The organism is Gammaproteobacteria bacterium (assembly GCA_028819075.1).
Taxonomy (GTDB): Bacteria; Gemmatimonadota; Gemmatimonadetes; order Longimicrobiales; family Gaopeijiaceae; genus BD2-11.
In genome coordinates this window covers 230,685-284,731 of record JAPPMM010000028.1, presented here as the reverse complement: position 1 = coordinate 284,731, position 54,047 = coordinate 230,685, and the positions used below count along the sequence as shown (strand labels likewise).

51 protein-coding genes and 3 pseudogenes (1 of these 54 only partly in view) are annotated in these 54,047 nt (G+C 67.8%); 34 read left to right on the top strand and 20 right to left on the bottom strand.

Annotated elements, in window-relative coordinates:
• Positions 1 to 409 precede the first annotated feature (409 nt).
• Both OXU32_07375 and OXU32_07370 read left to right on the top strand, forming a co-directional pair.
• Positions 410 to 661 carry a DUF4338 domain-containing protein gene (locus OXU32_07375; protein MDE0073786.1) on the top strand — a complete coding sequence of 84 codons (252 nt, stop codon included), beginning with the start codon at positions 410 to 412 and terminating at the stop codon, positions 659 to 661.
• Between the two features lie 253 nt (positions 662 to 914).
• Positions 915 to 1,901, top strand: coding sequence for an Rpn family recombination-promoting nuclease/putative transposase (locus OXU32_07370; protein MDE0073785.1), 987 nt, complete (start codon positions 915 to 917; stop codon positions 1,899 to 1,901).
• 150 nt (positions 1,902 to 2,051) lie between these two features.
• Here OXU32_07370 and OXU32_07365 read toward each other — a convergent pair whose 3' ends face one another.
• The 3 genes and pseudogenes from OXU32_07365 to OXU32_07355 all read right to left on the bottom strand — a co-directional run bounded on the left by OXU32_07365 (position 2,052) and on the right by OXU32_07355 (position 3,972).
• Positions 2,052 to 2,951: a restriction endonuclease gene (locus OXU32_07365; protein ID MDE0073784.1), complete on the bottom strand. Its 900-nt coding sequence runs from the start codon at positions 2,949 to 2,951 to the stop codon at positions 2,052 to 2,054.
• Positions 2,948 to 3,124 (bottom strand): annotated as a pseudogene (locus OXU32_07360) (hypothetical protein). Before OXU32_07360 ends, OXU32_07365 begins: the two are co-directional and overlap by 4 nt.
• A 47-nt stretch (positions 3,125 to 3,171) precedes the next feature.
• On the bottom strand, positions 3,172 to 3,972 hold the full coding sequence (locus tag OXU32_07355) for a type IV toxin-antitoxin system AbiEi family antitoxin (protein ID MDE0073783.1): 801 nt from the start codon (positions 3,970 to 3,972) through the stop codon (positions 3,172 to 3,174).
• Between the two features lie 15 nt (positions 3,973 to 3,987).
• On the opposite strand from OXU32_07355, the gene OXU32_07350 reads away from it, so the two are divergent.
• From OXU32_07350 to OXU32_07330, 5 genes are all read left to right on the top strand, one after another.
• On the top strand, positions 3,988 to 4,266 hold the full coding sequence (locus OXU32_07350; GenBank protein ID MDE0073782.1) for a hypothetical protein: 279 nt from the start codon (positions 3,988 to 3,990) through the stop codon (positions 4,264 to 4,266).
• Between the two features lie 180 nt (positions 4,267 to 4,446).
• Positions 4,447 to 5,496: a tripartite tricarboxylate transporter substrate binding protein gene (locus OXU32_07345; GenBank protein ID MDE0073781.1), complete on the top strand. Its 1,050-nt coding sequence runs from the start codon at positions 4,447 to 4,449 to the stop codon at positions 5,494 to 5,496.
• A complete protein-coding gene (locus tag OXU32_07340) occupies positions 5,489 to 6,076 on the top strand; it encodes a tripartite tricarboxylate transporter TctB family protein (GenBank protein ID MDE0073780.1) in 588 nt (195 codons plus the stop codon). The genes OXU32_07345 and OXU32_07340 overlap by 8 nt, the downstream gene beginning before the upstream one ends.
• Before the next feature lie 16 nt (positions 6,077 to 6,092).
• Positions 6,093 to 7,589 carry a tripartite tricarboxylate transporter permease gene (locus tag OXU32_07335; protein ID MDE0073779.1) on the top strand — a complete coding sequence of 499 codons (1,497 nt, stop codon included), beginning with the start codon at positions 6,093 to 6,095 and terminating at the stop codon, positions 7,587 to 7,589.
• Positions 7,586 to 8,986, top strand: a complete 1,401-nt coding sequence (locus OXU32_07330) for an MmgE/PrpD family protein (GenBank protein ID MDE0073778.1) — start codon at positions 7,586 to 7,588, stop codon at positions 8,984 to 8,986. The genes OXU32_07335 and OXU32_07330 overlap by 4 nt, the downstream gene beginning before the upstream one ends.
• Here OXU32_07330 and OXU32_07325 read toward each other — a convergent pair.
• The 6 genes from OXU32_07325 to OXU32_07300 all read right to left on the bottom strand — a co-directional run bounded on the left by OXU32_07325 (position 8,955) and on the right by OXU32_07300 (position 13,760).
• The gene (locus OXU32_07325; GenBank protein MDE0073777.1) at positions 8,955 to 10,586 is read right to left on the bottom strand and encodes a serine hydrolase; all 1,632 of its coding nucleotides are present in this window, start codon (positions 10,584 to 10,586) and stop codon (positions 8,955 to 8,957) included. The genes OXU32_07330 and OXU32_07325 overlap by 32 nt on opposite strands.
• A 140-nt stretch (positions 10,587 to 10,726) precedes the next feature.
• Positions 10,727 to 11,518: a 23S ribosomal RNA methyltransferase Erm gene (gene erm, locus OXU32_07320; GenBank protein MDE0073776.1), complete on the bottom strand. Its 792-nt coding sequence runs from the start codon at positions 11,516 to 11,518 to the stop codon at positions 10,727 to 10,729.
• Between the two features lie 204 nt (positions 11,519 to 11,722).
• Positions 11,723 to 12,049, bottom strand: coding sequence for a hypothetical protein (locus OXU32_07315; protein ID MDE0073775.1), 327 nt, complete (start codon positions 12,047 to 12,049; stop codon positions 11,723 to 11,725).
• A gap of 2 nt (positions 12,050 to 12,051) precedes the next feature.
• Positions 12,052 to 12,642, bottom strand: a complete 591-nt coding sequence (locus OXU32_07310; protein MDE0073774.1) for a hypothetical protein — start codon at positions 12,640 to 12,642, stop codon at positions 12,052 to 12,054.
• A 16-nt stretch (positions 12,643 to 12,658) separates the two neighbouring features.
• Positions 12,659 to 13,027 (bottom strand): hypothetical protein, encoded by a 369-nt coding sequence (locus tag OXU32_07305; protein MDE0073773.1) that lies wholly within the window; start codon positions 13,025 to 13,027, stop codon positions 12,659 to 12,661.
• Positions 13,020 to 13,760, bottom strand: coding sequence for a 6-bladed beta-propeller (locus tag OXU32_07300; GenBank protein ID MDE0073772.1), 741 nt, complete (start codon positions 13,758 to 13,760; stop codon positions 13,020 to 13,022). Before OXU32_07300 ends, OXU32_07305 begins: the two co-directional genes overlap by 8 nt.
• 201 nt (positions 13,761 to 13,961) lie before the next feature.
• On the opposite strand from OXU32_07300, the gene OXU32_07295 reads away from it, so the two are divergent.
• From OXU32_07295 to OXU32_07225, 15 genes and pseudogenes are all read left to right on the top strand, one after another.
• A complete protein-coding gene (locus OXU32_07295) occupies positions 13,962 to 14,930 on the top strand; it encodes an ABC transporter permease (GenBank protein ID MDE0073771.1) in 969 nt (322 codons plus the stop codon).
• A 28-nt stretch (positions 14,931 to 14,958) separates the two neighbouring features.
• Entirely contained in the window at positions 14,959 to 15,783 is an 825-nt protein-coding gene (locus OXU32_07290) for an ABC transporter permease (GenBank protein MDE0073770.1), read from the top strand.
• Between the two features lie 151 nt (positions 15,784 to 15,934).
• The gene (locus tag OXU32_07285; GenBank protein MDE0073769.1) at positions 15,935 to 17,341 is read left to right on the top strand and encodes a hypothetical protein; all 1,407 of its coding nucleotides are present in this window, start codon (positions 15,935 to 15,937) and stop codon (positions 17,339 to 17,341) included.
• Between the two features lie 88 nt (positions 17,342 to 17,429).
• Positions 17,430 to 18,686, top strand: a complete 1,257-nt coding sequence (locus tag OXU32_07280; GenBank protein MDE0073768.1) for an amidohydrolase family protein — start codon at positions 17,430 to 17,432, stop codon at positions 18,684 to 18,686.
• 40 nt (positions 18,687 to 18,726) lie between these two features.
• A complete protein-coding gene (locus tag OXU32_07275) occupies positions 18,727 to 19,908 on the top strand; it encodes an aminotransferase class I/II-fold pyridoxal phosphate-dependent enzyme (GenBank protein ID MDE0073767.1) in 1,182 nt (393 codons plus the stop codon).
• A 49-nt stretch (positions 19,909 to 19,957) separates the two neighbouring features.
• Positions 19,958 to 21,175 (top strand): Gfo/Idh/MocA family oxidoreductase, encoded by a 1,218-nt coding sequence (locus OXU32_07270; GenBank protein MDE0073766.1) that lies wholly within the window; start codon positions 19,958 to 19,960, stop codon positions 21,173 to 21,175.
• A complete protein-coding gene (locus OXU32_07265; GenBank protein ID MDE0073765.1) occupies positions 21,172 to 22,230 on the top strand; it encodes an ABC transporter ATP-binding protein in 1,059 nt (352 codons plus the stop codon). Before OXU32_07270 ends, OXU32_07265 begins: the two co-directional genes overlap by 4 nt.
• Positions 22,227 to 23,003 (top strand): annotated as a pseudogene (locus OXU32_07260) (ATP-binding cassette domain-containing protein). Before OXU32_07265 ends, OXU32_07260 begins: the two are co-directional and overlap by 4 nt.
• Positions 23,004 to 23,026: 23 nt before the next feature.
• On the top strand, positions 23,027 to 24,466 hold the full coding sequence (locus tag OXU32_07255; protein ID MDE0073764.1) for an FAD-binding protein: 1,440 nt from the start codon (positions 23,027 to 23,029) through the stop codon (positions 24,464 to 24,466).
• 57 nt (positions 24,467 to 24,523) lie between these two features.
• Positions 24,524 to 25,054: a DUF1295 domain-containing protein gene (locus OXU32_07250; protein MDE0073763.1), complete on the top strand. Its 531-nt coding sequence runs from the start codon at positions 24,524 to 24,526 to the stop codon at positions 25,052 to 25,054.
• A gap of 135 nt (positions 25,055 to 25,189) precedes the next feature.
• Positions 25,190 to 25,792 (top strand): helix-turn-helix domain-containing protein, encoded by a 603-nt coding sequence (locus OXU32_07245; protein ID MDE0073762.1) that lies wholly within the window; start codon positions 25,190 to 25,192, stop codon positions 25,790 to 25,792.
• Entirely contained in the window at positions 25,789 to 26,592 is an 804-nt protein-coding gene (locus OXU32_07240) for an SRPBCC domain-containing protein (protein ID MDE0073761.1), read from the top strand. Before OXU32_07245 ends, OXU32_07240 begins: the two co-directional genes overlap by 4 nt.
• Before the next feature lie 49 nt (positions 26,593 to 26,641).
• Positions 26,642 to 27,583 (top strand): EamA family transporter, encoded by a 942-nt coding sequence (locus tag OXU32_07235; protein ID MDE0073760.1) that lies wholly within the window; start codon positions 26,642 to 26,644, stop codon positions 27,581 to 27,583.
• A 150-nt stretch (positions 27,584 to 27,733) separates the two neighbouring features.
• Entirely contained in the window at positions 27,734 to 28,744 is a 1,011-nt protein-coding gene (locus OXU32_07230) for a threonine/serine dehydratase (protein MDE0073759.1), read from the top strand.
• A 73-nt stretch (positions 28,745 to 28,817) separates the two neighbouring features.
• The gene (locus OXU32_07225) at positions 28,818 to 30,062 is read left to right on the top strand and encodes a hypothetical protein (protein ID MDE0073758.1); all 1,245 of its coding nucleotides are present in this window, start codon (positions 28,818 to 28,820) and stop codon (positions 30,060 to 30,062) included.
• Between the two features lie 7 nt (positions 30,063 to 30,069).
• Here OXU32_07225 and OXU32_07220 read toward each other — a convergent pair whose 3' ends face one another.
• Both OXU32_07220 and OXU32_07215 read right to left on the bottom strand, forming a co-directional pair.
• The gene (locus OXU32_07220) at positions 30,070 to 31,539 is read right to left on the bottom strand and encodes an amidase (protein MDE0073757.1); all 1,470 of its coding nucleotides are present in this window, start codon (positions 31,537 to 31,539) and stop codon (positions 30,070 to 30,072) included.
• Between the two features lie 3 nt (positions 31,540 to 31,542).
• On the bottom strand, positions 31,543 to 31,824 hold the full coding sequence (locus tag OXU32_07215) for a hypothetical protein (protein MDE0073756.1): 282 nt from the start codon (positions 31,822 to 31,824) through the stop codon (positions 31,543 to 31,545).
• 335 nt (positions 31,825 to 32,159) lie between these two features.
• Between OXU32_07215 and OXU32_07210 the strand changes: the two genes are divergently transcribed.
• From OXU32_07210 to OXU32_07200, 3 genes and pseudogenes are all read left to right on the top strand, one after another.
• Positions 32,160 to 33,374 carry a phenylacetate--CoA ligase family protein gene (locus OXU32_07210; protein MDE0073755.1) on the top strand — a complete coding sequence of 405 codons (1,215 nt, stop codon included), beginning with the start codon at positions 32,160 to 32,162 and terminating at the stop codon, positions 33,372 to 33,374.
• A 124-nt stretch (positions 33,375 to 33,498) separates the two neighbouring features.
• Positions 33,499 to 33,636 (top strand): annotated as a pseudogene (locus tag OXU32_07205) (antitoxin).
• A 272-nt stretch (positions 33,637 to 33,908) separates the two neighbouring features.
• Positions 33,909 to 34,322, top strand: coding sequence for a PIN domain nuclease (locus OXU32_07200; protein ID MDE0073754.1), 414 nt, complete (start codon positions 33,909 to 33,911; stop codon positions 34,320 to 34,322).
• A gap of 53 nt (positions 34,323 to 34,375) precedes the next feature.
• Here OXU32_07200 and OXU32_07195 read toward each other — a convergent pair whose 3' ends face one another.
• From OXU32_07195 to OXU32_07180, 4 genes are read right to left on the bottom strand one after another with little or no spacing between them, the layout of a single operon-like run.
• On the bottom strand, positions 34,376 to 35,680 hold the full coding sequence (locus OXU32_07195) for a TRAP transporter large permease (GenBank protein ID MDE0073753.1): 1,305 nt from the start codon (positions 35,678 to 35,680) through the stop codon (positions 34,376 to 34,378).
• A complete protein-coding gene (locus tag OXU32_07190) occupies positions 35,680 to 36,201 on the bottom strand; it encodes a TRAP transporter small permease subunit (GenBank protein MDE0073752.1) in 522 nt (173 codons plus the stop codon). Before OXU32_07190 ends, OXU32_07195 begins: the two co-directional genes overlap by 1 nt.
• A 20-nt stretch (positions 36,202 to 36,221) precedes the next feature.
• Positions 36,222 to 37,256 (bottom strand): TRAP transporter substrate-binding protein, encoded by a 1,035-nt coding sequence (locus OXU32_07185; protein MDE0073751.1) that lies wholly within the window; start codon positions 37,254 to 37,256, stop codon positions 36,222 to 36,224.
• The gene (locus OXU32_07180) at positions 37,256 to 39,019 is read right to left on the bottom strand and encodes a hypothetical protein (protein ID MDE0073750.1); all 1,764 of its coding nucleotides are present in this window, start codon (positions 39,017 to 39,019) and stop codon (positions 37,256 to 37,258) included. Before OXU32_07180 ends, OXU32_07185 begins: the two co-directional genes overlap by 1 nt.
• 134 nt (positions 39,020 to 39,153) lie before the next feature.
• Here OXU32_07180 and OXU32_07175 point away from each other — a divergent pair, with 134 nt between their 5' ends.
• The 8 genes from OXU32_07175 to OXU32_07140 all read left to right on the top strand — a co-directional run bounded on the left by OXU32_07175 (position 39,154) and on the right by OXU32_07140 (position 47,830).
• The gene (locus OXU32_07175; GenBank protein MDE0073749.1) at positions 39,154 to 40,176 is read left to right on the top strand and encodes a D-isomer specific 2-hydroxyacid dehydrogenase family protein; all 1,023 of its coding nucleotides are present in this window, start codon (positions 39,154 to 39,156) and stop codon (positions 40,174 to 40,176) included.
• A 13-nt stretch (positions 40,177 to 40,189) separates the two neighbouring features.
• Positions 40,190 to 41,419, top strand: coding sequence for a DUF819 family protein (locus OXU32_07170; GenBank protein MDE0073748.1), 1,230 nt, complete (start codon positions 40,190 to 40,192; stop codon positions 41,417 to 41,419).
• A gap of 79 nt (positions 41,420 to 41,498) precedes the next feature.
• Positions 41,499 to 42,326 (top strand): SDR family NAD(P)-dependent oxidoreductase, encoded by an 828-nt coding sequence (locus OXU32_07165; protein MDE0073747.1) that lies wholly within the window; start codon positions 41,499 to 41,501, stop codon positions 42,324 to 42,326.
• Positions 42,323 to 43,108: a hypothetical protein gene (locus OXU32_07160; GenBank protein ID MDE0073746.1), complete on the top strand. Its 786-nt coding sequence runs from the start codon at positions 42,323 to 42,325 to the stop codon at positions 43,106 to 43,108. The genes OXU32_07165 and OXU32_07160 overlap by 4 nt, the downstream gene beginning before the upstream one ends.
• An 8-nt stretch (positions 43,109 to 43,116) precedes the next feature.
• On the top strand, positions 43,117 to 44,307 hold the full coding sequence (locus OXU32_07155) for a pyridoxal phosphate-dependent aminotransferase (GenBank protein ID MDE0073745.1): 1,191 nt from the start codon (positions 43,117 to 43,119) through the stop codon (positions 44,305 to 44,307).
• Between the two features lie 180 nt (positions 44,308 to 44,487).
• Entirely contained in the window at positions 44,488 to 45,147 is a 660-nt protein-coding gene (locus OXU32_07150) for a peroxiredoxin (protein ID MDE0073744.1), read from the top strand.
• Between the two features lie 97 nt (positions 45,148 to 45,244).
• Complete coding sequence (gene hydA, locus OXU32_07145) at positions 45,245 to 46,642, top strand: dihydropyrimidinase (protein MDE0073743.1); 1,398 nt, start codon at positions 45,245 to 45,247, stop codon at positions 46,640 to 46,642.
• A 63-nt stretch (positions 46,643 to 46,705) separates the two neighbouring features.
• The gene (locus tag OXU32_07140; GenBank protein MDE0073742.1) at positions 46,706 to 47,830 is read left to right on the top strand and encodes an aminotransferase class V-fold PLP-dependent enzyme; all 1,125 of its coding nucleotides are present in this window, start codon (positions 46,706 to 46,708) and stop codon (positions 47,828 to 47,830) included.
• Here OXU32_07140 and OXU32_07135 read toward each other — a convergent pair.
• The 5 genes from OXU32_07135 to OXU32_07115 all read right to left on the bottom strand — a co-directional run bounded on the left by OXU32_07135 (position 47,814) and on the right by OXU32_07115 (position 52,801).
• Positions 47,814 to 48,347, bottom strand: a complete 534-nt coding sequence (locus tag OXU32_07135) for a histidine phosphatase family protein (GenBank protein ID MDE0073741.1) — start codon at positions 48,345 to 48,347, stop codon at positions 47,814 to 47,816. The genes OXU32_07140 and OXU32_07135 overlap by 17 nt on opposite strands.
• Before the next feature lie 139 nt (positions 48,348 to 48,486).
• Positions 48,487 to 49,488 carry a M14 family metallopeptidase gene (locus tag OXU32_07130; protein ID MDE0073740.1) on the bottom strand — a complete coding sequence of 334 codons (1,002 nt, stop codon included), beginning with the start codon at positions 49,486 to 49,488 and terminating at the stop codon, positions 48,487 to 48,489.
• Complete coding sequence (locus tag OXU32_07125) at positions 49,485 to 50,510, bottom strand: Ldh family oxidoreductase (protein MDE0073739.1); 1,026 nt, start codon at positions 50,508 to 50,510, stop codon at positions 49,485 to 49,487. The genes OXU32_07130 and OXU32_07125 overlap by 4 nt, the downstream gene beginning before the upstream one ends.
• An 81-nt stretch (positions 50,511 to 50,591) precedes the next feature.
• On the bottom strand, positions 50,592 to 51,479 hold the full coding sequence (locus tag OXU32_07120; protein ID MDE0073738.1) for a VOC family protein: 888 nt from the start codon (positions 51,477 to 51,479) through the stop codon (positions 50,592 to 50,594).
• Positions 51,476 to 52,801: an amidohydrolase family protein gene (locus tag OXU32_07115; protein MDE0073737.1), complete on the bottom strand. Its 1,326-nt coding sequence runs from the start codon at positions 52,799 to 52,801 to the stop codon at positions 51,476 to 51,478. The genes OXU32_07120 and OXU32_07115 overlap by 4 nt, the downstream gene beginning before the upstream one ends.
• Positions 52,802 to 53,024: 223 nt before the next feature.
• Between OXU32_07115 and OXU32_07110 the strand changes: the two genes are divergently transcribed.
• Positions 53,025 to 54,047, top strand: partial view of an ABC transporter ATP-binding protein gene (locus OXU32_07110; GenBank protein MDE0073736.1) — the 5' portion only. The gene runs 735 nt beyond the window's last position; 1,023 of the gene's 1,758 nt are visible here — the first part of the coding sequence; its start codon is at positions 53,025 to 53,027; the stop codon falls past the right edge of the window.

Below are 54,047 nucleotides of genomic sequence, written 5' to 3'. Positions count from 1 at the left end.
ATTAGACTTACGTGATTTCCTGCCGGGATTCAGACCCTTACCATTCCGCACACGCAGTGTTGAACACTGCGGCTGGCGAGGGGTGCTCCGCCCCCCTTCGATCCCCCCCGAAAAACCCCGCTCCGGCAGCGTTCGCGGTTGAGGGTTCCACCTGCTTCCGCAGGGTCCGCGCATCCCCCGGCCGGCCACCCGTCGGATGTTCTCCACGGGCCACCGATCACCGCCGGTCGAGGCCGTCGGCTTTCGGGTGAGTCCCCGTGGTGACCGGCGGGCGGCCTGGTCGGCGTTGCCACCCGCTTCGGCGCCGGTCCCCCCGGCCTCCGGGACGGACTCTGTCCGTCCCTCCCGCCGGGGTCGAGTCCCCTCCCCACCACACGTCCACATCGCTCGCGAGCACGCCGCCGCGACGGTGGCCCGGACCCCCGTCCTCGTCGAACCCTTCGTCGAGGTCCCCCGCTTCAACGGAGGCGTCTACAGGTCCTCCGGCTCGATCCGCGTCGGCACCACCACGGGACGCGGACGCCACGACACCGCCAAGCAGTTACGCGAAGCCCACCACGGATGTCTGGCTCAGCCCGCTCCCCAAGCACTGGAGGCGAATCCTCAACCGATGAGCCCCACCTTGCCCACCCCGCCCGCCGCCGTGATCACCACGGCCTGACCGAGCAGTTACCTCCAAAGACGTTCGCCAACGTCGATCTACATCCCGGCCAGCAAACATGAACTGATAGGGGAACGACCATAACCGTAAGTGATGTAACCCGAACAAGTCCAACAGATTACGAAAATCAATCCCATCGAGCCATGTATTCGCCCAGCCGACGATCCGATACTTACCGGCGGCGCGGGGCTCACAGCCTCTCTGGGACGCCCTTCCGGCCGCCAGGAGAACCCCCGCATCGCCGGAGTCCGGATTGGCTCGAAAGCACGACGAGACCTACAAACTCATCTTCTCCCAAAGAGCGGCGGTCGAGGAACTCATCCGCAACTTCGCGGGCAAGCGGCTGGCCGACGAACTCGACTTCGATTCACTGGAACCGCTCCCGACCGATCGCATCAGCGGCGGCCTGGTCCAACGCCGATCGGATTTGCTCTGGAAGGTGCGCTTTCGGGGCGACTGCCTGTACCTGCTGATCCTCCTGGAGTTTCAGTCGGAGAACGACCGCTTCATGGCGCTCCGCATCCTCACGTACACCTGCCTCACCTACGAGGAGTTGATCCGTCGGGGAGAGGTCAAGCCGGGCAACAAGCTGCCGCCCCTGCTGCCGGTCGCCGTCTACAACGGCCGGTCGCGCTGGCGGGCCCCCGCGGACATCGCCGAACTCATCGCCCCGGTGAAGAAGCCGCTGGCGCAGTATCTGCCGAGCTTCAGGTATCTCGTGCTGGACTTGCAGCGGATCGGCGAGAAGGACCCCGAGTCGCGGGACCTGGTGACCTCGCTCGGGATAATGGAGCGCGAACCCACGCCGGAGAACCTCGGGCGGGTCATGCAGGGCTTGAAGCGCCGGTTTCGAGGGCCGGAGTTCGCCGAGTTACACCAAGCGCTGGACTCGTGGGTAGCGGGGGCTGCGGAGGCGTGGCAGATTTCCAAAGCGGACCTGGCGGGGATGATGTCGTTGACGGAGGACGAAAAGATGTACGAGAGAGCGAAAGAGTTGAGGGACCGGGTCCACCGCGACGGGGTGCGGCAGGGCTTGGAGCAGGGCCTTGAGCAGGGCCGCATCAGGGAGCGGGCGCACCTGGTGCGGCGTCTCGCGGCCAGGAAGTTCGGGGCGGAGACGGCCGAGCGGCTGGCGCGAATCTTGGAAGACATGGCCGAAGCAGATCGGATCGACGAAGTCGTCGCTGCGATCATCGATTGCGACAGCGGAGCGGAGTTGTTTGCCCGCGTGCGTGCGTAGCACAAGTACACCCGTTCGTTGCGTTCGTTGATGGTGCTGGTGAAGATCCAGCTCTCGGTGGGGGACGAGTGATGGCGCGGGTACGTGACCGTGACGCCGGCTCGGAGAACTGCCTGGGAAAGGGCGTGTTCGACCGTGCACGGGTTTGGTTCAGGGACTGGAGAAAGGTCTGAGATCGTCCACCCGTACGAAGGGCTGACCTGTTTCGGCGGCCCGCCGTGCTTTCTCGGCGAGAACGACCGCGAGGTCGAGCCGACCTGACAGGACATCATGGAGATCGAGCCCATCCATACAGATGACGCTGTTGCCACGCCCGAAGGCAGTTAGCCCATCAGCGGAGAACCCGCTATAGCTCAACAACAGGCCGCGGGACCAGCTCGCCTTGTCCTCTACCTTGGCGTTGAAGGCACGGAGCGTCGCGGCGTCGACCAGTTCATTTCTCCATCTTGCCTCTAGCAAATAGGTGTCGCCTCCGGAGACGAAGCTGCCGTCGATTTGCTCGCCCACCAAGCGAAAAGAAGCCCGCGCAGATAACCCATACGCGTCGAACATACCCTTTAGAAACCTCTCGAATGCAAACCCGCGCTGCTGTGGCTCCAACTTGGACACGTTCAGCAAGCGCTCGGCGAGCAACGAGGCGGTCGCCGCATCAATCTGCGATTGAGCGGGAGCCGCGGAAGCCGTTTTCGATGCTGGGGGTGTGCCACCGAGCCGTTCAATGATGCGGTAGAACGCGGTCCGTACCCTCTCGTCTAGTTCCGGGTAATCGCGAGTCACGCTGCTGGTTTCACGGTATTCCCAGAGCGCACTCAGAGTATCGACGACCGTTCGGGGGGGCGCCTGTCGCAAGTAATGGCGTAGGCGTTTTGCCTTGCTTCCGCCCTGAACTGCCCAACGGGGATGGTCGATATCAACTCGCAGTTCTTCCCGAAAGAACTCGGCGAAGGTTCGATTCGAGAAGTCAAGCACGTAGCCGTCTTCCATGCCGAAAACTTTGTCGAGTATCGGCATGTCCATGGCGCGGATCTTCGCCTTCGCCCTTCGGGTCATATCTGCCTCACGCCAAGTCCTCTCGGCCACGCGTCAACCTGTCCGAAGGCATCCTGCTGCCACTGATTCACGGTGCGATTGCCAAGCAAATGGGTACCCTCCACGAACTCTCTGACGCTTGTCGGTCCGAAGTCCTCGATGCTTCTGAACTTCCCCGCGATCAAGTGGTAGCCTTCCCGGGCCGTGCGGTCACCGTAATCGCGGGCGGACTGGGGCTCCGTTACAGCCACGGAAAACACCTCGAAGCCAGGTGCTCAGCCGCCTTACGATCTCGGTCGCTGCCTGGCCAGAGGTCGAGGTACGTGATGATCGGACTGGTGCAAAAAATGCCCGGCGCCGGCTGAGCCGCGTCCTCGAACAGACTCTCATCGCGCGGGATGGTCACGGTGACATTGGCTCCTCGCTCGACATGAGTGAGCTTCAGCGCCTCCTTCAGTTTCCGGGCGCCGGGTTCGTCGGCGTAGAAGCTGTGGGTGCCGCTCCTGGCGAAGGGCGCGAACCATTGCGCAGCCGAGTGTGACGACAGAATCGCGCGCGGACGACCTGGTTTCGCGTTCAGTTTTCCCGACAGCTGGCTGGAGAGTTGTTCGCCGTGGACGAGCGTGTATCTGCTAATGGTGCGGCCGGCTGGCTTGCGGTATTCCTCGCGCCAAGTCCGTAGTAACGCGTCCGGCCGGACGAGTTTGACTCCGTTCGTCGCCTTCTCGATCCATTCCCGTGCGAGTAGGGCTTTGCGAACGTTGCTCACATGGCCGAGGCTAACGTTGGCCGCTTCAGCCAGCTCGACGACGCGCCAGGCGCGGGCGGGCTCGCGAAGGAGCACCCGGAGGATGGCGGCCGCCTTCGGGGCGAAGACCGACCTCAGCGCGCGCGTTTCTGCTCTGGGCCGGTCTGCGACAGCCCGATCGATGTAGACATGATCGAATGCGAGGTGAGCGTTGCCGACCAGATCCAGATAGGCAACATCGTGATCCAGGCAGATCGACCGGGACTCGGGAGACAGGTAGGGACTTACGAGCATGGGAATCCACCGTCGGTGGGAATCGTCGTAAGCGTACTGACCAACATGAGCCAGGTATCCCTTGAGTTGGTAGACCGCGGACCGGACGAATCGGGGAGCACCGTTCCGCTTGACGTCGATGACGAGTACATAGGTGTGATCACCGTGTTCGAACTCGATACGCCCGTCGACGGGATGGCCGCTCCCGGGCAGTTGGTCGCGAACCGCACTGGTGGCCTTCAGGTGGGGGACATGCCCGAGCAGGTCACCGACGGCGCTCAGGGCGGCGGCCGCCAAGTCGTTTACTGGAGTTGATGTTTTCATCGTGCGCTGAAATTACGGGTTATGGTGAAAATGTCAACCCTCCTGCTCGAGTTCGGCGACGTCCTGCGAGAGCGTCCACCGTCATCGGCGTCCGGTGTTCGTTGCAAGCCGCCCGCCCTCCCCAACGCCTCCCGGTGGCCGACTCCCGACGGCAACCTCATATTTCCCCGCATGAAACCTCGACCAACCGCCAAATCGTCCCTCCAGGCGCAAGCCGCAGCCCCTCCGCGCAACCGCAAGCCCCGGTCCGCACCCACGCTCCCCCGCCTGCTCGCCGCTGCGTTCGTCCTGCTGGCCTCCGCCGCGTGTTCATCCGGCGGGGACGACGCCGCCTTCCCAAGCCGCCCCATCGAAATCGTCTCCTGGGCGACCCCCGGAGGCCCCTCGGACCTCCTCTCGCGGGCGCTGGCCGATGCGGCGCCGCCGCACTTCGACGGGCAGCGCGTGACCGTGATGACCCGGCAGGGCGGGGCGGGGGCCGCAGGCATGCAGTACATGCAGGGCCGCGCGGGGGACCCCCACGTGCTCGGCGTGTTCACGGCGAGCGGGACGGTGAACATGGCGACGGGGCGGATCCCGTTCGCCCCGGAGGACTTCACGCCCATCCTCCGCATCCAGATCGATCCCTTCCTCGTCGCGGTGCGGGACGACAGCCCTTTCGGCACGCTGGGAGACCTGTTCGAGGCCGCCCACGCCCGGCCCGGCGAGGTGTCGGTGTCCGGGTTCGGCGCGGCGTCGGCCCATTTCCTCGGCTTCGCCCGGTTGCGGGCGGTGGCGGGAGATCCGGATATCCGCTGGATCGCCTACGAGGGCTCGGCCGACGCGGTGGTCGCGGCGCTCGGCGGCCACACCGACGCGGCGCACACGAACTACAACATCGTGCGCGAGCACCTGCGCGCGGGGACGATGCGCGTGCTGGGGACCGCGATGCCCGTCGAGGCGCTCCCGGACACCCCGAGCTACGCGGACCAGGGGTACGATCTCCAGCCCGTCCACTGGCGGGGAGTGGTGGGCCCGCCGGGGCTGGACCCCGAGACGCGGGCCGACATCCGCGCCCGCCTAATGGCCGCGATCGACGATCCGGGGTTCAGGGAATACATGGAGCGCGCCGCCCTCGAGTTCGCGACGATGGAGGATGCGGACGCGTTCGGGGCCTGGATGGCGGAGGAAGTCACGACGAGCCGGGACCTGCTGCGACGGCTGGGATTCCTGGATGGGTAGCCGTTCCGCGCGCGCAAGCCTGCCGCGACGCCTCCTGACGGAGACGGTGCTGCTCGCCGCCATCGGAGCCGCGGTCCTGCTCGACTCGCGCGGTTATCCCCCTTCGCTGACCGAGGGCGCCCCGGGCCCGGCCTTCTTCCCCCGGCTGCTCGCGGTGCTCCTCATCGCCTGCGCGGCCTGGCTCGCGGTCCGAGCGTGGCGCGGCGCGGGGGAGGGAGGCTCGGGCGGCGGATCCGCCGGCGCATCGGGCGGCGAATCCCGCGCAGCACGTTCCCGCGGAAACTCCGGCGCGGCGCGTTCCCGCGGAAACGTTGCCTCGGACTCTGCCGCGGGCTCGGGCGTCAGAAGCCGAATCCCGCGCTTGGGAGTCTGGATCGCCGTCGGGTGGATCGCCGCCTTCCTCCTCGTGTGGCCGCGGCTCGGAACCGTCCTCTCGGTGCCGCTCCTCGTCGTCGGTCTCATGTGGCTGACGGGCGAGCGTTCGTGGCGGACGATGGTCTCGGTGCCGCTCGCCTTTGCCGGGTTCATCTACCTCGTGTTCATGGTGCTGCTCGGCGTGCCGCTGCCGGCCGGGTTCTGACCGGGCGACGCGGGGCGTGACGGCCTTCCTCGACGGTCTCCTGACGGCGCTCCAGCCGGGGAACCTCGCCGCGCTGCTGGCGGGCAGCCTGCTCGGGGTGTTCGCGGGGGCGATGCCAGGGCTGAGCTCGACGGTGGGACTCGCGCTCGTCCTCCCGGTCACCTTCGCGCTCGACCCGACGCCGGCGCTCCTGATGATGGTCTCGATCTACATGGCGGCGGAGTACGGGGGATCGATCACGGCGATCGCGATCGGGGTTCCAGGCAGTTCGCCCGCGCTCGCGACGACCTTCGACGGCTACGCCATGACGCGCCGGGGCGAGGCGGGGCGCGCGCTGGGGATCTCCCTCTTCTCGTCCATGAGCGGGGGGCTCCTGGGGACGATTCTCCTCGTGCTGGCGCTCGGGCCGCTCTCGCGGGCGGCGATCGCCTTCGGGCCGGCGGAGTACTTCGGGCTCGGCGTGTTCGGCCTGTCGATCGTCGCGAACCTCGTGGGAAGGGATCCTCTGAAGGGGATCATCAGCGCGCTGCTGGGACTCGTGTTCTTCATCGTCGGGCTGGACGTGCTCACGGGGGCGCCAAGGCTCACGCTGGGCACGAACATGCTCATGGACGGGCTCGGGCTGGTGCCGATGCTGATCGGCTTCTTCGCCATCGCCGAGGCACTGAAGGCGGTGGCCGGCGGACGCGAGGCGACGGCGCCCGGGGCCGGCATCACGGGGGCGCTGCCCAAGGCCCGCGAGCTGTTCGGGCTCTGGCGCACGATTCTGCGCGGGTCGGCGATCGGCGGAGTGATCGGAGCCATTCCCGGCGCCGGGGCGACGATCGCCTCGATCGTGGCGTGGAACGAGGAGCGGCGCGTCTCGAAGGACCGGGAGCGGTTCGGGACGGGAGTGCCGGCCGGCATCGCGGCGCCCGAGGCGGCGAACAACTCCTGCGTGGGCGCCGCCATGATCCCCCTTCTCGCGCTGGGGATTCCGGGGTCGGCCAGCGCCGCCGTGCTGCTCGGGGGCCTCACTGTGCAGGGCGTCGCCCCGGGCCCGCTGCTGATGGCCGAGCGCGCCGAACTTGTCTACGCGCTCTACGCCGGGTTCCTGGTGGCGGTGCTGCTCATGCTGGCCGTTGGCCGCCTCGGGATCCCGCTGTGGACGCGCGTCGTGCGGCTGCGGCCGTCGATCCTGATGCCGCTGGTCGTCGCCATCTCGCTCGTGGGCGTCTTCGCCCTGCGCGGGAACGCAGCCGACGCCTGGGTGGCCCTCTTCTTCGGGGTCGTCGGCTTCGCCATGCTGCGCGCCGGGTATCCGCTGGCGCCAGCCGTGCTCGGCCTCATCCTCGGTCCCATGATCGAGACCAACTATCGGCGGGCTCTCACGCTGTCTTCGGGCTCGCACACGATCTTCCTCGAGAGTCCGATCGGCCTGGTGCTGCTCGCGCTGGCGGTGGTCAGCTTCGCGGCCCCGGCGATCAGGAACCGTCTCGTTTCCGGAAAACGACAAGCAAAGGAGCAAGAGTGAGCGCGACACGCGCGGTCATCGACTTCATCCTCGAAACGAACATCGCGGACTTCCCGGAGCGGCTGCTGAGCGAGGGTCGGCGCTGCGTGCTGGACGGCACGGGCGTGATCCTCGCCGGGTCCACGGATGCCTGCTCCCGCATCGTGCAGGACCAGATCGCGGCGCAGGGGGGGCATGCCGAGGCGACCATCTTCGGGCTGCCGGACACCCGTGCCCCGGCCCCGCTCGCGGCGCGCGCCAACGGCACGGCGGGCCACGCGATGGACTTCGACGACACGCAGCTCTCGAACGCCCCCGACCGCATCTTCGGGCTCCTCACGCACCCCACGGTGGCGCCGCTGTCGGCGGGCTACGCGATGGCGGAACGGGTCGGAGCCACGGGCGCCGAGTTCCTGGAGGCGTTCCTCATCGGCTTCGAGGTGGAGTGCAAGATCGCCGAGGCGATCGATCCGCGGCACTACCGGGAAGGGTTCCACTCGACCGCGACCATCGGCACGCTCGGGGCCTGCGCGACGGCCGCCAGGCTGGCCGGGCTGGAGGCGGACGAGCTCGCCATGGCGCTCGGCATCGCGGCGAGCCTCTCGTCGGGGATCCGGCTCGGCTTCGGCACCATGACCAAGCCGCTCCACGCCGGGCGCGCTGCCGAGAACGGCATCGTGGCGGTCGAACTCGCGGCGCGCGGCTTCACGGCCGGGAACGATGCGCTGGAGGCGCCGTGGGGCTTCTTCCGCGTGTTCGGCGGCGGCTTCGAGCCCGAACGGCTGGTCGGCGCCCTCGGCGCGCCCTACACCCTGCTCGACCCCGGCGTGTCCGTGAAGCCCTTCCCCTCGGGAAGCCTCGGCCACCCCAGCATGGCCGCCATGCTCGAACTCGTAACTGGGCACGACCTCGCACCGGACGACATCGCCGGCATCACCTTCCGCGCCGGCCACAACATCCTGAAACCGCTCAGGTATCCTGTCCCCACCAACGAGCTGGAGGCGAAGTTCTGCATCCCCTTCGTCCTCTCGAGCATCGTCCTCCGGCGCCGGGCCGGAATCCGCGAGTTCCACGACGACTTCGTCCTCTCCGAGGAGGCGGCGGACATGATGCGCCGGGTGACGGTCCGGTTCGACGAGGCCATCGACGCGCGCGGCTACGACCGCATGCGCAGCGCCATCGACGTCCACCTCCGTGACGGCACCGAACTCCACACCGAGGCGGACACGTATCCCGGCGGCCCGGAGCGGCCCCTGAGCCGGGAGGAACTGCACGCGAAGTTCCGCGACTGCGCGAGCCTCGTGATGGACGATGTGGGCATTGATGGGGCGCTAGAAACGCTCGAGCGCGTGGACGAGCTGGGGGACATCGGGGAGTTGGTGCGTACTACCGTTCACGCCTCCGGTACCGGCCCATGAAACCCAGATCCATGACGGCTACGCCAAGCTCTGAATCGATGGTGAAGGTCGCGAACGAACTCCGATCCATCTGGCCGTCTCCGCCGTCGAAATAGAGACGGAACACGTCGTCGTTCCAGTGCTCCATGTCGCCGGAGAAGGTGCCCGGCTCTCCGAAGTGCAGCCTTAGCCACCCGTCCTGCGCGAGCACGACCTCGGCGTGGCCGGCTCCGAGCGGGTCTGCATAACTGCCCACGTATTCGGCGAGGGGCAAAGTGGGCAGGGTTTCCGGAACGCGGGCCGAATCCTGCGCCGCGAGGGTGCTGTCGATCTGTTCGACGATCGCGGTCTTGTGGGCCATGGACTCCCGGTGCCAGTCTCGCGGCTCGCGGTCGAGTAGGCGGGCGAATACCCACGCGCTGATTTCGTGGTGCGGGTGGAACCATGCGTCTCCGTTCGCCAGGACCACGACGCCCGCGGAGATGTCCGGAAGCAGCGCCACATACGCCGGAAAACCGAGGATGCCGCCGCCGTGGGACAGGTACGGGTGGCCCTCGAAGGTGGTGCGACTCCACCCCAGAGCGTAGGTGCCGCTGCTGGTGTCGTCCGCGAAGAGGAAGGTGGCGCCGCTCGCTACCTGGGGGGCGTGCATCTCCTCCACCGTCGCCTCCCGGAGCACGGGGCGGTCGCCGAACTTCCCCCGCGCGAGGTGCATGCGGACCCAGTTCGCCATCTCTGCGGCGCTGGACACCACGCTTCCCGCCGCCTGCATGCTGTCGAACGACTGCCAGGCCAGGACCCTGCGCATCCCCTCGCGATCGGCGCCGTGCGGCATCGCGACATTCCTGCCCGGCGCGTCGGCAATCCCCACCGTGCCCGCAGGTGCCGTGCCCCAGAAGGTGGGCGCCACGAATGGCTCCTCCCACACTTCGTAGGGGCTGGCCGCGCTGTTGTGCATCTCCATGGGCCGAAAGAGACGCTCCCGGACCCATTCGCCCCACGTCCTACCGGTCACGGCCTCCACCACCAGCCCCGCCACCCCGTAGCCCTGGTTGCTGTAACGAAAGCTCTCCCTGAGCGGGGCCTGGCTGTCGAGGTGTCGAACTCGCTCCGCCGCTGCCCGGGCGTCCATGATCGCGAGCGTGGGAAAGGCGTCGCCCGGCATGCCCGACTGGTGGGACAGCAGGTCGCGAATCGTCATCTCGCGCGTGATCTCCGGGTCCTTCACCCGAAACCACGGCAGGTGCTCGACCACCGGATCGTCCCAGTGGACCAGCCCGTCGTCCACGAGGGCTCCGATCGCTGCGGCCGCGAATGACTTGGAAACGGAACCGACCTGGAAGAGAGTGTGGGCGTCGACCGGGTCTTCCCGTCCCAACTCTTTGACCCCGAACCCTTCAGCGAAGACGACTTCGTCTTCGTGCACCACGGCAACCGCCAGCCCAGGCAAGTCCCAGTCCGCCATGGACGCGTCGATGAAGTCGGAAAGGCCTGCAAGTCTGTGCCCGGAAGGGTCCTCTGCAACATCGCGGCACGCGGCCCCGCCAAGCGTGATCGCCAGGCCGACTCCCAACAACACGCGACCGGGTAGACGTCCTCGAAGTCGGGTTCGATCAACCATGTCGGGTGGCCTCACGTGCGGGTCTGTCTGGCGGGCCGGGATCTGCAGAATCACGCCCGTTGGTGGCGGTGCAATCGCCGATCATCCTGTAGTCAGACGCCCTGACCGCTGCGCTCGGTTGTCCGCCGGGGCATCGGCGCCTACGACCGAGTCAGCCTCCAGAACCTGAACAATGCGAGCCACTGGTCGAAGGTGAGGCCGCGGGGTGGTCCGGAAGGATCGAACCTGAGATCCCGGCTCAGGCGGTAGACCTGCGTTCGCGTGAATTCGGGTCGCAGGCACCGCCTGATCGAGCGGCCGTCGCGACCGAAGCAGCTCTGGATGAAGCGCCGGTAGTCCACCGCCTGGAATCGGTCCACAAGCGGTCTTGTTCGGCGGGCGAGCCAGAGCGCGACGGCGTCGACCCCAGGAGGGGGATCGAAGTCGGTACGGCGAAAGCGCCGCGCGATCTCGATCTGCCACCACGGCTTGAGTAGCAGCGAGGACAGGGTCTCTCGGGAATGGGGCGTACCCGCAAACCGCTCCGCCGCTTCACGTTGGACCACGAGATAGGCGTCCTGCGGTCGAGAATCGGCCTGGACAAGCCGCCGGACGATTGCAGCAGTCCGATTGAACGGAGTGTTCCCCAGGACCTTGTAGGGGACATCGGGTAGCCGAAACCGGAGGAAGTCGGACCGGACAATCGTGACACGGGTGTGACTCCGGAAACGCGTACGAAGCGCCTCGGATAGTGCTCCGTCGAACTCTACGGCAACGACCTCACGGCATCGACGCGCCAGTTCTCGAGTGAGAATACCACGGCCCGGCCCGATCTCGACAACCAGGTCCTCGTGTGAGAGGGGAGCCTGGGCGATCAGGCTAGCGGCAAGCGCCCTGCTCCGAAGGAAGTGCTGTGAGAGGTCCGCACGCCTGGGTGTCCGATGCCTGGACACGACGAACCAACACGAACGTAGACATGTACTCTCCGGCGGTGCACGAGCAAGATCGAGAGCCTTCGCACACTACGGTGGTGCATCAGACGTTCCTCCGCAACCGATTCCGGCGCGGGTGATTTGCGCAATCCGTCGGCCGGGAGCGACGGGAGTCCGGCACCCGGATACTCGACCTTCAGTCTCGCATGGTGTCGCCGAGGGATCTCAGAACCGCGGGCTTGAGAATCCTCCACCGGTCTCGATGTCGACGACGATCGAGCCGATCAGGTTCCCGATTGCCTTCTCCCCGCGATGCAACGCGTAACGATACAACCCGCGCCAGCCCAACGTCGTCAGCCCGCCGACCGCCGCTCCACCAGCAAGGAAGCCCAATACCGCCGCACCGGCCGCGATACTCCCGAGCCCGAGGGCGACGGCTACGCCCGCACCCGCAAAGCCGCCACCGACACCGCTCAACGACGCGGCCAACCCCGACAAGCCGCCCCCAACCCACATATTGACCTTGTGGCTGTGGATCAGGCTCGCGCGCACGGTCAACTCGGTCGCGGGGGATCCGTGTCCAGGCGCCGGAGGCTGAAAAGCAACTGCTTGAGGTCGACCCAGGCCATCTCGTAGGCGAAGGACCGATCTCCCGGGGTTGCCGAGTAGGAGTACGCGGGCACCTTGAAGACCAGCACGCCTCCGTCGAGCGGATCGGCTCCGTGTTGATCGACAAGGCTCAGGCGGACCGGGCCCTCCGGGAGGATTCGTTGCATGGCGCGGTAGACTTCCTCCGCGGGTGCGTGGATCACCCGGGAGACCTCCAGCGCAAGCGGCGGTTGGCCCAGGAAACGGGCTGCCATCTTTGATGGCCGGGCCTGGGCTCCTTCGGCGAGGGCCCGATTGCGAGCCTCGACGAGCGCATGATCCACGAACGCCGGCGAGATTCCGGCTTCTTCGGCAGCGGCCCGGACATCCGCAAGGCGGTACCCTTCGACCTCCGCTGTGTCGGAGGAACGCCCCCGTGGAGCCAACTGCCGCGAACGCTCTTCGAGGCGGCGAGCGGCCTCGGCCTGCAGCTCGGCCGCACGGTGCCAGAGTGCGCGTGCCTCCTCTTCGGAAATGCGGGTTTCGTCCTGGCTCATGGAACCGTGGCAAAGGTTACCATTCGATCGAAAGGACCGCGATGACGGTCGGGGCAGCCGCGTCGGATATCTCCTCTACATAGATCGTATCGCGGTGCGGTGCATCCACGATCCTGCCAAGTCCTTCAATCGTTCCGCACTCCTGCACCCGGCCGTTGTCCAGAAGGCATGTGAAGACGTGATGGACGACCGTGGCCAACTCCTCGTCATGGCTTGTGTAGACCGACAGGAAGCGGTCGCGCCACACGTATGCCTCGGCGTGAGTCGTCCAGGTCGACAGAAAGGCGAACATGCCGGACTGCGACATACCCGCGAACGGCCGATCCTCCGGCGCCCGGTAGAACGGCGGTGCGTAGCTGAGGCCGGGCACCTCACCGTCAATCACCTGAAAGGTCGGCGAGATCAGCCTGCGTGCAGCTGATGGCGTCCGTAGTTGCAGTCAGATAGGAGTACTGCATCCGAGCGAGCACCCCGCCCTCCGCCTCGCTGATTGCAAAGCGGCCGTCTCTGGAGCACGAACTCGACACCCACTCACCCCCGTGGGTGAGCCGATGAGCGATGTGCCACTGGCCGGACTTCTCCTCCGGCCGGAAAGGCGTGATGACTACCAGCCCGGCCGCATCTGCGGTGATGTCTGTCGGACTGCCCGTCACCTGCAGGTCTCGAAGCTCGATGAAGGTCCCGTCGTGCCTGAACACTGAAACTCTCGGCCCAAGCGTTGGGTCGACTACGTAGACGGTATCATCGAAGACAGCCAGAGCCATCGGATCGCCGAACTCCCCCGGTCCACGACCCTGTCCCCCGAAGCTGTGCACGAAGGCTCCGTTCGACTCCCGGTATGCTGTTATGGTCCGGGCCATTCCATCGAGCACGAACAGCAGCGAGTCCGATCGCGCAACTTCCGTGATTGCGTTGACGAATCCGTCGCTATCGCGGCCCAGGTCGATGGTCCGTGCGCGCCGAACCTGAAGCTCCCGTACGACAACGCCGGGGGGGAGGTCACTCTGGGGCAATGCGGCCATGGAGGGGGCCGAGTTCTCGGAACCGCAACCACCCAGGGCAATCACGAGACCGATGGTCGGCCACACCGCTTCCGCCGTGCGACAGCGTGTTGACATGCTGGACCAACTCCCCCGGGAGGCTCTCAACCAGTTGCGTTGGGGTCCAGGTCGGACCCGTGGCGGTCCTCCCTTGTTCTCCGTTTCGAGATTCCGAGTTCCAGCCTGAAGCCGCCTGCGACGCCAGCGTCGTTGGGACGCGGCGATGCTCGCACGTGGCCATGCCGCGCGGTAGTTTCCCGCCGGAAAACCACCACCGCCATGCGAAAGGCCGCCGCTCACCCCATGTTCGCCAACTACCTCGCCGGACGTATAGCCCAACTGGGGATCGTGCTGCTCCTGGTGTCGGTCGCGGTCTTCTCGATCATGCACGCCCTCCCCGGCGATCCCGTGCAGCTGATGCTCTCCGGCGCAGAGAGCGGATCGGTGACGCCGGAGCGGCAGGAGCAACTGCGCGAGGAGATGGGGCTCAACGACCCGCTCTACGTGCAGTACGGCCGGTTCCTGCGGGGCGCGGTCACGGCCGATCTGGGAACCTCGGTCCGGCTGCGCGCGCCCGTCCTCGACCTGATCCTCGACCGCCTGGGCTCGACGCTCGCTCTCAGCCTGGGCGGCATCCTCTTCGCGGTGATCATCGGGGTGACCACGGGCGTGATGGCGGCGCTCAAGCAGGGCTCGTGGATCGACGGCTTCAGCCGGGTGCTCGCCTACGCCGGGGTGTCGCTGCCCCTCTTCTGGCTCGGTCTCCTGCTGATCCTCGTGTTTGCGTTCTGGCTGCCGTGGTTCCCGCCGGCGGGATCGGAAGGACTCCGCTCGCTCGTGCTTCCCAGCCTGTCGCTGGGGCTCTTGTCTGCTGGGGTAATCGCGCGGCTGACGCGGGCGTCACTGCTCGAGGTACTCGTCGAAGACTACGTGCGCGCGGCGTGGGCGAAGGGCCTGCCCAAGCGCATCGTCTATCTGCGGCACGCGCTCCGGAACGCCTTCCTCCCGGTTCTGACCATCCTCGGGCTCCAGTTTGGGGCGATGCTCGCGGGCGCGGTCGTGACAGAAACGGTCTTCAGCCGCCCCGGGCTGGGCCGCCTGGTGGTGAGCGCGATCCTCTGGAAGGACTATCCGCTGGTGCAGGGAATCGTGCTGTTCATGGCCACGGCGTACGTCCTCGTGAACCTGCTCGTGGATCTGCTGGCGGCCTGGCTCGATCCGCGCATTCGGGACGCGACCCCGGCATGAGCATCGCGGGCCGAACCTCGACCCCGCCATGACGGTCGCTGGCCGCACCCTGACCCCGGGTTTCATCGCGGGGAGCTGCATTCTCGCGGGATGGGTGCTGCTGGCGATCTTCGCCGCCCTCGGCTCGCCCCATGATCCGCTGGTCACGGTCTCGGGGGCACGCGAGGCGCCGTCGGCGGAGTTCTGGTTCGGGACGGACCGGCTCGGCAGGGACGTGTTCAGCCGCGTGATCTACGGCGCGCGAGTGTCGCTCATCCTCGGGTTCATCAGCGTCGCCATCGGCTCGGTGCTGGGCTCGGCGCTCGGGCTCGTGTCCGGCTACTACCGCGGCCCGGTGGACACGGTGCTGATGCGCATGGTGGATGCGATGCTGGCCTTTCCCGGCATCCTCCTGGCCCTTGTCGTCATCGCGGCCCTCGGCCCGAGCATCACGAACGTCATGGTCGCGGTCGGCGTGTCCACGATCCCGCGCTACGCGCGCCTGGTGCGGGGGACGGTGCTGACCGTGCGGGAGCAGGAATACATCGACGCGGCCCGGCTCCTGGGCGTGCCGGACCTCAAAATCATCCTGCGGCACGTGCTTCCGAACACGGCGATCCCGCTGCTCGTGCTCTCGACGCTCGAGTTCGGACACGCGATATCGGTGGGCGCGGGATTGAGTTTTCTGGGACTGGGCGCGCAACCCCCGACGCCGGAGTGGGGACTGATGGTCGCCGTGGGAAGGGACGTGCTGGGGCGGGCGTGGTGGATTTCCACCTTCCCCGGGCTCGCCATATTCACAGTGGTCATGGCCACCAATCTCCTTGGCGACAGCCTGCAGGAGATGCTGGACCCGAGGCTGAAGGGCCGGTGACGGTGAACGCCAGCGCCTGCCGGGTGGAGCGACATGCTGGCCTGGAGCGAGCCGGGCAGGTGATCGCTTCATATGTTTCCAGTAGACACCAGTAAATCATCGGTAAGTCATCAGTAGACACCAGTACGAGAGAAGAGGAGAATCATCGACCGTGAGCGACAGGTGCGTAGGGGTCCAGATCGGGCCTGCGAGCTTCGTGGACGAGGGCGTGGACACTGTGCTGGACACGTTGCAACAGCGCGTGGGCGTGAATGTGGTCTTGCTGGGAACGGTGAGCTGGCTCGGGCTCAAGATCGGGCGCAGCATCTCGTGGAAGATCGACGGATGGCCCGACCACGGCGTCCGGGAGCCGCTCGAGGTCCAGGGCGGATCCTATCTCGCGCATCATCCCGAGTTCTACCGCAACACCAGCGTCACCAACTTCCGCGCACCGGACGAGGCGATGCGCGGACGGGACATTCTGGAGATGGTCGTCCCCGGTGCCCGGGAACGGGGGATGAAGGTGATCCCGGAGCTGATGGAGCCCCTCTTCAAGTATGCGGGACACGGCTCGGCGAACACCGTCCAGATCCCCAACCTGGTGCAGCTCATGGAGGTGGACTACCTGGGGCGGATCAGCGGCGCGCCGTGTCTCGAGAATCCCGACTACCGGGGGTGGTGGCACGCCCTGATCGAAGATCACTGCCGGAGCTACGACATCGACGGCATCATGTGGTGCAACGAGCGGCGGAGCCCGCTGGACCAGCTCGTCACCGGGATGGCGCCGGGATGCTTCTGTGGGCACTGCCTTGCGCGCCTGGACCGGGCCGGGATCGATGCCGAGGGTGCGCGACGGGCGTGCGCGGCGCTTCACGACTACTTCAGTACCGCGCGCGCGGGAGAGCATTTCACGGATGGCGCGCTCATCACCGGCCTCCGCGTCCTGCTCGACAATCCCGAATTCCTGCTGCTGGAGCGGCACTGGGTGGAGCGCAACAAGGACCTGGACCGCGAGCTCTACGGCCTCGTCAAGTGGTGCGATCCGGCGCTTGAGTTCGGGCTCAACGTGTGGAACCGCAACCACTTCAACCCGTTCCGCAAGGCGCAGTGGCCGTGGGCCGAGACGAAGGACTACGCCGACTGGGTGAAGCCGATCACCTATCAGCATCAGTCGGGCGGCATCTACATCAACGAGATGAAGCAGTTGCACGCGTCCCTTTTGCGCGATCTGGCGCCCCAAGAGCTGACGCCGATCATGTACCGGATTCTGGGGCTCGACGAGGCGCCGTGGGATGAGCTGCTCGGTGTGGGCATGTCGCCCGCGAGCTATGTTGGCGGGCAGTGCCGGGACACGATCGAGGCGCTGGACGGGGAGCTGCCGGTGCTGATGGGCGTCGGCGTGGACGCGCCCCGCTCCGGCCCGGATCAGGCGGCCTGTACCCCCGAGATCGTCTACGAGAGCGTGCACGCAGCGTACGAAGCGGGCGCCGCCGGCGTCATCTATTCGCCCAACTACGCGAGCATGAAGCTCACCAACCTCGATGGGGGCGCCCGGGCACTCGCGGAGCGCGGGATCTGAGGAAGCTCAGGACGAACCAGGGACAGCAGGGTCCGGGGCGGCGCGATGCTCCCGCGGGCTCGAACCGAGACTGACGGAGGCCAAGCGCATGCCCGAAGCACCAGCCTGGAAGTTCCAGCCGGTCCTGCAGGACCTGGCCCCGAGGGAGCCCGCGTCGGTGACGCTGCGGGGCCGGGTGATCACAGGGGTAGGGCGCGAGGTGATCGAAAACGGTCACGTGACCCTGCACGACGGCATGATCACGTCCGTTGGAGAGGGCGGTGGGGCCGCAGGGGATGGGCGCGAGGTGGTCGAAACGGGCGGGACCATCCTGGCCGGCCTGATCAACAGCCACGCCCACCTGGCCTGGGACGGCATCCACGACCTGGCCGCCCAGTCGCTCGGAGACGCGCCCGAGATCAGCGCCTACAAGGCGGCCGCCAACATGCTCGCCTGCCTGCGGGCGGGGATCACCCTGGTGCGCGACCTGGGGATGAACCGGAGCGGTGCCTTCGCCAAGCAGGCGGTGGAGCAGGGGGTGTTCGCGGGCCCGCGCCTGCTGATTGTCGCCGAGGCGATCGTCCAGACCGGCGGCCACACCTACTGGTGCTGCCGGGAGGCCACCGGCGCCGACGAGATGCGGCGCGCCGTGCGCGACCAGGTCAAGGACGGGGCCGACCTCATCAAGATCATGATGTGCCACGACCTCCTGGAGTTCACCGACGAGGAGCTCGAGGCCATCGTCGACGAGACCCATCGCAGCAACCTTCCCATCACCGCCCACGCCACCTTCGACGCCTGCATCGAGCGCGCGGTCGACTTCGGCATCGACACGGTCGAGCACGGCGGCAGCATGTCCGACCGGACCATCGGCAAGCTGGTCGAGCGCGGGGTTCCCATCATCACCACCTTCTCGCCCGTCCTGCTCCAGTCGAAGCCCGAGATCGCGCGCAAGTACAACATCCCGGAGTGGAAGATCAGGGAGCGCCAGCGGCTGGTCGCCGACAAGAGCCGCTACGACGGGCTGCTGAGGGCCGCGCGCGCCGGGGTGCGCATCGTGTTCGGGACGGATGCGGGGAGCCCGGCGGTGCGCCACGGCGTGGTGGTGCCGGAGATGGAGTTCATGATCAAGGTGGGCGTTGTGGCCGACAACCACGCGGCCATCATGAGCGCGACCCGCGAGGCCGCCATCATGAACCGCCTCGGCGATCGCATCGGCACCGTGGAGGAGGGCAAGGAGGCGGACGTTATCGTGGTGGACGGCAACCCGCTCGACGATCTCCGCGATCTCGAGCGCGTGCAGATGACCTTCGTGCACGGGAGCTGCCTGTACGCGCGCCCGCCGGTTGCCGCTGGGGCGGCCTGATGCGCGTTTGCTCCACCCACCGACCCACGGCGTGACTCCGATGACCCAGGCTGTCCGCGAATCCCATCTGGCCGCCCGCGCGATATGCGTGAAGTCCAGCTTCCGCACGCGCATGCTCGAGTTGTCGGCCGGACTGGACGGCATCATCGCCCTCGGCCGGGGCGATCCCGACTTCGACACGCCGCCTGCCATCGTAGCCGCGGGGGCGGAAGCCCTGGCGGGCGGCTATACCCATTACACGGCCCCTCCCGGACTCTCCGAATTGCGCGAGGCGATCTCCGGGAAGCTGAAACGCGACAACGGTCTCGACTATCCGGCCAACCAGATCATCGTCACCAACGGCGTTCAGGAAGCGCTCCTCATCTCGATCCTGGCGTTGGTCGATCCCGGCGACGAAGTGGTGCTCCAGGCGCCGCGCTTCAACGCCTTCGACTACATGGTCAACCTGGCGGGTGGCCGGGTGGTGGAGGTGCCGACCCTGGAGGAGCACGACTTCGCGCTCAGGGCCGACGCCATCCGCCACGCCCTGACGGAGCGCTCCAAGCTCCTCGTGATCGCGAATCCCAACAATCCCACCGGCGGCCTCACGCCGCACGAGGAGTTGGCGCGCATCGCAGCGCTCGCCGAAGAGCACGACTTCCTCGTCATCTCCGACGAGATCTACGAGAAGCTGATCTTCGGCGGGCAGGAACATGTCAGTCTGGGTACTTTCGGCAACCTGCTTGACCGGACGGTCACCGTAAACGGCTTCTCCAAGGCGTACGCCATGACCGGGTGGCGCATCGGTTACCTCGCCGCGCCGGCGTGGTTGATGGAGCCAGCCGTCGAGATCAAGCACACCCTGAGCATCTGCACGCCCCCGGCCCTCCAGCGCGGCGCGCTCGCGGCGCTCGAGGGTGGAGACGAGGCGGTCGCCTCGATGCTGGCCGAGTACGAGCGCCGCTTGGATCTAGTGCTGCGGACCCTCGACGACATGGAGATCTCGTATGGCCGGCCGGGCGGTGGCATGTACGTATACGCCAACATCTCGAGCACGGGGCTCGACGCCGAGACCTTCTGCCTTGAGCTGCTGCGCCAGGAGAAGGTGATGGTCTTCCCCGGGACCATGTTCGCGGATCCCGCCAACCGGCACATCCGCATCACGCTGCTGTCTCCCTATGCCTCCATGGAAGAAGCCCTGGAGCGGATGAAACACTTCGTCGAAAGGACGCGACAGCAGTGAAGTCGGGCTTGCTCCAGCGGCCGAGCCGCTCCCCGCGGGATGAGGCGCCATGAACGGTCGAACGGGGGGTGACAACGCGCGCATCCTCCTCGCAGGCGCGGGCGTCCGCGGCGCCAAATGGGCGCGTGTCATCGCCGAAGCCCCGGACGCGATCCTCGCCGGCATCGTGGATCTTGACGAATCACGCGCCCGGCGAGCCCGCGACGAACACGCACCGGACGCCCCGGTTGAACGCGAGTTCGCTTCGGCTCTCGCCCATGTGCCCGCCGACGCCGTGGTAATCGCCACCCCGCCGGACAGCCACCATGCTCTGGTGAGCCAGGCGTTCGCACGGGGCCTCGACGTCCTCTGCGAGAAGCCGCTCTCCGACGAGATGGACGAAGTCCTCGACCTCATCGCTAGGTCGGAGGAGGCCGGACGCCATCTCCTGGTCGGGATGAACTTCCGCTACCTGCCGACCTCCCAGAGGATCCGCCACTACGCGCAGAGCGGTGAACTCGGCGACCTCAGCTACGGCCATTTCACCTACCACCGCCAGCGGGACGGCAACCGCCACGACCTGAACGACTACGTGATGACGATGGCGCATCCGATGCTGCTGGAGCAGAGCATCCATCACTTCGACCTGCTGCGCTACTGCTACGACGCCGAGGTCGAGTCGCTGGTGTGCGATACCTGGCGGCCGTCGTGGAGCACCTATGAAGACGACTGCTGCGTCTCCGTGCTCTTCCGCTTCGAGAACGGAGTTCGCGCGAACTACCTGGGGACCTGGACCGCGGCCTGGAATCGCATGGACTTCCGCTGGCGCACCGAGTTCGAGGGCGCGGCCCTGATTCAGCGCGAGCAGTTCGAGGACCTGGTCCGCGTCGACTTCGATCGTCGCCTCGGACTCCGCGGCAGCAACTTCAAGGGAGACGCCGAAGCGGAGACCCCGGTCCCGGAGCCGCTCGCGCCGTGCACGGCGTTCATCGACGACACGCGTGAGCTGCTGGCCGAGTTCCTGCGCGCCGTCCGCGGCGAAGCCGAGCCCGTGACCACCGCCCGCGATCATCTGAAGACGCTTCTCGTCGTTCAGGCCTGCATCGAGTCAGAGCAGAGAAGGGGATGGGTCGCGTTGCGTGAGATGGAGGAGCGCTTCCGCGTGTCCGCGCCGCCTGTCAACACCAACACGGGCGAGGGGCGCTCCGATGCCGATGCGGGCTCTGCTCGGCGACAGATCGCCGAGAATGTCGGGCGCTCCGATGAAGAAACGGGCTTCCCCTCATGACACCCGAGCCTCCCGAAGACATTTCCCTCGACCTGCTCCGGGTTCGTGGCCTCCATACGCGGTTCCTCTCTGATCGGGGCCTCGTGCATGCGGTCAACGACGTGAGCTTCTCCGTCCGCCGGGGCGAGGCGCTTGCCCTGGTGGGGGAAAGCGGGTGCGGCAAGACCGCCTCCATGCTCTCCGTGCTCCGGCTGTTGCCGCCGCACCGCACCCGCGTCCGCGCCGACGAGGTTAGCTTCAAGGGCCGGGACCTGCTGGGGCTCGACGATGAAGAAATGAGACGTGTGCGCGGACCCGAGATCGGGATGATCTTTCAGGACCCGCGCGCATCCCTCAATCCAGTGCTCACCATCGGCCGGCAACTGACCGAGAGCCTGGAGGTGCACCTCCGCCTGGGGCGCCGCGCCGCCCGCGACCGCGCGATAGAGCTGCTCGGGTCGGTCGGCATCCCGCGGCCGGGCTCCCGGTTCGACGACTACCCGCACCAGTTCTCGGGCGGCATGTGCCAGCGGGTCATGATCGCCATCGCGCTGGCCTGCGAGCCCAGCCTCCTCATCGCCGACGAGCCCACAACCGCACTGGATGCCACCATCCAGGCGCAGATCCTCGACCTGGTCTCCGAACTGCGGGCAACGCGCGAGATGGCGATGATCTGGATCACCCACGATCTGAGCGTTGTGGCGAACCTGGCCGACCGGGTCGCGGTGATGTACGGAGGGTCGATCGTGGAGACGGCCGGTGCCCGGCGCCTGTTCGCCGCGCCGGCCCATCCCTACACCCGGGGCCTTCTGGCCTCGCTGCCCGCGCTCGGCGGGGAAGGCGGAGGGCGCCTGACTGCGATTCCGGGTCAGCCGCCCGACATGACGCGACTCCCGGTGGGGTGCGCTTTCGCGGCGCGGTGCCCGCACGCCTTCGACCGCTGCATTCGGGAGAGACCTCCGCTGCTTCCAGCGGGGAAGGGGGCGCCGTTGGGTGAGCAGCGGGCGCGTTCGAGCGAGAAACTGGCGTTCTCGGCGGACGCCGGTGCGCGCGCCGCCTGCTGGTGGGACGGATGACTCCCCTCCTCGAAGTCATCGGCCTCAAAAAGCACTTCCCCGTGCGTCGCGGAATGATGCAGCGCAGGGCCGGGTCGGTGCGCGCAGTCGATGGCGTCAGCTTCCGGCTGCATCGCGGCGAGACGCTCGGCCTGGTGGGAGAGAGCGGCTGCGGCAAAACCACCGTCGCCCGCACCATCCTCCGGCTCACCGAGCCCACGTCGGGGCGCATCGTTTTCGACGGCGTCGATCTCACAGCCATATCCCCGGCAGAGCTCCGCGCACTCCGTCCGCGCATGCAGATGATCTTCCAGGACACCCATTCGTCGCTGAATCCACGCCTGAGCGTCGGCCGCTCCATCGCGGAGCCCCTGCGCGAGCACGGGAGCATGACCCGCGGGCAGCGACAGGACCGAGTCGCGGAACTCATGAGCATCGTCGGGTTGGACCCGAAGCTCGCCGGACGCCTGCCGCACGAGTTCTCGGGCGGTCAGCGCCAGCGGGTCGGCATCGCGCGCGCTCTCGCCCTGAAGCCGGACCTGATCGTCTGCGACGAGCCCATTTCGTCGCTGGACATCTCCATCCAGGCCCAGATCGTCAACCTTCTCGCGGATCTTCAGGAAGAGTTCGGGCTGACCTATCTCTTCATCTCCCATGATCTTAGGATGGTCAAGCACCTGTGCGATCGGGTCGCGGTCATGAATGAAGGCAGGATCGTCGAGATGGCGTCGGCCGAGGCGCTCTTCCGCGCGCCGGGACACCCGTACACGCGCACGCTCCTGTCTTCGCTGCCTCGAAGGCCCGGGCGGTCGTAGCCGTGCAGCCGAGGCGCGCCTCGCGCGTACGGAACTTCGGTCGGAACATTTTTTTTCAGCCGCGCAGTCGATACCTGCCCAAGGATGAAGAGGACGTGTTGCGCATCCTCGACGAGCACCGGACCGGGACGGTCCGCGTCATCGGCGCGGGCCATTCCTGGAACGGGGGCATCGAGACATCCGATGCGCTCCTGGACTTGCGCCACCTTCGGTGGATACGCGTTCACACCGACCGCCGCCGGGCCTCCGTGGGTGGAGGATGCCGCATCGCCGATGTCCTGGCGCATCTTGCGCCCCGCGGACTCACCCTCCCGTCCATCGGCCTGATCGCCCGCCAGACCGTGGCAGGCGCGATCGCCACGGGGACGCACGGGTCGGGAAGGCACTCGATGTCCCATTACGTCGAATCCATGCGCATCGCCTGTTACGACGCAGAGGGGAAGGCGGAGGTGCGCACGGTCGATTCCGGCCAGGCCCTGCGGGCGGCTCGATGCTCCGTTGGGGCGCTCGGCGTGGTCGTCGAAGTCACCGTGACGTGCGTGCCGCAGTACCACGTTCGTGAACGATGCGTCTGGCGCCCGAATCTGGACGCCGTCCTGGAGAACGAGTCGACCGCGCCTCTGCAGCAGTTCTATCTCATGCCGCACACCTGGTCGTATCTGGAGCACGAGCGGAGCGTGGCCCCGGGTAACCGCCGCTCGGGCGCCGCCATGCTCTACCGGGTGTATTGGCTGGTCGTCATCGACGTACTGCTTCATCTGGGCATCAAGCTTACCGCCTCGCTGCTGCGAAGCCAGCGCCTGGTGGATGTCCTGCATCGACATCTGCTCCCCGCCTGCATCGTCCCGAAGTGGCAGGTCACCGACCGCAGCGACCGGCAGCTCCTCATGCGCCACGACCTCTTCCGTCATCTGGAGATGGAGGTCTTTGTGCTGCGCGACCAGCTCGGGCCGGCGCTCGACTTCGTATCGGAGGTTCTGCGTGTGGCCGACGACGCCGACTACGAGGTATCGGCCGGCGTGCACGACCGGATCCGGGCCCTGGACATGCGGGATTCCTTCGAGAGGATTCGGGGTTCATACAGCCATCACTATCCGATTTGCGTCCGGCGCGTCCCTCCTGACGACACGCTGATCTCGATGGCATCCTGCCACGGAATGGAAGAGCAGGACTGGTACGCCATCAGCCTGATCACCTTTACCGAGCCCCGGCGGCCCTTCCAGAACGTCGCCCGCTTCTTAGCCACGACCATGGCTCGAACACTGGGCGCCCGGCTGCATTGGGGGAAATGGTATCCGCTTGAGGCGGGACAGATCGAGGACAGCTATCCGGGCCTCGCCCCCTTCCGGGCGATCAGCGCGCAGTTCGACCCGCGGGGCGTGTTCCGGAATCGGTTTCTCGACGAAACCATGTTCGGCACGCGTGACCATCATAGTCAATAATATTGAGGAATGACAATAAATATGATTATAGATTATACATTGACAACAATAATATTCTTGACAAATATCATAGTCATATTTATTCTGCTGGCCACCGTCGTCTGGTCCGTGGTCTGGCCGGATCGCCGAGTCTGGCCCCCGCCCGGACGAGGCTCCTGGCAATATGTCCTGACCTGGATCGGGTGGTCTGCGGCCATCGCACTCAACGCGTGCCTGCTGTTTCTGGACTGGAACTCCTGGATCCTTGGCGGCGGCCTGCGGTTTCTCCTCGGAATCCCGCTGGCTCTGCTGGGCGGCCTGCTGGCGTTCTGGGGAATCGCCACGATCGGGTGGACGAACTCGACGGGCGTCAAGGACGGCTTCCTTCCCTCCGGCCCCTATCGGTTCACGCGCAACCCGCAATACGTCGGCGACACCGTCCTCCTCCTGGGGCTGAGCATCATCGCCAACTCGCAACTCCTCTGGATTACCCATGCGCTCCTCGCCCTGTGGTTCATCATCGCGCCCCTCAGCGAAGAGGTGTGGCTGAAGGAGCAATACGGGGAGGAGTACGAACGGTATCGACGTGAGGTGCCGCGATTCCTGTGAGCTTCAAAGAGAGTGGCGTCGGGCCCAACGCGTGATCCGAAATCGTGAACGCCTGAAGATTGCCCCTCGGGGGGGCTCGTAGGGCTGGATCACGAGGTCTTGACAAATAAACTTGTCAATGCGTTAATTCCGGCCATGCTCGACGTTGCCGTCATCGAGGAGCCCGCCGCCGCGGTCGTCACCCTGGACCCGAAACGGGCCCGGCTCCTTTCCGAGCTGGCGGAGCCGGCCTCGGCGGCCACGCTCGCGGCCCGCCTCGGACTCCCTCGGCAGAAGGTCAACTACCACCTCCGGGCGCTGGAGAAGCACGGGCTCGTGCGGGTCGCGGAGGAACGCCGGTGGGGCGGCCTGACCGAGCGCCTGCTGGTGGCGACCGCCCGCTCCTACGTGGTGAGTCCGGCGGCGCTCGGGCCGGTGGCGAGTGACCCGGAGCGGACGCGCGACCGGCTGTCCGCGAGCTACCTCATTGCGCTCGCCGCGCGCATCGTGCGCGAGGGGAGCGCGCTGCTGCGCCGTTCGGCCGAAACGGGAAAACGGCTCGCCACCCTTTCCATCGACACCGAGATCCGGTTCCGGTCTCCGCAGGCCCGCGCGCGGTTCAGCGAGGAGCTGATCGCTGCGGTTTCCGAACTGGTTCGGCGCCATCACGACGATTCCGCCCCCGGCGGACGGCTTCACCGCCTGGTGATCGTCGCCCATCCGGCGCCGGGGGATCCATCCGCCCAGGAGGCATCATGAGCATCAAGCACGATCCATCCGGCCACCGTTCGATCCAGGCCGAGGCGGAGGTTCCCGGCTCCCCGGAGGAAGTCTGGGAGGCCATCGCGACCGGCCCGGGCATCTCGTCGTGGTTCTATCCGACGGATGTCGAGGAGCGGATCGGCGGTACGCTCCGGTACCACACCGACTCGCAGATGGACCACGTCCCCGCGAAGGTGACCGGGTGGGACGCGCCGCACCGTTTCCGCCACGAGGGCAGGGACTGCGGCGCGGACGGGCCGCCGACGGCCACCGAGTGGACCATCGAGGCGCGCGCCGGCGGCCGGTGCCTCGTCCGCGTGGTGCACAGCCTCTTCGCCAGCACCGACGACTGGGACGACCAGCTCAGGAACTTCGAAGCCGGCTGGCCGCAGGCCCTCGCCATCCTGGGGCTGTACCTCACCCACTTCAGGGGCCAGCGTGCCACGATCGTCCGAGCGTACGGCGAAATGGACGGGTCCGTGGAGGAGACCTGGAACGCGCTTTCCGGCGCGCTCGCCTCCGGCGGGCTCACGCCCGGAGATTCATGGGCGCTCCCCGGATCGGGCAGCGGAGACCTCGCGGGCGTTCTCGCGGAGATTCGGGCCGGTGGGCGTCAGCCCTGCGTGCTGTTCCGGCTCGACCGGCCGGCTCCGGGAATCGCGGCGGCGTGTGCCTACAAGATCGCGGAGCGGGCGACCGTGGTGATCAGCATCTACCTCTACGGTGACGACGGGCCGGCGGCGGCCGCCCGTGGCGAGGTCGCCTGGAAGGAGTGGATGAGCGCGCGCTTCGCATAGCCGTGCCCCGCGAAAACGAACCCGCCGCACTGAAGGAGCGATCCACGCCGTGCCCGTAGCCGCCCTCGCCCTCGTCCTGGCCGCAGGACTCCTGCACGCCTCGTGGAATCTGATCCTCAAACGCTCCACCGAGCGGGTTCTGGTCGCGGCGTGGGCGATGCTGCTCGGTGCCGTCATCTTCATCCCGACCCTGGTGCTGGCATGGCCGCCTCCTGCGGGGGTGTGGCCCTTCGTCGGTGCGAGCGCGGTCGTGTACGTGGCGTACTACGGGTGCCTGGCGCGGGCGTACGGAGACGGCGACTTCTCGCTTGTCTATCCGGTCGCGCGCGGGACGGCCCCCGCGATGCTCGCGCTGTGGGCGGTGCTATTCCTGGGCGAGCGACCCTCCCCGGGCGGGGTGCTCGGGATCGCAACGATCCTGTGCGGGCTGATCGTGCTTGGCGGCGCGCCGCTCTGGTCGCGTTTAGCCGGGGCGCGGACGGGAGTGAGAGGGGAAGAAGATGTCCAGTCCGGGACCGATTCCTTCATCCGAACGCCCGCCGGACATCGCTGGCGCCAGCTGCGCACCCACGCGCGGGGCTCGGGATCAGCATTCATGGTCGCATTCTTCATCTCCGTATACTCGACGCTGGATGGAGCGGCGGTCCGGCAATGGCTCCCGCTGCCGTACCTGGTGCTCGTGTTCGGGCTCTCCGGATTGGCGTTCGTGGGCATGCTGGCGACGCGTGACGGCAAGCGGACTTTTCGGGTCCTGCGCACGCACTTCCGTCCCATCGCGATGATCGCGGTCATGACCCTCGTGGCCTATGCGCTCGTTCTTCGGGCCTTCCAGATCGCCCCCATCAGCTACGCGGGAGCCGCGCGCGAGGTGGGCATCGTATTCGGAGCCCTGGCGGGATGGCTCCTTCTGGGAGAGCGGTTCGGGCGCATTCGCACCGTTGGAGCCCTGCTCGTTTTCGCCGGCATAGGGCTGCTGGCGCTGGCCGGGTGACCTGTCTATTGTGGACGGCCCAACGCCAACGTCGCGTTACCCGCGGCCCTTTCCATCTCGCTCACTGAGCACTGGCTCAACACGCCGGAGTCGTTCCATGCATCACGCCCTTTTCAGCGGTACCGGCATCATCCCCGGCCGGGCGGGAACATGAAGGAGGGGGACACCGCGGCACCCGGGCCTTGGGCCAACGGCAACGGCCTGACCCTCAACCGGGCCGACTTCGAAGCCGCGTACCGGAACGTGGCGCCCTACGCCTACCGCACGCCCATGCTGACCAGCCGATCGCTCAGCGAGGAGTGCGGGCTGGACGTGCGCCTTAAGGCCGAACTCTTCCAGCGCGGCGGCTCCTACAAGCTGCGCGGGCCGCTGAACAAGATCGCCAGGCTGAGCGAGGAGGAGCGTGCCCGCGGCGTCATCTGTTCCTCGGCGGGAAACCACTCCCAGGGCGTGGCCCTCGCGGCGCGCCAGTACGGCGTGCGCGCGGTGGTGGTCATGGCCAAAAACGCCACCCGCTCCAAGATCGCCGCCACCGAAGGCTACGGGGCCCGCGTCGTCCTCCACGGCAGCATCTGGGACGAGGCCAACGAGAAGGCGCTGGAACTCGTGGAAGCCGAGGGTCTGACCTACATCCACCCGTTCGACGACCCGGAGCTGATCGCGGGACAGGGGACCCTCGGGCTCGAGATCATGGACCAGTTGCCGGAGACCGAACTGCTGATCGTGCCGATCGGGGGCGGCGGGCTCATCTCGGGCGTTTCAATGGCGGCAAAGTCCGTCAACCCGTCGGTTCGGATCATCGGCGTGGAGTCGTCCGGAGCCCCGGGGATGAAGCGCAGCGTGGAGGCGGGCGCAAGCGTGGTCCTCGACGAGGTCGACTGCATCATCGACGGGCTCCGCGTCAAGAAGGTTGGCAACCACACCTGCTCGGTGGTCTCGCGCTTCGTCGACGAGATCGTAACCCTGCCGGACGCGCAGATCTTCGACGCCATGCTCTGGCTGATGACCCGAGCCAAGGTCGTGGTCGAGGGCGCCGCCGCCGCTCCGGTCGGAGCCCTGCTTCAGGGGCTCGTCGATGCGCCGGCGGGAACCAGCACCGTATGTGTGCTGAGCGGTGGCAACCTGGACGTGGAGGGGATGCGGGGAAGGTCCTGGAACTAGGGGCCCGTGGATGAATCCACGCGAGGGCGGAGATCGCCCACGGGTTGCAAGCGCATGAATGGGTTGAACGATCATGAAGCGTGAGGCCGAACCCATCGGGCGGCACGGTCATCGAGTCCTCACCGCACTGTTTCTGATCTCTGCTGCGGCTTGCGGCGGAGACGGCCAGCAGAGCGATACCTCCTCCACCGTCGTTCGAGACAGCGCGGGCATCGAGATCGTCGAATCCGCACGACCGCTCTGGTCGAACTCAGACGGGTGGCGAGTCGAGTCGGCGCCAGTCCTCGACCTGCCGGCGTCCGGTTCGGGGCCGAATCACGAGTTCTTCCAGGTTCGGGGCATGAGGCGGCTGAGCGACGGATCGCTGGCCGTGGCCAACGGGGGCTCGAACGAGGTCCGGATCTACTCGGCGGACGGCAACCACACTGCTTCGCTGGGCGGGGAGGGGGATGGTCCCAGCGAGTTCCGCGCGATCGTGGGATTCGACAACGCCGGCGATTCGCTGATCGTCCTGGATGCCAATGGACGCGTGACCTTCTTCGCGCCGGACCGGGCCTTGCTCGGAACCTATAGCGTGCCCCTGCCGTCCGGCGTGATCGCCGAATCAAACGCTGTGGTCCATCTCGCGAATGGCGAGATCGTCATCGAGACGCGTATCCGCTTCATGTTCGGGTATGAGGGCGAGAGCGCCATGCTCAGACAGCCGGGTGGACTGTTCCGCGTTGACGCGGCCGGAGGGACGGTCGACAGCATCGGCGTGACGGCCGGCAACGAGGTCTTCATGCACCGCAACAGCGGTGGCGGGGCCTTCGCAGGTATTCCTCTCTTCGGGCGCGACGCCTTCGTGGCCACGCACGCGGGGAGGATTTTCCTGGGAGACGCCGTCGACATGCGGGTCGAAGAGGTGACGGCCGACGGCGGGCTGGCCCGCATCCTTCGCATTCCGGGATACCCGCTGGAGCTGTCCGCGGCTGCGTTTGAGCGAGAACGAGAGGCGCGGCTGGCGGCTCCGGACGAGCTTCCGCCGATGATCCGGGAGTTCTATCAGGATCTGCCTGTCCCCGACCGCCGTCCGGCCTATGCGGACGTGAAGGTGGACCCGACCGGCGCGATCTGGCTGAGACCGTTCCTGGCGCCGAATGAAGGCGACGGCCCGGAAACCTGGCAGGTGCTGGGGCCCGATGGCGCGTGGCTGGGCGGCGTCGAGATTCCCGCCGACCTCTCGGTCATGGAAGTCGGGATGGACTTCGTGCTCGGCGTCTACCGGGACGAACTGGACGTCGAGCATCCGCGGATGCTGCGCCTGCACCGGGACTGAGAGGGCCCTACTCCCTCCACGGATACTCCGGCCGCCGCCGGTGCCAGTCCGTCTCGCGCTGATAGCCCATTCCCAGATCCAGCACGGCCTGATCGTCCATCGACGAGCCGCAGATCTGCAGCGAAAGCGGCAGCCCCTCCTCGTCGAATCCGCACGGGATGGCGAGCCCCGGAAGCCCCACCAGGTTGGCGATGTAGTTGAGGCGCGGGGTGCGCGCACTCACGTCGTCCGGGGGCTCCCACTCGTTGCGCGCCGGGATCGGCCAGCCCTCGCTCACCTCGCGCATGGCGGCGCCGTTGGGCCAGGTGGGGGCGATGACCGCGTCGTAGCGGGAGAGGATATCGTCGGTCTCGCGCACCAGCTGGTTGCGGATGCGCTGGGCCGTCAGATAGTCGGCGGCGGGCAGCATGCGCCCGGCCATCCAGCCCGCGCGCCGGTCCTCGTTGAACGAGAACATGTTGGCCGCGCTGCCGTCATCGAAGAGCGCCTTGAAGTTGGTGCCGCTCTCCACGGTGACGATAGTGGTGAAGAGGGCGCCGGTGGGCCGGAGGGGCAACTCCACATCCTCCAGCACCACGCCCATCTGCTCGAAGACGTCGAGCGCCTCCTGGAAGACGCGCCGGGTCGTCTCCGAGCCCGAGAGCAGGAATTCGGGCCGGTGGACGCCCAGCCGCCGCCCGCGCATCGCGCCCGGATCCGCGCGGAAGACGAACGGGCGGTCGACGGTGCTGTTGTCGCGCGCGTCGTAGCCGGCGATGTGCTGGAGGATGTGACCGCAATCCTCCGCCGAGCGCCCGACGGGACCGATCTTGTCCAGGCTCCACGAGAGCGCCATGCAGCCAAAGCGGCTGACCCGTCCGAAGCTGGGCCGGAGCCCCGACGCGCCCACCGCGGAGGCCGGAAATACTATGGAGCCGCCCGTCTCCGTGCCGATTCCGAAGCCGATGAGGCCGGCTACCGCCGCCGACACCGTCCCGCTGGAAGAGCCGAAGCTGGTGCGGTCGAGCTTCCACGGATTGAGTGCCGAACTGGTGTTGCCGCCCGCGAACTCCCCGAGTGAGTTCTTCGCCATGAGCACCGCGCCGGCCCCTTCGAGCATGTCGATGACCGCTGCGTTGCGGTCAGGCACCCGGTCGCGGAAGATGCCCGAGCCCCACGTGGTGCGGATGCCGCGGGTGTCGAGCAGATCCTTCACGCCGTAGGGGATCCCGTGCAAGATGCTGCGGCGATTGCCGGCGGCCAGCTCCCGGTCGGCGCGCTCGGCGGCCTCGAGGGCGTGGTCGCGCGCGATGGTGACCATGGTGGCCAGCTTGCCGTCGTGGTCGGTGCGGGGCTCGCTGGGCAGCTCGAAGGGCGGCACGTCCAGCTCCTCGGCGCGCGCGAGGTAGGCCTCGGTCAGCTCGACCGAGGTGATGGAGCCGTCGGCTAGCAGGTCGGCCAGTTCGCGGACCGTCAGGAAAAACGTCGATTCCTGCATGGCTCAGCCCCTCCAGAAGACGAGAAGGGGGGGCTCGTCGGGGTCGAGCGGGAAGTCGCGCAGCGTCTGCTGCACGTTGACCATGTTGGCGATGGCCGCCTTCAGCCGCTCCAGCTCCGCGGCGTCCTCGTAGATGCCCCGCGGTCCCTGGTGATCGAGCAGCGTGTTGGCGGTCGCGGTCGAGACCTCGCCGGTCTCGGCCACTTCGGTGCAGGCCTGCGCCCACGCCAGCGCCATCGCGCTTGCGCCGGCGACTGCGGTGAACTTTCGGCGATCCATGGTCATGGACGGGCTCCTCGACATGGCTGTGAAGGACATTTGGGCGATCGCGGCTGCTCCAGAGTCGCGACCTCACACGCCGAGCGTCCGCTCCGCGCCCTTTTCGTCATTGGCCGCAACCTAACGGGGAGCCTCGCCGCATATCCAGCCCCGCCATTCCGATGTGCGGTTTCCTGCATCGCCCATCGTTTGACGCGGCAATGACCCCCGGGTAGGTTGGCGCCCGCGACGACCGCCGGTTCAACGCTGTGCCACGGGAAATGGATCGAAAGGCAGGAGAAAGTGGGGAACGGCTCGGCCGGGCTGCCCTCGAACGCGAGCAACTCCGCCGGCTGCGCGCCATGCTGGAGCCGGTCCTGCGGAGCAATTTGTTCTACCGGGACAAGCTGGCTGCGGCCGGGCTGGAGGCCGCCGCCGATCTGACCGGCATGGATGCCTACCGTCAACTGCCGTTCACCACCAGGGACGAATTGGCCGCGGACCAGTCCCGCACGCCGCCCTACGGGACGCTGCCGACCTTCCCTCCGGAGCACTACATACAGGAGCACCACACCTCGGGCACGACCGGGCAGGGGCTGTGCTGGCTCGACGATGCCGAGAGCTGGGCATGGTTCGGACGGTGCTGGGCGAAGGTGTTCCGGGCGGCCGGGGTCACTGCGGCCGACCGCGTCTTCTTTCCCTTTTCCTTCGGCCCCTTTCTCGGGACATGGAGTGGCGTCGAGGGCGCACGGCACCTGGGTTGCCTGATTCTGCCGGGCGGCGGCATGTCGGCGCGCGCGAGGGTCGACGCGATCATGGCCTGGCGGCCGACCGTTCTCGTCTCCACCCCGACACACGCCCTGCGCATGGCCGAGGTCGCTGCGGAGGCAGGGGTGGAGCTGGCCGCCTCCGCGTTGCGGATCAACATCCACGCCGGTGAGCCGGGCGCGAGCCAGCCGGCGACGAGGGCGCGGCTGGAGGACGCGTTCGGGGCCAGCGTGTTCGACCACGCGGGCGCGACCGAGGTGGGCGCGTGGGGGTTCCATTGCGAGGCCAGGGAAGGCCTCCACCTCAACGAGAGCGAGTTCATCTTCGAGGTGATCGATCCCGACACGCACGCCCCCTCCCGGGAAGGGGAGCTCGTCATCACCAACCTTGGCCGCGCCGGCATGCCTGTGATCCGCTACAGGACCGGTGACGTCGGGAGGCTGGAGACGGGGCCGTGTCACTGCGGTAGCGGGTACCGTTGCCTGAGGGCCGGGGTGGTGGGGCGGCTGGACCAGAAGCTGACGGTTCAGGGAGTGGCCTTCTATCCCGGTGCGATCGAGAACGTCATCTGGAGCTTTGGCGAGGTCCGCGAGTTCGCCGTCAATGTCCATCGGCGCGGCAAACGCGACGAAATCGAGGTGCAGGTGGAGCTCTGGACGGGTGACGCCGACCGCGTGCGGGCTCTCCTGGCGGACGCCATGCGCGCCAAGTTTGGGCTCGGGTTGGAGGTGTCCGCCGTGCCCGCCGGCACTCTCCCCAGGTTTCCCGTCAAGGCGCGCCGCCTCACGGACCATCGGGCTCACGACTAGCCCCGCTCGCTCGCCGGATCCCTCCCCGCGCGCGAACGGTCGCGGCCGGGAACGATCCCCGCCCCTTATCTGTATCCCCCGCTCCCTTTTCGCATCCCACAGATCAGTATATCATACTCACATCATGAGTAAGCGACTGCAGGTGGTGCTGTCCGAGGCGGAACTCGAGGAGATTCGCGACGCCGCGAAGCGGAATCGCGTCACCGTATCCGCGTGGGTCCGGAGGACGCTGCGCGAAGCGCGGGAGCGCGAGCTGCGCGGGGGAGCGGCCGCGGTGCGGGAAGCCCGCCCGGCATACCAAATCCCCGAATCCGCCCACTACCCGTTCGTCAGCCTTGAAGTCAGGCTGCCCGAGGCCGATCTGGAAGCGGTCAGACAGCGCTACGGGCTGCGCAATTGGACCGCGGCCGTGAAGGAGGCGGTCCTGCGTCAGGCGATCGTGCCGATGACGAAGGAGGAGGCGCTCGCCATGCGTGGGGTCGGCTGGGACGGGGATCTGGACGAGATGGGCCGGGATCGCCCCCCTGACATCTGGTGATCGTCGACACCTCGGCGTGGGTCGAATACCTGCGGCGTACAGAGAGCGCCTTCGACCTGTTCCTGGATGACGCGGTCCGGGCGGGCCGACCCATCGCCACGCCTGCCTCGGTGGTGATGGAGTTGCTGGCGGGATGCCGAACGGAGCCCGAGGCGCGTCAGCTGCTCAAGTTGATCTCCCGCTTCGAAATCCTCGTCCCGGATTCGCTGGGACACTTCCAGCAGGGCGCCCTCGTCTACCGCACCTGCCGCCACGCCGGACGCACGATCCGTTCCATGGTTGATTGCATGGTCGCGGCCAGCGCCATCGACGAGGGCCGTCCGCTGTTGGCCCGCAACCGCGACTTCGAGATGATCGCCCGACACACGGAACTGGAGCTCGTGGAGCCGGAGAGCGACTGCGAACGCTGACGGATCGCGCTCAAAGCGTCCGTTCCGGGCCCTCGCCGGGGCGGGGAAACCGCCTACCCGAACATCGCCTGCGGCAGGAACGTTGCGATCCGCGGCACGAGCGCCAGCAGCACCAGCATCGCCAGCATCGCGAACCAGAACGGAATGATGCCGCGGAAGATCGCGCCCATGGGAACGTCCGGGGCCACCACCTTCACCACGAACGTGTTCAGCCCCACGGGCGGCGAAATCAGCCCCATCTCCAGGGTGATGACGATCATCACGCCGAACCAGATCATGTCGACGCCCAGTGACGTGAGGATCGGCTGAACCAGCGGAATCGTCAGAACGAGGATCGCGAAGCCGTCCAGGAAGGTGCCCAGCACGATGAACATCGCGAGCACAAGGGCCACCACCTGGGGTCCCGACCATCCCTGATCGCCCACCCAGCGGGCCATGGCGAACGGTGTTCCGGTAAATCCCAGGAATACCTTGAAGACGTAGGCCCCGATCAGGATCAGGAAGACCGTGCCACACGCCCGCAGGGTCGAAAGGACGAGCTCGCCGAGGGCGTCGCGGGTCAGGGAACGACGCGCCAGGGCCGCGAGCAGGGCGAGGAACGCGCCCACGCCCGCGGCCTCCATTGCGGAGAAGATGCCGGCGTAGATGCCGCCGAGGGTCACGACGGCGAGGCCCAGGATCCACCAGGCCCCCGCAGGCGTGCGCCCTCGTTTCCCCGGTGCGTTCTCCGGCTCTCCCCGGGGCGCCCGCTCGGGATGAAGGGTTGCTATGATGACGACGGTCAGGACGAAGAGCGCCGCGAGCAGAATCCCGGGAAGCAGTCCCGCCATGAAAAGGCGGCCGATGCTCTGCTCGGTGAGGATGCCGTACAGGACCAGCCCGGCCGAGGGCGGAATCAGGATGCCGAGGGTGCCACCCGCCGCTACGGCCCCGGCCGCGAGCGACTTGTCGTAGTTGAAGCGCCGCATCTCGGGCAGCGCGACGCGCCCCATGGTCAGGGCGGCGGCCAGCGACGAGCCGGACAGAGCCGAGAAGCCCGCGCACGCGACGATCGATGCCGCGGCCAGGCCGCCCCGGATGCGGGCCAGCCAGAGGTTGGCCGCCAGGTAGAGGTCCCGGCTCATCCCCGAGGCCACCGTCAGACTCCCCATCAGCATGAAGAGCGGGATGATGGTGAGCGCGGTCCGCGATGACACCGCGAACGTCTCCCCCGCGATGACGGGGAGCACCGCCTGGGGCCGGATCAGCGCGATGCCGACCGCGCCCGCGATGAGCATGGAGAGCCCGACGGGCACGCGGATCAGCAGAAGAACGAAGAGGGCAACGACGCCGAGCAATGCGGCCGCGGACCCCTCCATCAGATGCCCCTGGCCCGCGAGTCGTCCTCCTCACGCGCGGCCCGCCCCCGAACCAGCCGGGACGCGAGCAACAGCGAGTACGTTGCCATGCATGCGCCCAGCGCGTAGTAGAACGGCGTGTGCACGATGGCGATGGTGCCGGTGACCTCGCCGCACTCGATCCCGCAACTGCCGTTGGCGAAGAGGGCGACGGCCGTGACCGCCGCCGCAGCAGCCCCCAGGACCCGCGCGAGGGCGTCGGTTGCCCGTGTGACGGCACGGCCCGCAAAGCGCTCGATGAGCTCGACGGACACGTGTGTTCCCTCCTGGGCCGCACAGACTACCGCGGCGGCCACGAGCACCGTAAGGCCCATGGAGGTGAGATCCTCCGCGCCCAGCAGGGGAGCCCCGAAGAGGTGGCGCGCGACGACCTCGACCACGGTCACGCCCAGGAGCAGGAGCAGCGCCACGCCCCCGGTGACGGCGAGCGCGGCAGTCAGCCACCGGCGAGGCGCCTCGTCGACCCGACTGCGGTCTGGCACCGGGTCCTGGTCCGAGGGCATCAATTGCCGCGGAAGAGATCGATGATCTCGGCCACCGTCGCGTCGCCGATCCTGCGGGAGAGCTGCGCCTGGTAGACATCAGCGACCGCCTCCAGGAAACGCGCCTTCTCTTCCTCGGAGAGATCGATGATTTCGACACCCGCCTCGCGGGCGATCCGAATGCCGCGCGCCCCGGCGAGTTCGTACGCCTGCCCCCCCGACTCCGACAGCCAGGAGTCGGCGGCCTCGTCCAGCCAGCCCTGCTCCTGCGCGGTGAGCGACTCGTAGGCGCCGCGATTCATCAGCAGTGAAAAGGGAGTCGCGGAGAGGGGCAGCCATGTGGTGAGGTATTCGGCCGGCTCCTGCAACTGATACGCGGAAATGCCCCCTGCGGTGATCACGACGCCGTCGATCACGCCGGTGTGCAGGTTCTGTTGAATCTCCGAGACGGGCTGCATCACCGGGGTCGCTCCCAGTGCGTCGACAAAGGGCATCTCGATGCGCGACGAGACCCTCAGCTTGAGCCCCTGCAGGTCCTCCAGTCTTCGGACGGGCCTTTCGCGGGTGAGGAGCACGGGGGGAGTGGTGGACCACATCGCCAGGACCTTCGCCTCGTACTCCTCCTCGAGGACCGGGCCGGCGCGCTGCAGCGCGGCCGTGCACTCGATCGCGGTGCCGCAGATCCCCGGATAGGCGCTTAGCGTGGTTCTGGGGAACGTCACGGCCGTGTATCCGGGGATCACCATGGCTATGTCCGCCACCCCCTCGAGCAGCATGGAATAGTATCTCCGGGGATCGGAGCCGAGGGCGCCTCCCATGTACTCCGTCGCCGTCAGCCTGCCTCCCGACACCTGCTCCAGTCGTTCCGAGAACGGGATCACGACCCCGGATCTCAAGGTGCTGAGCGGCGGCACGAAGTGCGCAAGGACGAGCGATCTGCGCCCCGGACCGCCATCCGGGGAAGGCGAACAGGCGGAGGCCACGAGAAGCAGGACAGGGATCAGCGCGGCGATGCGAGCCGGCCGACGTCGACGTGAGTCAACACTCGAACGCATCAGCGCCGTTCCCCCGCCTGCCGATCAGGGGCAACCCTCAGGGTGACGATGTCCACGTTGCGAAACTGCTGGTGCCGGACGGACGAAGCCAGATGCCGGAGCAGCCGCAGCGAGATTTCCGTTTCCGCCGGTTCGGCCCGGGCCTCGTCCCCGAGCCACTCCAGCCGATCCTGGAGGTTGAGTTCTTCCTGTCCCGCAGCGGCCGCCTTGAATTGCAGCACGGCGTGCCCGGCCTCCCAGTACGCCGTGACCAGGAGGGCGCGCTGTCCGTGCGCCGGCTCGTCTCCCGGCGACCCGCCTGCGCCGTGGGGCTCGAGGAGCATCAGCAGGGTTTCCTCGCACGCGGCCTCCATGCGCTCCACCGACGCCTCCAGGCCGGTGCGGCGGGCGAACCTGCGAATGAAATCGCCGATCCCGGGCAGTTCGGCCACGTCGAGCCGCCCGCTGAAGCGCGCCACGCGCGGCATCGTCAGGACGGCAAGCAGGATGGCGATCGTGCCTCCCGCCGTCATGCCGTTGTTGAAGAGGCCGCCCGCGAAGTTCGCAAAGAAGTCCGGAAAGACAACGTCGAACTCGACGGCGATGCCGACCCAGACCGCGAGTCCGGCGATGAGGCCGTTTCGCGGATTGCTGCCGGTGCCGGAGACCACCTCGCGCATGCCGACCACGAAGAACGTGGCCATGATGACGGCCATCGCCGAGGCCACGACGGAGTCCGGCATCGCGACGATCACCGCGACCAGCTTGGGCAGGCAGGCCAGGGCGATCAGCGCGAGCCCGGCGATGACGCCCAGGCTGCGCGCGGCCACGCCGGTGGTCTCGATCGTAGCGATGGGCGTGGGATGCAGGGTGTTGGGGATCCCGCCGGTCAGGCCGGCCAGAATGTTGCCGCCGCCCTCGGCCGCCACCGCACCCTGTACGGAGCGAAAGTCCACGGCGCGCGCGCGGTGCCACGATACGCGCTGGGTGGCGACCGCGACCCCCACCGACTTGGTTGCTCCAACGAGGGCGATGAACAGGAAGGCCGGAAGAAGCGCCCAGAAGGCGGGGCTGAAACTCAGGTCCAGCCCGGGGGGACGGCCCGCCGGCAACCCGATCCAGGCTGCGTCAGCCACGAGCCCGACCTCGTAGATCCCGAAGAACCCGCCCACGACGGATCCGGCCGCGAGCCCGGCGGCGGGAGCCCAGAGACGAAGCCTGCCCGTGCCCTTCAGGTGGATCCCGGCGGCTGTCGCCACCGTCGCGCAGGCGCACAGCGGACCGGCCACGGCCGGGGCACCGGCCGGCAGGTCGTTCAGCATGCGGAAAAGGACGGGCATGACCGTGACCGGCAGAAGCATGATCACCGTGCCCGTGACCACGGGGGTGAGGATGCGGTGCAGCAGGGCAAGGCGCTCGGAGAACGCCGCCTGCACCAGTCCCGACACCACCACCAGCGTCGCGAGCAACGATGGCCCGCCCTGAACCAGAGCCACGACGCACACGGCGATGAACGGCGAGGAGGCACCGTGGAGCATCTGGTAGCCGGCGCCGAGACGTCCCGGCCGGATCGCCTGCACCGCGGTCATGACGCCGCACGCCAGCATGCCGGCGAAGACCGCCCACAACAGGAATCCTTCCGCGTCGGCGGCCCGGAAGACGATAGTGGGCAGCAGCACCGCCGAGTTCAGGCTGAGAATGGCGAGCTGCAGTCCGAGCCCGAGACCGACCGGCCGCGCGACCGGGTCGGTGGCTTCGTAGCGGAGACCCTGGTCCGGTCTCATGGCAGCATGGTCCGCTTGATAAGCGCCGAGCTTCCCCCCATTCTCATGCGCGCGCCTCTCCCCGGGGGCGCATGCATCGCTTCGCCAGCTCTTCCGCCCCCATTCGCGGCCACTATAGCCAACGGGATTCCACCGTGCGAGCACTCCACATCGAACCCCTTGCGGACTGGATCCAGGGCCTCTTCCAGCAAGCGGCGGACGAGGCCGGAGTCGAGGTGACGTGGGGCGGCGGGATGGATGAACGGGCACTGCGCGCGGCCGCGGCCGGCGCGGACGCCCTCGTGACGGCAAAGCGGCGCATCGGCGCGGACCTGATCGGCGCTTCCGCGGGCCTTCGCCTGATTCAGGTGCAGGGGCGGGCGCCCTGGGCGGTGGATCGGGACGCCGCGGCTGCGGCCGGAGTGCCGGTGTCGGTGCTCCCGCACCGCGGTGCGATCGCCGTCGCGGAGCAGACCGTCGCGCTGATGCTGGGCCTCTACCGCAAGCTGGTGCCGGGGCATATGGGCACCCGGGATGCGGAATACCTGGAACTCGGCGTCGAGCCTGTGCGCACCACGGAGCGCAGGATCGCCTTCAACTGGCTGCGCTACCCCGACGTCTGGCAGCTCCACGGCAGGACGCTGGGGCTGGTCGGGCTGGGCGACATCGCGCTCGAGGTCGCGCGGCGCGCGCGCGCGTTCGATATGGAAGTCGTCTACCACAAGCGCTCGCCTTTGCCCCGCGAGCACGAGGAGATGGTCGGGGCGCGCTCCGTGCCGCTCCCGGAACTCCTCGCCGCGAGCGACGTGGTCAGCCTGCACGCCCCCCATACCGACCAGACGGAGCGCATGATCGACGCCGCGGCCCTCGCGCTCATGAAGCCCACGGCCATCCTGGTGAACACCGCGCGCGGCGGGCTGGTCGATGAAGATGCGCTCGCTGACGCCCTTCGGGGCGGCCGGATCGCCGGGGCGGGGCTGGATGCCTTCCTGTACGAGCCGTTGCCCGAGGGCAGCGCGCTGGCCGATGCGCCAAACGTGCTCCTGTCACCCCATGTGGGTGGCGGGACCGGTGGCGGGCAGCGGGGCATGATCGACGACGTGGTCGCGAATCTGGTCGCGGTGGCCGGAGGCGGGGAGGTGCGGGGATTGGTGAACGGTACCCATCCACAACCCTGAGCCCGGAGCCTCCATGCTGAGAGACCCGCTGCTGGTTATCGCCTTCATGCTGGCCGTGGTGGCTTTCGCGCGCTGGCTGGAAGAGCGCTACGACGTCATCAAGAAGATCAGCTCCGCCGTCGTGTGCACCCTGCTCGGCATCACGCTCGCCAATGTCGGCGTCATCGAACACACCGGGCCGGCGCACGAAGCCGTGTTCACCTTCGCCATCCCCTACGCAATCGTGCTCGTCATCATGGGCACGCACATGAAGGAACTGGCCCATGCGGGAAGGCCCCTGCTGATCGCGTATCTCGCGGCGTGCGGGGGCAGCTTCGTTGGCGGGGCGGTGGCGGGCGCGACCATGGCCGGATGGGTCGGACCGGAGACGTGGAAGCTCTCGGGGGCGTTCTCGGCCGCCTTCGCGGGCGGTGGGATGAACTTCGCCGCCGTCGGACAGGGGCTCGAGGTCGAGCCGAGCACCTTCGCTGCCGCAGCGCTGGCCGACAACATGTCGACGGTCCCGTACCTGCTGTTTCAGGTGTGGCTGGCGGGTGTTCTGGCGGCGATCTTCCTGCGCCGAAGCGGTGCCGGACTCGCCACGGCGCCAGCCACCGACGCCGCGGAAAGGGCCGAGCAGGAGGCGCAGGAAGAGACGATGCGCCGCCGCTGGACCGACACCGACATCAGCATCACGGACTTCGCCATCCTGGGCGGCCTTCCCCTGGTCGCGCTCTGGCTGGCACGGATCATCAGTGAAGCCTTCGCGGAGCAGCTTGCCGCCATGTCGGTGGGTTCACCGGGGTACGGACTCGTGCAGTTCTTCAGCGACGTGCCGGAAGTCCTCTGGCTGACGACGATTGCGCTCATCGTGGCGCAGCTTCCGTGGGTGAGGAAGCTGCGCGGGGCCGAGGTCCTTTCCTATTTCGCCCTCCACATCTTCTTCATCGCGCTGGGTGCGGCCTCCGATCTGGCGACCATTGTCGACGCCGGCGTGCCCATCTTCAGCTTCATGATCGTCATCATGGGCATCCACGTCGTCGTCGCGTACGGGATCGGGTGGCTCTTCCGCATCGATCTGGCCACGGTCTCGATCGCCAGCCAGGCCGCGATCGGCGGGCCCGGCTCGGCGTTGGCCATCGGCATGGCGATGAAGTGGCACAAGCTGGTGGCCCCGGCGGTCATCGTGGGCATCTTCGGATACGCGCTCGGGAACTACCTTGGCTTCTTCTGCGCGCGGGTCGTGGATGCGCTTGTGGGTTAGTGCGGGGATCGGGTCCGCCGATCCGGGACCGGTGGCCCGCATCCCCTCCAACCAACGTGCGCGCACCTCTCGATAAGGCATGCCCGCATCCAGCATTCCACGTCCGCCAAGCGTCGCGGGCATCGACGTCCTCGTGACGGGAGCCGGCCGAGGCCTGGGTCGCGGCATCGCAAAGGCGATGGCTTCGGCGGGCGCGCGGGTATGGCTGGTTGCCGAGGTGCCGGAGGAACTCGAGTGGACTGCATCCGACATCCGCGCGGCGGGAGGTGAAGCTCACATTCTCGTCACCGATCTCGGGCGCGAGGATGAACGAAATGGACTGATACGTACCCTGCGCAGGGAAGCCCGCAGGCTGCGCGTCATCGTCAACAACGCCGGCGTGCTGGAACGTGAGCCTGTCGCATCGATGGACGCCGCACACTGGCGCCGTATCATGAGCGTGAACCTGGAAGCCCCGGTGTTCCTGACGAGGGACTTGCTGCCGCTCCTGCGGGAGGAGGGCGGATCCGTGATCAACGTCTCCTCCCGCGCGGGGACCGGCGCGTTCGCACGCCAAGCCGCATACTGCGCCTCCAAATTCGGCATGGAGGCATTTACGCGATGCCTCGCGCTCGAGCTGGCGGGGTCGTCCATCAGCGCCAACACGGTGACGCCGGGGCTGCCCATCAAGCCGACCTCCTTGACGCAACGGGACGCGGAATGCGCGGATGCGGCCACGCGCGCGGGTTGGCGGGATCCCGTTAGACTGGGACCCGCGTTCCTCTTTCTCGCCGGGCTGCGCGGCCGGATCAGCGGCTGCCGCTTCGACGCCTGGACATTGACGCAGGCGCTGGAGCAGTGGGGCACGCGGGGAGTGATGAAGCGCATTCACGAAATCGCCGAATACACGCCGGAGGCTGTTGGATGACCGAATCAGGCCACGGAAGTTTGCCAGAGGGAAGCGCAGGGAGCGCCGTGGAGGCGGCCGTCTCGCAACGGGCGAGGACGGCGATGGAGTCCTTCGCGAGCGCCGGGTCCGCCCGGTCGTCCGGGTCCACCACGGCAGGTCCGAGCGAGGGCTTGCTCGCCGGCCTGCGCCATCACCTGCTGGCCGGAGAAACCCACTACCCGGACCGTCCCGGAATGGGGGAGCTGCGCCGGCGGGTGGGCGAGGCCCTGCCCGATCTGGGCTTCCCCGCTCGCGAACCCGATGGCGTGCTCATCACCCAGGGAGAAGGAGAGTCGCTCTTCGCGACCATCCTGGGCCTCGGCGGCGGAGAGGGGGCCGCCATCGTCGCACAGTCCGGAAGTCGGCATCAGCGCCTGCTCGACTGGATGCGGGTGCGCGTGACCGAACCCGGCACCGATGCTGCGTCAGAAGCCGAGGCGGCATTTCACTTGATCGAATACGAGGCGGGGGCGGCAATCCCCGAAGACGGGAACGCGCCCGCCACCCCGCGGCTCGTTCAGGTGCATGCGATCGGTGACCGCCTCTTCGGCGGCCAGGCCGAGGCTGCCTCCGCCCCCGCCGACGCCATCGTGATCGGCTCGCTGCACGGCCTGGAGGGGATGCACCCGTTTTCCCTCGGCTTCGTCGCCGCTCCCGTCGCCGTGCGGCCGCGCATCGCCAAGTGGAAGCAGGCGTCGTCGATCTGCTCGCCGGCTCCGTCGCAGCGCGCCGCCTTGTGGGCGCTGGGGGTGCGGCCATGAGCGCCCCGATGAAGTCCCGGGAACGCGCGGGCTCCGCCTCGCTGCGCAAGGGCGAGGCGGCAACCTCGCTTCGCTACAAGATGATGGCGCTCGCGCGAGAAAGAGAGAACGTCATTTCGCTGGGGCGCGGCGATCCCGATCTGCACACCCAGCCGGCGATTGTCGAGGACGGCCTTGCCCGTTTCGCCGAAGCGGCGGGCGCGGGGATGGCCACAGGGGACGGTGGCCCGGTGCGCGGCCTGCTCCCGCTGCGCGAAGGCATCGCCCGCCGCTACGCCCGCGAAAAGGGCGTGGAGGTCGATCCCGCCACCGAAATCGCCATCACCAACGGCGCCCAGGAGGGGCTGTTCCTGGCCATGCTGGCGCTCGTCGACCCGGGCAACCGGGTCGCCTGCCAGGACCCGCGCTACAGCTCCTACGACCAGGCGATCGGGACCGCGGGCGGCGACATCGTGCCTGTCCCCACGGGTGGAGACCGCCCCTTCGAACTCGGGGGCGATGAACTCCGAAAGCACGCGCAGGGCTGCAAGCTCCTCGTATTCGTGAATCCTTCGAACCCGACCGGATCTTGCGTAGGCCCGCAGGGCGTGCGCGATCTGGCAGGGGCCGCGGCCGACCTCGGCATGGTGGTGGTGTCCGACGAGATCTACGAGGACGTGGTCTTCCGCGAGGAGCCGTTCCTCTCGCTGCTTGCCGCGGATGGAGCCCGCGGGCGTTCGGTTGTCCTTTCGGGATTCTCCAAGGCCTACGCGATGACCGGCTTCCGGGTCGGCTACCTGGTCGGCCCACCGGCCTTCATCGACGCGGTGGAGGCCATCAAGAGCACGACGTCGGGCCCCTGTCCGGCATTCTCGCAATACACGGCTCTCGCCGCCCTCGAGGCCGATCCGGACCCGCGTCCGGAGTATCTGGCGCGGTATCGGCGCCGGCGCCAGGCGCTGATCGACGGCTTCGCCGAGCTGGGGGTCCCGCACGGTCCCCACGGGGGAGGCCTGTTCATGTGGGCCGACGTTTCGCGCTTCGGGATGGACGCCGAGAACTTCTGCTACCGGCTCCTGGACGAGGCGGGCGTGCTGATGTTCCCCGGGGCCTCCTTCGGTGCGAGATGGCGCAACTGGGTACGGGTCTCGCTCCTGTGTCCCGAGGCACGCATCCTCGAGTCGATGGAGCGCATACGGAAGTTCGCCAGCAGCCTGTAGGATGGCTGGATGGAAGCTCGGCTTCCGACCGCGAGAGTGAATGGAACGGGAAGATCGCGCCGGTCCGCGAGCGGCCGCGCGTCGTGGGGAACCGGCAACCCCGTGTGGCGTAGTCCCGGTTCGGCGGCTACGCTTGCGAGCCCGCCGGCATCCGCACCCGAACCGGAACCAGGAGGATCCATGACCCTGCGAATCAACGACGAAGCACCCGATTTCACCGCCGAGACCACCGAGGGCACCATCCGATTCCACGACTGGATCGGCGACGGATGGGCGATCCTGTTTTCCCATCCGAAGGACTTCACGCCCGTCTGCACCACCGAACTGGGCACCGTGGCCGCGCTCAAGGACGAATTCACGCGCCGCAACTGCAAGATCATGGGCATCAGCGTGGACGGCGTCGGCGACCATCACGCCTGGTCGGACGACATCGCGTCGTTCGGCGGGCACGCCATCAACTATCCGCTGGTGGGCGACCCGGAGCTGAGCGTGGTCAAGCTCTACGACATGCTCCCGGCCGATGCGGGCGACACCTGCAAGGGACGGACTCCGGCCGACAACGCCACGGCACGCTCGGTCTTCATCATCGGACCCGACAAGAAGATCAAGGCCACGCTCACCTATCCCATGAGCACGGGCCGGAACTTCGCCGAGATCCTGCGGCTTCTGGATTCCTGCCAGCTCACCGCCAACAAGCAGGTCGCCACCCCGGCCAACTGGGAGCACGGTGAGGACGTGATCATCCTCCCTACCGTGTCTAACGAGGACGCGGAAGCGAAGTATCCGGACGGTTGGGAACAGCCGCTTCCCTACATCCGCATCGTTCCGCAGCCCGAGTAGCGATACCCGGGTCATCGCAGAGGCATTCACCGGCCCCCGGGCTCGCGCACACCAGGAAATGCGCGGGTCCGGGGGTCATGAGCACATGGGAGCGCCCGTGAGCGAACTGCTGATCGCCGGCGGCACCGTGGTAACGGCCGACCGCATGGAGCCGGCCGACGTCCTGATCCGCGACGGGCGGATTGCGGAGGTCGGGCAGGACCTGACCACCGATGGCGAGGTCCTGGACGCGCGCGGCCACTGGGTCATGCCCGGGGGCATCGACACCCACACGCACCTGGCTCACCCCATCGACCGCCTGGGGATCACCACCGCCGACGACTTCCATACCGGCACCGTCGCGGGGGCGTGCGGGGGCGTCACCACCATCATCGACTTCTCGCTGCAGCGGCGGGGCGAGACGCTGGCGCTGGCGCGCGACAGGCGCCTGGGCGAAATCGCGCCCGACGCCGTCATCGACTATGGCTTTCACACCATCGTCACGGATGTCCGCGACGATGTCATCGCCGAAGTGCCGGAGTTGATCGAGGGAGGATTCCCCTCCTTCAAGGTCTACATGACGTACGGCGACAAGATCGTCAACGACGATGGGCTGTTGCGGCTGCTGGAAGCGACCGGCGCCAACGGCGGGCTCGTCTACGTCCACTGCGAGAACGACTGTGCGGTCACGTACCTGATCAACCAGCACCTCAGCGACGGCAAGACCGGTCCCGCCTACCACGCCCCCAGCCGCCCCCCGGTGGTGGAGGCGGAGGCGACCCATCGCGCCATCATGCTGGCCGGGGTGGTGGATGCTCCCCTTTGCATCGCGCACGTCACCTCGGCGGGCGCGGCGGGTCATGTGGCCGCCGCCCGCGAGCGCGGCGAACCGGTTGTGGCCGAGACCTGCCCGCAGTACCTGGTGCTCGACGAGACGGTCTACGACCCCTGCGGCGGGTTCGAGGTCGCCAAGTTCGTGTGCAGCCCCCCGATGCGCGCCGCCGAGCACGGCGACGCCCTCTGGAGCGCGCTGGCGGACGGATCGATCCAGCAGGTGTCCTCCGACCACGCCCCCTTCCGCTACCACGACCAGAAGACCACCGGGCGCGGCAACTTCACCCGCATCCCCAACGGCCTCCCGGGGATCGAGACCCGCCTCCCCCTGGTGTTCGCCGGCGGCGTGTCGACCGGCTTGATCTCGCCCCAGCGCTTCGTCGAACTCGCCTCCACCAATCCGGCGCGCATCTTCGGAATGTACCCACGCAAGGGCACGCTGGACGCCGGAGCCGACGCCGACGTCATCGTCGTGGACCCGGAGGCGGAGACCGAAATCGATGCGGCCAGGCTCCACTCCGCGGTAGACTACAGCCCCTTCCAGGGGATGCGGGTGAGCGGCTTCCCGACCTGGACGCTTTCGCGCGGTGAGATCATCGTCGACCGCGGGGAGCCGGTCGCGGAGCGGGGCAGGGGACGCCTGGCCGAGCGCGGGCGGATTGATCCGGCGGCGCTGCCGTGAGCGTGCCGAAGTCGTGGCGGTGGTCCGCCCCGTGAAGTCCGAGCCGGGTTCGGAGACTGATCCGTGAACCTGGACGGCATCCGCGCGCAATTCCCGATCCTCCATCGCCGCAACTACCTGAACTCCTGCTCGCTGGGCGCACTCTCGATCCGCGCCGAGGAACGCTTGCAAGACTTTCTGGACCGCTGGCACGATATGGGCGCCTCGGCATGGTACGAGCACTGGTGGGGGCTGCTCGCGGAGCTGCGGCATCGCGTCGCGGATCTCTTCGCGGCCCCCGCGGGGGCCGTCGCGCTCATGCCATCCACCTCCGCGTGCCTCGCGGTCATCTCCGAGAGCCTGGACTGGACGACGCGCAACCGCATCGTTACGACCGAGCTCGACTTTCCCACGCTCCTGTACCAGTGGAAGGTCCGTCCCGGCGTGGAGATGGTCGTGCTGGAGAGTCCGGACGGCGTCCGGGTCGACCCGCAGCAGTTCGAGGACGCCGTCGACGAGCGCACGCTGGCCATCGCCACCAGCCATGTCTTCTTTACGACCGGCGCAATCCTCGATCTGAAGTCGATCGCCGAGATCGCGCATCGGGCGGGCGCGTATTGCCTCGTCGATGGCTACCAGGGCGCGGGCCAGATTCCTCTGGATCTCCCGGCGACCGGCGTAGATTTCTATACTGCCGGCCCGCTCAAGTGGCTCTGCGGAGGCCCGGGGCTCGCGTATCTGTACGTGCGCGAGGACCTTATCCCGGCGCTCGAGCCGAGAATCACCAGCTGGTTCGCCACAGAGGACCAGTTTCGCTTCAACCCCGGCGAATTCCGATATCACGCGGATGCGCGCCGCTTCGAGCTCGGGACCCCCGCGCTCGCCACGGTCCACACGGCGCTCGGCGGGCAGGACATCATCGACGAAACCGGCGTCGAGGCGATTCGGGCCCGGAACGTGATGCTGACGGAACGATTGATCGACGGCTGCCGGGCCGCCGGTTTCGCTCCCCGTGTCGCCGGCGACCCGGATGAGCGCTCGGCGATCGTCCCGGTTCGTCATCCGGCACCGGCGGACGCGGTCAAGCACCTCGCCGGCCGCGGAATCATCGTGGACAGCCGTCCGGGCGTGGTTCGGGCGAGCCCGCACTTCTACAACACCGCGGAGGAAGCTGACGAATTCGTGAGTGCGCTCAGGAAGACCGTGTGACGGCGCGACGAACGAACCTCGTCGACGCGCCATAGCCGTTGCCTTCATTGTGCGCTCGGGTCCAACCAGCTCGCTTCAGTTGACGTCCGATGAGCCGGTTGAAGAACCCGTGACCAACGAGCACCACGCGGCCGCCCTCGGTCGCGGAATCCGCAAGTCTCTCGGCAGCACGCCGAGCTCGCGCCCTGGCCATGGCGTAGCTTTCGACCTGTTGGTGAAGTCCCAGCATCCAAAGGCTGCGCGCAATTGCAACGGCGACGGAATATGGCAATGACAAGCCGGGGACAGGTATCCTGGCCGGCAATTCCGCTTCGCGATAGAGCGGGTCGCCCGTGGTTTCCTCGATATGCGGGAAGAACAGCCTGGCCGACTCGATGGAGCGCCGCGAGTTGCTTGTCAGGATTCTGCACTCCCCCCCTTTCGCGTCACTACAATAGGTCTTCGTCTTTCGCGTGCGCGGATCCGTGTGACGGTGATCGATCCCTGCGCTCTCATACGCGGCAAGAAAGTCACGCATGTCGAACGTCCGGACTCGGGCCCGGGTGTCAAAGCGGGGTCGGGCGTGCCGGATCAACAGTATCTCATCCGATAGCATTCGGCTTCTCCGGCAAAGCCGGGAGGATTGGCGCTCCGTCGAGCCTCGGATCAGCCGCTTCCTACCCCAGCAGGTCGTCCCGCACCTCGTCGATGATGCCGTAGAAGCAGCACCATTCGCCCTCGATCACCGCGGGACGCGAGCGCAGGCCGAACACCACGCCCTCCTGCGGGGCCACGACTGCAGCGCACTCATCGCCGTAGAGATCGAAGATCCGTCCCAGCGGCGTTCCCGCCGGGATCGACGTCTCGAAAGGCACGTTCGGCTCGCCGACCCACATCCCGGACGCCGGAGCCAGCAGCGCCTGCTGGTGCCCCATGCGCCACCTGGCGGCATGGCGCGCCTCGCCCTCGAGCATCTCGTAGTGGCACATCACGTTGCGGTAGCTGCCCGCCAGGTCCTCGGCCACGGCATGGAAGTCGGAGGTGAGGGTGCGGCAATTGCCCCCCAGCTCGATCGTGATCCCGGCCTTGCCCAGCTCGGCGATCTTCGAGGAGGGATTGGCACCGCCCACGCCGCTGCGGAACACTAGGTCCCATTGTGGCCCCATCGCCGCCGCGAGTTCGAAGCTGGGCGGGTTGTCGGAGGCGAAGATCATGTGCGCGAGGTAGGAGTGCTCTCCCCCCGAATGCACCGCGATCTGAAGGTCGCAGGTGTCCTTCATGGCCTGCCAGTGCGCCCACGCCGCCCGCTCGGTCGGGTAGCCGTCGGTGCGCCCCGGATAGATGCGGTTCATGTCGTAGGAGAAGGTGTCCAGCGGATCGCCGCGCTTGCCCGCCTCGAACGCGGGCACGTTCATCGCCGGAACCCCGACCACCGTCCCGCGCACCTCGGCTGCGTCGAGCGTCGCGAACAGCTTGAAGATCGAGAGCGCGCCCTCGGGTTCGTCCCCGTGGGTGGCGCCGTTGATCCACAGGATCGGGCCGTCGGATGCGCCGCGGCATATCAGGATGGGAATCTCGCGCGCGACCGCCGCCACGTCCGATCCGACCGGGATCACGCCCCGGGTGATCGTCCCGGGAGACGTCTCCGCGCTCCCGATCACCAGCGTTTCGTTACTCATGTACGCTCCAGTGAGAATGGCACCCCCAGCTCTTCGGCCAGCGCCCGCAGCCGCACCACCGTCTTCGGATCCATCGGGATGCCGTGCTTCAGTCGATGCCGCGCGCGCTCCTGTTCCGCCTGCCCGGGCAGCTGAACCGGTTTGTCCGGATCGATCGGCGATGCGCCGAGCACATCCGCGATCAGCCGCTCGAGCCTGTCCTCGAACTCCCCTCGCGCCATGAACGCCTCGATGTCGACGGCGATCATGGTATGGGCCACATCGTAGTTCTCGTCGTCCTGGAATACCTGCGCCCCGAAGAGCGACCCCGTCAGCACGCCCGTGAGAATGTCTGTGATGAGGCTGAGGCCGTAGCCCTTGTAGTCGCCAATGGGGAGCAGGGGGCCCTTCATGGCGGCGTCCGGATCACTCGTGCGCGCGCCCGCGGGCGTGAGCGCCCAGTGATCCGGCATCGGCAGCCCCGCGCGCCTCAGCCAGCGCATCATCCCCTTGCCGGACTGTGTCAGCGCCATATCCAGCACGATGGGGTCGCGCCCGCCGGCCCTCGGAACCGCCATGCCCCAGGGGTTCGTGCCCAGGATCGGCCGGGTCGCGCCCCATGGAGCCATCTCCGCGCCCGCGTTCGTCATCGAAATCCCGATCAGCCCCGCGTCCGCCGCCCGCTTGGCGTGGAAGCCGGCGATCCCGAAGTGGTTGCTGTGCCGCACGCCGACCATCGCCACCCCTGCCTGCCACGCCATCTCCACGGCCCGGTCCATGGCCCGACGCGCGGCGACATATCCGAGTCCCTTGTTTGCATCGAGAAGCGCCGCCGCGGGCCTCTCGCGTACCCACGTCATCGGCGCATCGGGAAGAATCCCCCCGTTGCGCATGCGCCGCGCGTAGCGAAAGAGCTTCTCGAGTCCCTGGTGCTGTCCCGGATGCCACCAGAGCGACGCCGTCACGACCCCGTCGGCGTTGATACGGGCTTCCTCGGCGCTCGCGCCAAGCGCCCGCAACACGTCTTCGGCGAATCCGCGCACCGAGGGCTCACGAAAGCGCTCGACCGCGACCCGTTCGTCCAGGTGGTAGGTGATGGCAGTGCTCCCCGGTCCGCGGCTCGGCTACTCCCCGAACCCCCAGCTGTGGGCGTGGGGCTGGATCAGCTCCGCCGTCATCCCGGGAAGCTGATCGGGATAGACGAAGGCCTCGTAGCCGTCGTTGGCGTCGAAGATGGTGTCCTGGAAGAAGGGGATCCCGCGCTCGCGCAGTCCGGCGACATCGCCGTCGATGTCCGTCGTCTGGAGCGCTATGTGGTCCAGCCCCTCGCCGCGTGAGTTGAGGAAGCGGTTCACGCGCGACTCCGGGTCCCAGTTCTGCACCAGGTGCAGCCAGCACTGGTTGGGGAAGAGGATGCGCGCGTCGAGCTGCTTTCCCTTGCCCTGGTCGTTGCGGTAGTCCTGGGCGACGAGCCCGAAGAAGCGCTCGAAGCGTTCGCACGCGTCCGCCAGGTCGTGCACGCACAGCCCGATGTGCTGCAGGCGGAAGAGTTCCATCGAGTCGCTCACGGGCTCGCCCACGGCTTCCGGCGGATAGTACCAGCTCCGGTCGTGCGACTGGATGAGCTCGATGGTGAGGCCGGGCAGCCTGTCCGGATAGACGAAGGCCTCGTAGCCGTCGTTGGCGTCGAGAATGCGGTCCTCCCACACGCTCACGCCGATCTCGCGGAGATGGGCGACATCGGCTTCGATATCGTCCGTCTCCAGGCAGATGTGCTCCAGCCCCTCGCCCTTCTCCTGGAGAAACCGGTTCACGCGCGACTCCGGATTCCAGTTCTGGACGAGGTGCAGCCAGCACTCGTTGCCGAGCAGGATGCGGGCGTCGAGCTGCATCCCCTTGCCCTGGTCGTGGCGGAAATCGCGCGCCTTGAGCCCGAGAACGCGCTCGAAGCGCGCGCAGGCGTCCTCGAGATCGCGCACCACCATGCCGATGTGCTGGACCCGCAGAATCATCGCCCCGCCCCAACGGGATCGTTGCGGTACACGCGGCCCGCGCGCATCACGAAGACCACGCGCCCGAGCGCCCCGATGTCTGCGGACGGATCCCCCGCCACCGCGATCAGGTCGGCCTCGTACCCGGGCTCCACCGCGCCCAGCGACCCGCCCAGCCCGAGCGACTCCGCGGCCAGGCTGGTTGCCGAGACGACCGCCGCCATCGGGTCCTGGCCGCCCTCCTCGACGCGGTAGACCAGCTCCTGCCAGTTGTTGCCGTGCGCCCCCGCCACGGCGTCGGTGCCGAACACGATGTCGAGACCCTCGACGGTCAGCGCCTCCTGGAAGGTGGCGAGCGCGACCGGCACGGCCGCGCGCATCTGCGCGAAACCCTCTTCCGTGTAGTTGCCGATGCCCAGGTACCGCTCCGCGTTGGCGAAATAGTTGTCGAAGATGACGTGGATGTGCGGGTCGTAGTAGAGCCCGCGCTCGGCGAGCAGCTCGAGTGTGGCCCGGTCCAGCAGCGCTCCGTGCTCGATCTGCGAGCATCCCGCCCGCGCTGCGCGGCTCGCGCTCTCGGGCCCGTGGGCGTGCACCACCGTGCGCAGGCCGTGCTCGCGCGCCCGGCCGCAGGCGGCGTCGAGCTGCTCCTGGCTGAGCGTCGGCCCGCCTCCCACCCGGATGCTCTCCGAGGCGAAGATCTTGATCACGTCCGCGCCCGCGGCCGCCATCTCGTCCACATGGGCCCGCATCTCGGCCCGCCCGCCGGTTCCGGCGTTGATCGGGCGGATGGATGTGAGGATGCGCGGCCCCGGGAGCATGCCTCCGGCGATCGCATTGCGGACCGGGACGTCCTCCGCTCCGCCGACGCTCTGGACGGTAGTGACCCCGCTGTGGAGCATCTTCCACGCGTTCTCGGCCGCGTAGAGCGCCTGATCCTCGGGGCTGTCGGCCGACGCCGCGGTGTTCAGCCGCCCGGTCTCGCGGTCGAAGTGCCATCCCAGGTGTACATGCGTGTCGATCAGGCCGGGCAGCAGGGTCGCCCCGGACAGGTCGTAGACCGTGGCTCCGGTTGTGCTCCCCGCCTCGACCACCGCCTCGATGCGGCCGCCCCGCACCACCACCTCGCGCCCGTCCAGCGCCGTGCCGCGCCCGTCGAGCACCCGGTCGGCGCGCAGCACGATCACGCCCTCTTCCGCGCTGCCGCCTCCCGGTGGTCCACCAGCCGCGTCACCCTGGCCGCCCTCCGGCCCGCCCCCGCCGCAGCCCGCCAGCAGCCACGCGACCGTCCCGATCCACCATGCCGCCGCCCGCCCGCCAGTGTCGCGTCGAATCGACGTCATCGGTCTCCGCATCGGCCGCATCCGGCCGCCCTCGCGTGCTGGACTGGTTTCATCGCTCATCACTCCGTCTCGGGAATGCGCCACGGCCCGCGCCAACCCGGTTGCGCACCCGCCGGGACCGATCCGCCTCCCTCACCGCTTCCAACGACCCCCGCTTGCCGCCATCTTTCGCCCGGCAAGATGCAACGTTACCCGAGGGGACGCGAGTCAGGGGACGGGACCGGTGGCGGACGACAAAGGGAAGAAGCGAATCTCCGGCGCCAGCCTCAGGCACGCATTCCACGAGATCATCTGGCCTCGGCGCAGGCTGGTTCTGTTCGGCCTCGTGCTCATCCTGATGAACCGGCTGGCCGGGCTCGTCCTTCCCATCTCCACGCGCCCCCTCATCGACGACGTGATCGCCACCGGCGACCTGCCCGGCCTGTTCCGGCTCCTCGGGGCGGTGGCGCTGGCGGTGGTCGTGCAGGCGGCCACCTCGTACACGCTGACCATGAGGCTGAGCGTCGAAGCGCAGCATCTCATCGCCGAGCTGCGCACGCAGGTGCAGCGGCACGTCCTGAGCCTGCCCGTGCGCGTCTTCGACAACACGCGCTCGGGCGATCTGGTGTCGCGCATCATGGAGGACGTCAGGGGCGTGCGGAACCTCGTCGGCACGGGCCTCGTGCAGCTCGTCGGCGGGGTGATCACCTCCGTGGTGGGCTTCGTATACCTGCTGAGCATCTCTCCCACGATGACGGTGCTCACGCTGGGGCCTCTCGGGGCCTTCGCCTTCATCTCCACCAAGGCCTTCCGCACGCTCCGGCCCGCGTTTCGCGAGCGCGGCAAGATTCGCGCGGAGGTCACGGGCCGCCTCACCGAATCGCTTGGCGGCATTCGCGTCATCAAGGGCTTCCACGCCGGAAGGGCCGAGGGAATGATCTTCCGCGATGGCGTCCTGCGCATCTTCCGCAACATTCGGAAGACGCTCACCACCTCCAGTCTGGTCACCAGCGCCGGCACGTTCTTCATGGGGATGGCGGGGGTGCTGGTGATGGGGTACGGCGGATGGCTCATCGTTCAGGGCCAGCTCACGGTGGGCGAGCTCTTCTCCTTCACCTTCCTGCTGGGCTTTCTGATTGCGCCCGTGATCCAGATGGCCAACATCGGCACCCAGATGACGGAGGCCTTCGCCGGCCTCGACCGCACCGCCGAACTGCTCTCCTGGCCGACGGAGGACGATGATCCGAAGCGGGTCGTGGAGATGCCG

Coding starts and splice junctions, on each gene's coding strand:
- OXU32_07160 (MDE0073746.1), top strand. CDS start 42,323: ATGACCGAATCAGGCCACGGAAGTTTGCCAGAGGGAAGCGCAGGGAGC.
- OXU32_07270 (MDE0073766.1), top strand. CDS start 19,958: ATGAACGGTCGAACGGGGGGTGACAACGCGCGCATCCTCCTCGCAGGC.
- OXU32_07215 (MDE0073756.1), bottom strand. CDS start 31,824: ATGACCATGGATCGCCGAAAGTTCACCGCAGTCGCCGGCGCAAGCGCG.
- OXU32_07290 (MDE0073770.1), top strand. CDS start 14,959: ATGACGGTCGCTGGCCGCACCCTGACCCCGGGTTTCATCGCGGGGAGC.
- OXU32_07155 (MDE0073745.1), top strand. CDS start 43,117: ATGAAGTCCCGGGAACGCGCGGGCTCCGCCTCGCTGCGCAAGGGCGAG.
- OXU32_07120 (MDE0073738.1), bottom strand. CDS start 51,479: ATGATTCTGCGGGTCCAGCACATCGGCATGGTGGTGCGCGATCTCGAG.
- OXU32_07185 (MDE0073751.1), bottom strand. CDS start 37,256: ATGCGTTCGAGTGTTGACTCACGTCGACGTCGGCCGGCTCGCATCGCC.
- OXU32_07280 (MDE0073768.1), top strand. CDS start 17,430: ATGCCCGAAGCACCAGCCTGGAAGTTCCAGCCGGTCCTGCAGGACCTG.
- OXU32_07340 (MDE0073780.1), top strand. CDS start 5,489: ATGGGTAGCCGTTCCGCGCGCGCAAGCCTGCCGCGACGCCTCCTGACG.
- OXU32_07170 (MDE0073748.1), top strand. CDS start 40,190: ATGCTGAGAGACCCGCTGCTGGTTATCGCCTTCATGCTGGCCGTGGTG.
- OXU32_07265 (MDE0073765.1), top strand. CDS start 21,172: ATGACACCCGAGCCTCCCGAAGACATTTCCCTCGACCTGCTCCGGGTT.
- OXU32_07135 (MDE0073741.1), bottom strand. CDS start 48,347: ATGCGTGACTTTCTTGCCGCGTATGAGAGCGCAGGGATCGATCACCGT.
- OXU32_07310 (MDE0073774.1), bottom strand. CDS start 12,642: ATGAGCCAGGACGAAACCCGCATTTCCGAAGAGGAGGCACGCGCACTC.
- OXU32_07150 (MDE0073744.1), top strand. CDS start 44,488: ATGACCCTGCGAATCAACGACGAAGCACCCGATTTCACCGCCGAGACC.
- OXU32_07240 (MDE0073761.1), top strand. CDS start 25,789: ATGAGCATCAAGCACGATCCATCCGGCCACCGTTCGATCCAGGCCGAG.
- OXU32_07300 (MDE0073772.1), bottom strand. CDS start 13,760: ATGTCAACACGCTGTCGCACGGCGGAAGCGGTGTGGCCGACCATCGGT.
- OXU32_07130 (MDE0073740.1), bottom strand. CDS start 49,488: ATGAGTAACGAAACGCTGGTGATCGGGAGCGCGGAGACGTCTCCCGGG.
- OXU32_07245 (MDE0073762.1), top strand. CDS start 25,190: ATGCTCGACGTTGCCGTCATCGAGGAGCCCGCCGCCGCGGTCGTCACC.
- OXU32_07275 (MDE0073767.1), top strand. CDS start 18,727: ATGACCCAGGCTGTCCGCGAATCCCATCTGGCCGCCCGCGCGATATGC.
- OXU32_07180 (MDE0073750.1), bottom strand. CDS start 39,019: ATGAGACCGGACCAGGGTCTCCGCTACGAAGCCACCGACCCGGTCGCG.
- OXU32_07195 (MDE0073753.1), bottom strand. CDS start 35,680: ATGGAGGGGTCCGCGGCCGCATTGCTCGGCGTCGTTGCCCTCTTCGTT.
- OXU32_07115 (MDE0073737.1), bottom strand. CDS start 52,801: ATGACGTCGATTCGACGCGACACTGGCGGGCGGGCGGCGGCATGGTGG.
- OXU32_07355 (MDE0073783.1), bottom strand. CDS start 3,972: ATGCTCGTAAGTCCCTACCTGTCTCCCGAGTCCCGGTCGATCTGCCTG.
- OXU32_07210 (MDE0073755.1), top strand. CDS start 32,160: ATGCTGGAGCCGGTCCTGCGGAGCAATTTGTTCTACCGGGACAAGCTG.
- OXU32_07295 (MDE0073771.1), top strand. CDS start 13,962: ATGCGAAAGGCCGCCGCTCACCCCATGTTCGCCAACTACCTCGCCGGA.
- OXU32_07220 (MDE0073757.1), bottom strand. CDS start 31,539: ATGCAGGAATCGACGTTTTTCCTGACGGTCCGCGAACTGGCCGACCTG.
- OXU32_07230 (MDE0073759.1), top strand. CDS start 27,734: ATGAAGGAGGGGGACACCGCGGCACCCGGGCCTTGGGCCAACGGCAAC.
- OXU32_07365 (MDE0073784.1), bottom strand. CDS start 2,951: ATGACCCGAAGGGCGAAGGCGAAGATCCGCGCCATGGACATGCCGATA.
- OXU32_07225 (MDE0073758.1), top strand. CDS start 28,818: ATGAAGCGTGAGGCCGAACCCATCGGGCGGCACGGTCATCGAGTCCTC.
- OXU32_07325 (MDE0073777.1), bottom strand. CDS start 10,586: ATGGTTGATCGAACCCGACTTCGAGGACGTCTACCCGGTCGCGTGTTG.
- OXU32_07165 (MDE0073747.1), top strand. CDS start 41,499: ATGCCCGCATCCAGCATTCCACGTCCGCCAAGCGTCGCGGGCATCGAC.
- OXU32_07345 (MDE0073781.1), top strand. CDS start 4,447: ATGAAACCTCGACCAACCGCCAAATCGTCCCTCCAGGCGCAAGCCGCA.